The organism is Chromohalobacter nigrandesensis, from assembly GCF_023061285.1.
Lineage (GTDB): Bacteria > Pseudomonadota > Gammaproteobacteria > Pseudomonadales > Halomonadaceae > Chromohalobacter > Chromohalobacter nigrandesensis.
This window is the reverse complement of the sequence record NZ_JAKGAM010000007.1, coordinates 1-56540: the sequence shown is the minus strand read 5'-3', so window position 1 is coordinate 56540 and position 56540 is coordinate 1. Positions and strand designations below refer to the sequence as shown.

Annotated in this window: 54 protein-coding genes and 1 pseudogene (1 of these 55 running past the window's edge); 31 read left to right on the top strand and 24 right to left on the bottom strand. The window is 62.7% G+C overall.

All coding sequences use genetic code 11. From position 1 onward, the window contains the following. From trxB to L1073_RS10295, 3 genes are all read left to right on the top strand, one after another. Positions 1 to 191, top strand: the 3' portion of a protein-coding gene (trxB, locus tag L1073_RS10305) for a thioredoxin-disulfide reductase (protein WP_246899039.1). 763 nt of this gene lie to the left of the window's left edge; the window shows 191 of its 954 coding nt (coding positions 764-954); its start codon lies off the left edge, out of view; the stop codon is at positions 189 to 191. A gap of 159 nt (positions 192 to 350) precedes the next feature. Continuing rightward, positions 351 to 2573: a tRNA(Met) cytidine acetyltransferase TmcA gene (locus L1073_RS10300; protein ID WP_246899037.1), complete on the top strand. Its 2223-nt coding sequence runs from the start codon at positions 351 to 353 to the stop codon at positions 2571 to 2573. 149 nt (positions 2574 to 2722) lie between these two features. Next, positions 2723 to 4186: an aminoacyl-histidine dipeptidase gene (locus tag L1073_RS10295; RefSeq protein WP_246899035.1), complete on the top strand. Its 1464-nt coding sequence runs from the start codon at positions 2723 to 2725 to the stop codon at positions 4184 to 4186. A 1-nt stretch (position 4187) separates the two neighbouring features. Here L1073_RS10295 and L1073_RS10290 read toward each other — a convergent pair whose 3' ends face one another. From L1073_RS10290 to L1073_RS17255, 3 genes are all read right to left on the bottom strand, one after another. Then, positions 4188 to 5282, bottom strand: coding sequence for an App1 family protein phosphatidate phosphatase (locus L1073_RS10290; RefSeq protein ID WP_246899032.1), 1095 nt, complete (start codon positions 5280 to 5282; stop codon positions 4188 to 4190). Positions 5283 to 5374: 92 nt separating this feature from the next. Further along, on the bottom strand, positions 5375 to 5938 hold the full coding sequence (locus tag L1073_RS10285) for a type 1 glutamine amidotransferase domain-containing protein (RefSeq protein ID WP_246899030.1): 564 nt from the start codon (positions 5936 to 5938) through the stop codon (positions 5375 to 5377). A 110-nt stretch (positions 5939 to 6048) separates the two neighbouring features. Beyond that, a complete protein-coding gene (locus L1073_RS17255) occupies positions 6049 to 6183 on the bottom strand; it encodes a hypothetical protein (protein ID WP_281506054.1) in 135 nt (44 codons plus the stop codon). Between L1073_RS17255 and L1073_RS10280 the strand changes: the two genes are divergently transcribed. The 3 genes from L1073_RS10280 (at position 6182) to L1073_RS10270 (ending at position 8464) form a co-directional block, all read left to right on the top strand. Next, complete coding sequence (locus L1073_RS10280) at positions 6182 to 7660, top strand: DNA recombination protein RmuC (protein ID WP_246899028.1); 1479 nt, start codon at positions 6182 to 6184, stop codon at positions 7658 to 7660. The two genes, L1073_RS17255 and L1073_RS10280, sit on opposite strands and share 2 nt — an antisense overlap. A 169-nt stretch (positions 7661 to 7829) precedes the next feature. Beyond that, a complete protein-coding gene (locus tag L1073_RS10275) occupies positions 7830 to 8066 on the top strand; it encodes a type II toxin-antitoxin system Phd/YefM family antitoxin (RefSeq protein ID WP_246899026.1) in 237 nt (78 codons plus the stop codon). Continuing rightward, positions 8063 to 8464: a type II toxin-antitoxin system VapC family toxin gene (locus L1073_RS10270; protein WP_246899024.1), complete on the top strand. Its 402-nt coding sequence runs from the start codon at positions 8063 to 8065 to the stop codon at positions 8462 to 8464. The genes L1073_RS10275 and L1073_RS10270 overlap by 4 nt, the downstream gene beginning before the upstream one ends. A gap of 128 nt (positions 8465 to 8592) precedes the next feature. Here L1073_RS10270 and L1073_RS10265 read toward each other — a convergent pair whose 3' ends face one another. Together L1073_RS10265 and L1073_RS10260 are read right to left on the bottom strand one after the other, a co-directional pair. Beyond that, on the bottom strand, positions 8593 to 9066 hold the full coding sequence (locus tag L1073_RS10265) for a Dps family protein (RefSeq protein WP_246899023.1): 474 nt from the start codon (positions 9064 to 9066) through the stop codon (positions 8593 to 8595). Between the two features lie 174 nt (positions 9067 to 9240). After that, entirely contained in the window at positions 9241 to 10383 is a 1143-nt protein-coding gene (locus L1073_RS10260) for a glycerate kinase (RefSeq protein ID WP_246899021.1), read from the bottom strand. Between the two features lie 238 nt (positions 10384 to 10621). Here L1073_RS10260 and L1073_RS10255 point away from each other — a divergent pair, with 238 nt between their 5' ends. Next, positions 10622 to 11164, top strand: a complete 543-nt coding sequence (locus tag L1073_RS10255) for a hypothetical protein (protein WP_246899019.1) — start codon at positions 10622 to 10624, stop codon at positions 11162 to 11164. Continuing rightward, a complete protein-coding gene (locus L1073_RS10250) occupies positions 11161 to 11532 on the top strand; it encodes a hypothetical protein (RefSeq protein WP_246899017.1) in 372 nt (123 codons plus the stop codon). Before L1073_RS10255 ends, L1073_RS10250 begins: the two co-directional genes overlap by 4 nt. Positions 11533 to 11559: 27 nt before the next feature. On the opposite strand, the gene L1073_RS10245 is transcribed toward L1073_RS10250, so the two are convergent. Continuing rightward, complete coding sequence (locus tag L1073_RS10245) at positions 11560 to 11976, bottom strand: HIT domain-containing protein (protein WP_246899016.1); 417 nt, start codon at positions 11974 to 11976, stop codon at positions 11560 to 11562. A gap of 110 nt (positions 11977 to 12086) precedes the next feature. Here L1073_RS10245 and L1073_RS10240 point away from each other — a divergent pair, with 110 nt between their 5' ends. Both L1073_RS10240 and L1073_RS10235 read left to right on the top strand, forming a co-directional pair. Next, positions 12087 to 12218, top strand: a complete 132-nt coding sequence (locus L1073_RS10240; RefSeq protein WP_246899014.1) for an entericidin A/B family lipoprotein — start codon at positions 12087 to 12089, stop codon at positions 12216 to 12218. A gap of 137 nt (positions 12219 to 12355) precedes the next feature. Beyond that, on the top strand, positions 12356 to 12487 hold the full coding sequence (locus tag L1073_RS10235; RefSeq protein ID WP_246899012.1) for an entericidin A/B family lipoprotein: 132 nt from the start codon (positions 12356 to 12358) through the stop codon (positions 12485 to 12487). Positions 12488 to 12575: 88 nt separating this feature from the next. Here the strand turns inward: L1073_RS10235 and L1073_RS10230 are convergent, their stop codons facing one another. The 4 genes from L1073_RS10230 to osmF are packed head-to-tail and all read right to left on the bottom strand — an operon-like array spanning position 12576 to position 16555. Continuing rightward, complete coding sequence (locus L1073_RS10230; protein ID WP_246899010.1) at positions 12576 to 13346, bottom strand: ABC transporter permease; 771 nt, start codon at positions 13344 to 13346, stop codon at positions 12576 to 12578. Then, the gene (locus L1073_RS10225; RefSeq protein WP_246899008.1) at positions 13343 to 14392 is read right to left on the bottom strand and encodes an ABC transporter ATP-binding protein; all 1050 of its coding nucleotides are present in this window, start codon (positions 14390 to 14392) and stop codon (positions 13343 to 13345) included. Before L1073_RS10225 ends, L1073_RS10230 begins: the two co-directional genes overlap by 4 nt. Before the next feature lie 9 nt (positions 14393 to 14401). Then, the gene (locus L1073_RS10220) at positions 14402 to 15613 is read right to left on the bottom strand and encodes an ABC transporter permease (protein ID WP_246899006.1); all 1212 of its coding nucleotides are present in this window, start codon (positions 15611 to 15613) and stop codon (positions 14402 to 14404) included. Positions 15614 to 15622: 9 nt separating this feature from the next. Beyond that, positions 15623 to 16555: a glycine betaine ABC transporter substrate-binding protein OsmF gene (gene osmF, locus L1073_RS10215; protein ID WP_246899004.1), complete on the bottom strand. Its 933-nt coding sequence runs from the start codon at positions 16553 to 16555 to the stop codon at positions 15623 to 15625. Between the two features lie 153 nt (positions 16556 to 16708). Here osmF and L1073_RS10210 point away from each other — a divergent pair, with 153 nt between their 5' ends. Further along, positions 16709 to 17020: an I78 family peptidase inhibitor gene (locus tag L1073_RS10210; RefSeq protein ID WP_246899002.1), complete on the top strand. Its 312-nt coding sequence runs from the start codon at positions 16709 to 16711 to the stop codon at positions 17018 to 17020. A 114-nt stretch (positions 17021 to 17134) separates the two neighbouring features. Here the strand turns inward: L1073_RS10210 and L1073_RS10205 are convergent, their stop codons facing one another. The 6 genes from L1073_RS10205 to L1073_RS10180 form a co-directional block, all read right to left on the bottom strand. Next, positions 17135 to 18139, bottom strand: a complete 1005-nt coding sequence (locus L1073_RS10205) for an ion transporter (RefSeq protein WP_246899000.1) — start codon at positions 18137 to 18139, stop codon at positions 17135 to 17137. Between the two features lie 256 nt (positions 18140 to 18395). Further along, entirely contained in the window at positions 18396 to 18908 is a 513-nt protein-coding gene (locus tag L1073_RS10200) for an acyl-CoA thioesterase (protein WP_246898999.1), read from the bottom strand. Between the two features lie 46 nt (positions 18909 to 18954). Beyond that, positions 18955 to 20301, bottom strand: coding sequence for an MATE family efflux transporter (locus L1073_RS10195; protein WP_246898997.1), 1347 nt, complete (start codon positions 20299 to 20301; stop codon positions 18955 to 18957). A 124-nt stretch (positions 20302 to 20425) separates the two neighbouring features. Next, a complete protein-coding gene (locus L1073_RS10190; protein ID WP_011508227.1) occupies positions 20426 to 20674 on the bottom strand; it encodes a YfhL family 4Fe-4S dicluster ferredoxin in 249 nt (82 codons plus the stop codon). A gap of 11 nt (positions 20675 to 20685) precedes the next feature. Further along, complete coding sequence (coaD, locus tag L1073_RS10185; protein ID WP_246898995.1) at positions 20686 to 21189, bottom strand: pantetheine-phosphate adenylyltransferase; 504 nt, start codon at positions 21187 to 21189, stop codon at positions 20686 to 20688. 82 nt (positions 21190 to 21271) lie between these two features. Continuing rightward, complete coding sequence (locus L1073_RS10180) at positions 21272 to 23146, bottom strand: beta-ketoacyl synthase (protein WP_246899180.1); 1875 nt, start codon at positions 23144 to 23146, stop codon at positions 21272 to 21274. A 308-nt stretch (positions 23147 to 23454) separates the two neighbouring features. Here L1073_RS10180 and trmB point away from each other — a divergent pair, with 308 nt between their 5' ends. The 3 genes from trmB to dacB all read left to right on the top strand — a co-directional run bounded on the left by trmB (position 23455) and on the right by dacB (position 26090). Further along, on the top strand, positions 23455 to 24138 hold the full coding sequence (gene trmB, locus L1073_RS10175; RefSeq protein WP_246898993.1) for a tRNA (guanine(46)-N(7))-methyltransferase TrmB: 684 nt from the start codon (positions 23455 to 23457) through the stop codon (positions 24136 to 24138). Between the two features lie 34 nt (positions 24139 to 24172). Then, positions 24173 to 24502: a DMT family transporter gene (locus L1073_RS10170; RefSeq protein WP_246898991.1), complete on the top strand. Its 330-nt coding sequence runs from the start codon at positions 24173 to 24175 to the stop codon at positions 24500 to 24502. A 109-nt stretch (positions 24503 to 24611) separates the two neighbouring features. Next, positions 24612 to 26090: a D-alanyl-D-alanine carboxypeptidase/D-alanyl-D-alanine endopeptidase gene (dacB, locus tag L1073_RS10165; protein WP_246898990.1), complete on the top strand. Its 1479-nt coding sequence runs from the start codon at positions 24612 to 24614 to the stop codon at positions 26088 to 26090. Positions 26091 to 26103: 13 nt separating this feature from the next. Here dacB and L1073_RS10160 read toward each other — a convergent pair whose 3' ends face one another. After that, positions 26104 to 27081: an MDR family oxidoreductase gene (locus tag L1073_RS10160; protein WP_246898988.1), complete on the bottom strand. Its 978-nt coding sequence runs from the start codon at positions 27079 to 27081 to the stop codon at positions 26104 to 26106. Positions 27082 to 27262: 181 nt separating this feature from the next. On the opposite strand from L1073_RS10160, the gene L1073_RS10155 reads away from it, so the two are divergent. The 6 genes from L1073_RS10155 to L1073_RS10130 all read left to right on the top strand — a co-directional run bounded on the left by L1073_RS10155 (position 27263) and on the right by L1073_RS10130 (position 36139). Beyond that, the gene (locus tag L1073_RS10155) at positions 27263 to 27637 is read left to right on the top strand and encodes a diacylglycerol kinase (RefSeq protein ID WP_246898987.1); all 375 of its coding nucleotides are present in this window, start codon (positions 27263 to 27265) and stop codon (positions 27635 to 27637) included. A 55-nt stretch (positions 27638 to 27692) separates the two neighbouring features. Further along, positions 27693 to 27872 (top strand): hypothetical protein, encoded by a 180-nt coding sequence (locus L1073_RS10150; RefSeq protein ID WP_246898985.1) that lies wholly within the window; start codon positions 27693 to 27695, stop codon positions 27870 to 27872. A 2-nt stretch (positions 27873 to 27874) separates the two neighbouring features. After that, positions 27875 to 29353, top strand: a complete 1479-nt coding sequence (locus L1073_RS10145; RefSeq protein ID WP_246898983.1) for a sodium:solute symporter family protein — start codon at positions 27875 to 27877, stop codon at positions 29351 to 29353. A gap of 100 nt (positions 29354 to 29453) precedes the next feature. After that, positions 29454 to 32519, top strand: a complete 3066-nt coding sequence (glnE, locus tag L1073_RS10140; RefSeq protein WP_246898981.1) for a bifunctional [glutamate--ammonia ligase]-adenylyl-L-tyrosine phosphorylase/[glutamate--ammonia-ligase] adenylyltransferase — start codon at positions 29454 to 29456, stop codon at positions 32517 to 32519. Between the two features lie 215 nt (positions 32520 to 32734). After that, on the top strand, positions 32735 to 34318 hold the full coding sequence (locus L1073_RS10135; RefSeq protein ID WP_246898979.1) for a peptide MFS transporter: 1584 nt from the start codon (positions 32735 to 32737) through the stop codon (positions 34316 to 34318). 3 nt (positions 34319 to 34321) lie between these two features. Beyond that, complete coding sequence (locus tag L1073_RS10130) at positions 34322 to 36139, top strand: aminopeptidase P family protein (RefSeq protein WP_246898977.1); 1818 nt, start codon at positions 34322 to 34324, stop codon at positions 36137 to 36139. Positions 36140 to 36558: 419 nt separating this feature from the next. Here the strand turns inward: L1073_RS10130 and L1073_RS10125 are convergent, their stop codons facing one another. From L1073_RS10125 to L1073_RS10105, 5 genes are all read right to left on the bottom strand, one after another. Continuing rightward, complete coding sequence (locus tag L1073_RS10125; protein WP_246898975.1) at positions 36559 to 39462, bottom strand: valine--tRNA ligase; 2904 nt, start codon at positions 39460 to 39462, stop codon at positions 36559 to 36561. A gap of 102 nt (positions 39463 to 39564) precedes the next feature. Continuing rightward, positions 39565 to 40017: a DNA polymerase III subunit chi gene (locus L1073_RS10120; protein ID WP_246898974.1), complete on the bottom strand. Its 453-nt coding sequence runs from the start codon at positions 40015 to 40017 to the stop codon at positions 39565 to 39567. Positions 40018 to 40195: 178 nt separating this feature from the next. Next, on the bottom strand, positions 40196 to 40936 hold the full coding sequence (locus L1073_RS10115) for an SDR family oxidoreductase (RefSeq protein WP_246898972.1): 741 nt from the start codon (positions 40934 to 40936) through the stop codon (positions 40196 to 40198). 74 nt (positions 40937 to 41010) lie between these two features. Next, a complete protein-coding gene (locus tag L1073_RS10110) occupies positions 41011 to 42111 on the bottom strand; it encodes a branched-chain amino acid aminotransferase (protein WP_246898971.1) in 1101 nt (366 codons plus the stop codon). Between the two features lie 121 nt (positions 42112 to 42232). Next, positions 42233 to 43756, bottom strand: a complete 1524-nt coding sequence (locus L1073_RS10105; protein WP_246898969.1) for a leucyl aminopeptidase — start codon at positions 43754 to 43756, stop codon at positions 42233 to 42235. A 209-nt stretch (positions 43757 to 43965) separates the two neighbouring features. Here L1073_RS10105 and lptF point away from each other — a divergent pair, with 209 nt between their 5' ends. Next, the gene (gene lptF, locus L1073_RS10100) at positions 43966 to 45048 is read left to right on the top strand and encodes an LPS export ABC transporter permease LptF (RefSeq protein ID WP_246898968.1); all 1083 of its coding nucleotides are present in this window, start codon (positions 43966 to 43968) and stop codon (positions 45046 to 45048) included. Beyond that, entirely contained in the window at positions 45045 to 46109 is a 1065-nt protein-coding gene (gene lptG / locus L1073_RS10095) for an LPS export ABC transporter permease LptG (protein ID WP_246898966.1), read from the top strand. Before lptF ends, lptG begins: the two co-directional genes overlap by 4 nt. Positions 46110 to 46210: 101 nt before the next feature. Here the strand turns inward: lptG and L1073_RS10090 are convergent, their stop codons facing one another. Further along, positions 46211 to 47173 (bottom strand): AraC family transcriptional regulator, encoded by a 963-nt coding sequence (locus L1073_RS10090; RefSeq protein ID WP_246898965.1) that lies wholly within the window; start codon positions 47171 to 47173, stop codon positions 46211 to 46213. A 226-nt stretch (positions 47174 to 47399) separates the two neighbouring features. Between L1073_RS10090 and exaC the strand changes: the two genes are divergently transcribed. The 3 genes from exaC to L1073_RS10075 all read left to right on the top strand — a co-directional run bounded on the left by exaC (position 47400) and on the right by L1073_RS10075 (position 50874). Further along, complete coding sequence (gene exaC, locus L1073_RS10085) at positions 47400 to 48920, top strand: acetaldehyde dehydrogenase ExaC (protein WP_246898963.1); 1521 nt, start codon at positions 47400 to 47402, stop codon at positions 48918 to 48920. A gap of 133 nt (positions 48921 to 49053) precedes the next feature. Next, a complete protein-coding gene (gene adhP / locus L1073_RS10080; RefSeq protein ID WP_246898962.1) occupies positions 49054 to 50082 on the top strand; it encodes an alcohol dehydrogenase AdhP in 1029 nt (342 codons plus the stop codon). Positions 50083 to 50262: 180 nt separating this feature from the next. Further along, a complete protein-coding gene (locus L1073_RS10075; protein ID WP_246898960.1) occupies positions 50263 to 50874 on the top strand; it encodes a LysE family translocator in 612 nt (203 codons plus the stop codon). A gap of 138 nt (positions 50875 to 51012) precedes the next feature. Here L1073_RS10075 and fabF read toward each other — a convergent pair whose 3' ends face one another. Next, a complete protein-coding gene (fabF, locus tag L1073_RS10070; RefSeq protein WP_246898958.1) occupies positions 51013 to 52278 on the bottom strand; it encodes a beta-ketoacyl-ACP synthase II in 1266 nt (421 codons plus the stop codon). Between the two features lie 114 nt (positions 52279 to 52392). On the opposite strand from fabF, the gene L1073_RS10065 reads away from it, so the two are divergent. The 6 genes and pseudogenes from L1073_RS10065 to L1073_RS10045 form a co-directional block, all read left to right on the top strand. Continuing rightward, positions 52393 to 53040 (top strand): TetR/AcrR family transcriptional regulator, encoded by a 648-nt coding sequence (locus L1073_RS10065; RefSeq protein ID WP_246898956.1) that lies wholly within the window; start codon positions 52393 to 52395, stop codon positions 53038 to 53040. Between the two features lie 480 nt (positions 53041 to 53520). Further along, positions 53521 to 54189 (top strand): hypothetical protein, encoded by a 669-nt coding sequence (locus tag L1073_RS10060; RefSeq protein WP_246898955.1) that lies wholly within the window; start codon positions 53521 to 53523, stop codon positions 54187 to 54189. A 112-nt stretch (positions 54190 to 54301) separates the two neighbouring features. Next, the gene (locus L1073_RS10055; protein ID WP_246898953.1) at positions 54302 to 55159 is read left to right on the top strand and encodes an ion channel; all 858 of its coding nucleotides are present in this window, start codon (positions 54302 to 54304) and stop codon (positions 55157 to 55159) included. 1 nt (position 55160) lies between these two features. Next, a pseudogene (locus L1073_RS17355) lies at positions 55161 to 55268 on the top strand (nucleotidyltransferase domain-containing protein); the annotation flags it as partial. Between the two features lie 84 nt (positions 55269 to 55352). Next, positions 55353 to 56063: a hypothetical protein gene (locus tag L1073_RS10050; RefSeq protein WP_246898951.1), complete on the top strand. Its 711-nt coding sequence runs from the start codon at positions 55353 to 55355 to the stop codon at positions 56061 to 56063. An 81-nt stretch (positions 56064 to 56144) separates the two neighbouring features. Next, positions 56145 to 56540, top strand: a 396-nt coding sequence (locus L1073_RS10045; protein ID WP_246898950.1) for a transposase, incomplete at its 3' end; no start/stop codon positions are given.

The following is a 56540-nucleotide window of genomic DNA, read 5'->3' as shown; positions in this document are numbered from 1 at the left end:
AACTGGACATGAACAGCGGCTATATTCGGGTCAAGTCCGGCCTCGACGGCAACGCCACCATGACCAGCGTGCCGGGCGTCTTCGCCGCTGGTGACGTGATGGATCATGTCTATCGTCAGGCGGTAACCTCTGCGGGTACCGGGTGCATGGCGGCCCTCGATGCCGAGCGTTACCTCGACGGCCTGGAGTGAGCCTGGATAAGGCCATTGTGTCGCGCCGCGCGGCGACAACCTGAAGCCGATGCCCACGCCCGCGAAGCGATTCGCGGGCGTGTGTAGTTGTGAGAGTTTGTGAAAGTTCGTGAGAGCTTTGAGAGACTGACGAGGGCGATAACACAAGGGAGATGACGCATGAATGCCTCCTCGGATGACATGACGTCCTCCAGCGCATGGTTGTATGCCCTCGTCGATGCCTGTCGTGAACGGCGGCATCGCGGCGTGATCTGGATACCCGCGTCTCCCGAGACGGCACGGGCGCGGGCACTTTCTCTATGGCGAGCACGCACGTGGCATGCGCCCTTGTGGGTCGGTCAGACCGCGCCCGGAGACACCATCGACGCGCTTGCTCCGCGCCAGGCCCGCACCCGGCTGGGACGCGAGCATGACTTGATTATCATCGATGCTGGCGCCGAGCCGGGCTTCGATCCGGATGCCTTCGGGGCGTTGAGCGGCACACTGCGTGCCGGAGGGGTGCTCGTCATATTGACGCCCGCCGAGTGGGCTGCCGGTCAGGTCGGCCCGGATGCCGACTATGCGCGCCTGGCACATTGGCCCCACGCGCCGACGACCCTGAGCGCCCATTACCTGGCGCGCCTGGCACGCGGTCTGCGCCGCGAGCCCAGCGTCTGGCGCTGGCCTGATGAACACGCTTCGCCGCATCCCGGTCGCCTGCCCGAGGTGAGCGCGCCCGCAGCGTCTTCTCCCGGTGACGCCTGTATTACGCATGATCAGCAAGAGGCCGTGCATCGGTTGACGCGGCTGCGCCGTCGCCGTCCGGTGGTCCTGAGCGCCGATCGCGGGCGTGGCAAGTCGGCCGCACTGGGGATTGCCGCCGGGCGACGGCTGGCGGCGGGCGAGACGACGCTGTGGGTCACCGCACCACGTCAAGCCGCGGTCGAGCCGTTGTTCGAGCGCTTGGCCGCGTTGTATCCCCATGGGCACCGCGATGCGGCGCGCTTTCAGATCACGCTGGAAGCGGGGGAGTGCGAGGTGCGCTTTCTCGCCCCGGACGCCGTCATGGCGGCCCTGAGCGAACCGGATGTGGATCGTCACGCGCCGCCGACCCTGTTCGTCGATGAGGCGGCGGCCATTCCCACGCCGCTGTTGGCACGTTGGCTGGAGGCCTTCCCGCGTCTCGCTTTCGCCACCACCGTGCACGGTTACGAAGGCACCGGACGTGGCTTTCAGGTCCGCTTTTATGCGCGTCTTTCTCGCCGTACGCCCGACTGGCGCGAGATCCGTCTGCGTGAGCCGGTGCGCTGGGCCGACGGCGATCCCCTCGAGCGTCTTACCCGCGATATATTGCTGCTCGATGCCGCGCCGGCCGACGATAGCGAGGCCGAAGCGGCGTTGGCTGCCGCGCCGCTGCGCATTCGCTGGCTTGACCGGGCGACGCTGGCCGACGACGAGCATGCCCTCGAGGCGTTATTCGGCCTGCTGGTGCAGGCCCATTACCGCACCACCCCGAGTGATTTGCGCCAACTGCTCGACGGCCCCGATGTGCGACTCGCGGTGGCCTATGCCGGCGATACCTGTCTCGGGGTCTGCCAGGTGCAGGCGGAGGGTGGTTTTCCCGCCGATCTGGCTGAGTGTGTCGTGCTCGGCGAGCGCCGTCCGCGCGGTCATCTGCTGGCGCAGTCGTTGGCCGCGCACGGTGGCTGGCAGACGGCGCTGACATCGCGCTGGTGGCGCATCATGCGCATCGCCGTGCATCCCGTGGCGCGGCGGCGTGGCGTGGGGCGGGCACTGGTCGAGGCCGTGGCCACTGCGGCCTGTTCGCACGAGGTCGCGTATCTGGGCGTGAGTTTCGGCGCCGAGGCGATGCTGATCGCCTTCTGGCGGCGTTTGGGGTTCATCTCACTGCGTTTGGGACTTACCCGTGAGGCGGCGAGCGGCGAGCACGCCCTGATGATGGGGCGGGCGTTGATGCCCCCGGCGAGGGCGTCGCTGGCGACTTGGGCGGATGACTTCCAGTACCTGCTGCCGAGTCTGCTGGCTTTCGAGCTGGCGCATCTGGAAACCGATGTCGTCACGGCGTTGCTGCATGAGGGAGCGGTGCCCGCGGTGAATGCCGATCTATATGCACGCCTGGAGCGTTTCGCGCAGGGCGGCGGTGAGCTGGCGCTGGCGCGGCCCTGGCTGTGTCGGGCCTGGCTGGCCTGGTGGCGCCGCCAGCCGCAGAAAGCCGCCGACGAGACGCTGGACGAGGACGTGCAAGCGTTACGTGATTGGGCCGCGACGTTGTTCCAAGGGCGTGATGTCGAGGCGACGCGCGCCATGGGACGCCAGGTTCGAATCGCCCACTGGCGCCGTCTGGCGGGCCTCTTGCGTTGTCGTCTGGAGCCGACGCCCTGACTGTCGCTGTCGGTGGGCTTGCGTTGCGTGATTCAGCGCGTAAGGTGTGATGACGCCCGACACGTGCTGCGTCGCCATTCCTTGATCGTTTGTCGTTACCGGGAGACGTGGCGCGCGATGTCGGCGGCTCCCAACAGGAACGATTTCCCATGAACGATCATCTTCTGCAACTCTCTCCCGAACCGCTGTGGCGCCATTTCCGCACGTTGTGCAACACGCCGCGCCCCTCCGGCCATGAACAGCGCCTGGTCGAGACGCTCACGGCCTGGGCCGACGAACGTGGGCTTGCGCATGAACGCGATAGCGCGGGTAATCTCAAGATTTTCAAGCCGGCCTCGCCGGGATGCGAAGCGCTTCCCGGCGTCATCCTGCAGGGACATCTGGACATGGTCGCCCAGGCCAACGCCGATCACCCGCATGATTTTACCCGCGATGCCCTCGACACCTACGTCGAAGACGGCTGGCTGCATGCCCGTGAGACCACCCTGGGCGCCGATAACGGCATGGGCGTGGCCGCCGCGCTGGCGATTCTCGAGGACGACAGCCTGCGCCACGGTCCCCTCGAGGCGTTGTTTACGCTGGAAGAAGAAGCCTCCATGCGCGGCGCACTGGAGCTCGACGAGGGCTGGCTGCAGGGGCGTTATCTGCTCAATCTCGACTCCGAGGATCGCGGCCAGGTTTATATCGGCTGTGCCGGAGGGGCCGACGTGGTCGTTGGTGCGCGGCTGCCCACGCGGGATCTCGGCGAGGACGAAATCGTGCGTCGCGTCGCCCTGACCGGACTGGTGGGCGGCCACTCGGGGATCGATATCCACAAGGGGCGCGGCAACGCCAATCGCTTGCTGGTGCGCGTGCTGCGTGCCCTGGAACCGTTCGGCGCCTGCCTCGTCGCCTATCACGGCGGCACGCTGCGCAATGCGTTGCCGCGCGAGGCCTTCGCCAGCATCGCGTTGCCCCTCGACGAAGAGGACGCAGTGACGCAGCGGTTGGCCGAACTCCAGGCTGAGTTGGCCAGCGAGTTGGCGGGAATCGACGAAGACGTGCAGCTCGCCCTCGAGCCCGCCGAGCCTGATGCGCCGCTCACCGAGGCGGCCAGTCGCCTGCTGATCGCGGCTTTACATGTGGCGCCGTGCGGCGTCGAGCGTATGAGCGTGGAAGTGCCGGGCGTGGTGGAGACGTCCAATAACCTGGGCGTGGTCAAGCTCGAGGCCGGGTGTTTTCATCTTTGCGCCCTGGTGCGCTCGTTGCGCGATAGTGCCACACAGGATCTCGCCGACCGCTTCCGGGCACTGTTCTCGCTGATCGGTGCCGAAACGCGGGTCGAGAACGCCTATCCCGGCTGGACGCCGGACCCCGAAAGCACGCTGCTGGCGCGCTTTCGTCGCCTGCACCTCGAACAGACCGGCGTCGACCCGGACGTGAAGGTCATCCACGCCGGGCTGGAATGCGGCATTCTCGGCGGCAAGTACCCGCAACTGGACATGATTTCCTTCGGCCCCCTGATCCGCGGCGCTCACTCGCCGGCGGAGCGTGTCGAGCTCGACTCCGTGGGCGAGTTCTGGCAGGTGCTGCGCGCCGTGATCGAAGACTTGGCCACAGCGCGGGCGGCGTGAATCAGCGCGACGCCTGACGCACCGCTTCCAGCCCCGTCTCGGAGATATAGCCACGGTCGTGCGCATGCACGGCCATGTCGGCGCTATCGTCGCTCAGCAGCAGCTCGCAGTCGGTGTGCTCGATCTCCTCGCGCAACCGGGCGATGGCGGCTTCGCGGTCGGGTTTGCGGTCAACGCGACGAATGTAGATCGTCTTCACGCGGTCCGGGTTCTCCTTGACGATACGCGTGTAGATCTCGGGGTCGTGTTGACCGCTGTCGCCGATCAGCACGCAGGGCAGGGTGTCGAAGAGCGTGAGCATCTGGGTGATCAAGCCGTACTTGTGATCTTCGGCGCGGCGCGGCCAGGGATGACGCCAGGAAATACCCCATTCGCGCAGGAACAGGATCGGCCCGACCGGAATATGGTTGAGCTGGAAGAACGCCTCGAGCACCTCGTAGATGCTCCACGGACCGCGTGAGACGTAGAGGATCGGCCGCCGTGAGTCGCCCGCTGTACCCGCGTGCAAGGCCTGATAGAGTTCGGCAACGCCGGGAAAAGCTGTGCGTCGATGCGCCTTCTCGACGAATAAGCGATATAACATGCGCAGCTTGTCGGCGACGCCGGTGTACATCACCGTGTCGTCGATGTCGCTGATCACCATCAGGTCGGTATTTGGCGGTGGAATATAGACATCGGCGCGCGAGCGGACGTTGTCGCGGTCGGCCGTGATGACCTCGAGCTCGGCACGATGCCATGAAACGTGCTCGTCGAGCGGAATGTCGAGCGGCAGGCGGACATTGAAATAGCCGTCGTGGTCGGTAGTGACAGTGGCGCTATTGTCGCCCAGGCGAATGCGCACCTCAGCGTCGGCAAAGCCGCGCCGCGCCAGGCGTCGGGTCACGTCTGCGGCGTCACGTAGCGCCCCGCGTCTAGGGATGATGCGCGCCAGCCCCACCTGACGGAAGACGCGTCCCATCAGGAATACCTCGCGGTGCGTGCCGTAACCACGGTAGGGGTGGACGACCGGGCCGCCTCGGCCGCTATCCGACTTCATCGGCCGCGCGAAGATCCGTAGCAGGCTCTTGAGAGCGAAATGCAGGCGTCGTGACAACATGCGAATACCGCCTCGCGGGCCGACGCTCTCGGCGGTACGCAAGACGTCCGCCTCACGTGAGGCGGACGTCGGTTGTGGTCGGTAGGGGGCCATCAGGCGTGCTGTCCGCTATGGCGACCTTCGGCCAGCTCCTCTATCAGTTTGGCGTTGAAGGCGTCCATGTCCTTGGGAGTGCGGCTGGTGACCAGGCCGTTATCGACGACGACCGGCTCATCGACCCAGTGGGCACCGGCGTTCTTGAGATCCTGCCCCACGGAGGCGACCGAGGTCATCTTGCGCCCGTCGACGACACCGGCGTTGATCAGGATCCACGGGGCATGGCAGATCGCAGCCACTGGCTTACCCCCCTCGAAGAAGCCGCGCACGAAGGCCAGTGCTTTTTCGTTGAGGCGCAGTTCGTCGGGATTGAAGAGCCCGCCGGGCAGGACCAGGGCGTGATAATCGCTGACGTCGACATCGCTCAAGGCCTTGTCGGCCTCGTAGGTGTCGCCCCATTCGGTCTCGGCCCAGGCACGGATGTCCTTGCCTTCGGGGGTGACCACTTGCACCTCGACGCCCTGACTCTGCAAGGCGGCACGCGGTGCGGAAAGCTCGGATTCCTCGAAACCGTCGGTGGCGAGGATGGCGACACGTTTACCTGACTGTGCTTGACTCATCGTGACCTCCTGGTCGTGATGCTTCATGGATGACAGCAGCCACCACCGGGCGATCCTAGTCCGGTATCAGGCGGCCTCACTCATTGAGTTTGGGCCATCGCCGCGTGACTTCAAGCCCCGGGTTGCTTGCGTCGCGCCGCGCAGTGGGGGAAGGTGATGCGCGCGAAGTGTTTGATCGCGTTTTTAATCGAGAGTTTTAAGCGCACGTTTTCATCGAAAGTCTTCAATCGCCGGTATTCGCCCATGTCCAGTACGTTTCCTGCCGCTTATCTTCTCGCCCTTGCGGGCGTCCTGATGCTCGCCGCACTGATGCTCGGTGTCGCATGGCGGCGTGAACGCACGCGTCGCGAGGCGGCCGAGCACGATGTCGAACGTGCCCAGCGTCATCAGGCCGAGGCCGAGGAAACACGCGCCCGGCTGGAGCGCGAGCTGGCCCAGAGCGATGCCCAACTGGACGCCGTGCGCGAGCAGAGCCTCGAGACCCAGCGACTGCTGGGGCAACGCGAGCGCGATCTAGACGCTCGTCAGGAGCAGCTTGCGGCGCTGCGCGAGCGTCACGGTCGCCTGGAAACACAGCTCGAACAGGAGCGCTCCCACCATGCCGAGAAGCTCGCCCTGCTCGAGGAGGCGCGGACACGTCTCACCCAGGACTTCGAGGCGTTGGCGGGACGGATCTTCGAGGAACGTCAGCAAACCTTCAACACCCAGAGTCGCGAGAATCTCGAGGCCATGCTGGCACCGTTTCGCGAGCAGGTCGGTGACTTCCGGGCGCGCCTGGAGGAAATTCACGGCCAGTCGCTGCGCGAACGCTCGACCCTCAAGACGCAGATCGAGCATCTGTCCACCCTGAATCGCCAGATCACCGAGGAAGCCGCCAACCTGACGCGGGCGCTCAAGGGCGACAAGAAGATGCAGGGCGATTGGGGCGAGGTGATACTCGAATCGGTGCTCGAGCGCTCGGGACTGCGCCGCGACATCGAATACAAGCGCGAAGTCTCGGTGGAGGGCGAGTCGGGGCGTCAGCGCCCCGATGCGGTGATCTACCTGCCCGACAACCGCCACCTGATCGTCGATGCCAAGGTCTCGCTCAACGCCTACGTGCGTTACGTCAACGCCGAAGACGAGGCCACGCGCGCGCAGGCGTTGAAGGCCCATGTCCAGGCGGTGCGCGCGCATATCGATGCACTTTCCGGGCGTGACTATCCGCGCTTGCCGGGACTCAACTCACCGGATTTCGTGTTCCTGTTCATGCCCGTCGAGCCGGCGTTCGCGGTGGCCTTCCAGCATGATGAAACGCTCTTCCAGGACGCCTTCTCGCGCGACATCGTGGTGGTCACGCCGACCACGCTGCTGGCGAGCTTGAGAACCGTGGCCAGTCTCTGGACGCTGGAGCGCCAGAACGATAACGCCCGTGTCATCGCCGCACGGGCGGGCAAGTTGCTCGACAAGTTTCGCGGCTTCGTGGACAGCCTTGAGGACGTCGGCCGTCATCTGGAACGCGCCGACGGCAGCTATCGCCAGGCGATGGGGCGCCTGTCGACGGGGCAGGGGAGCCTGGTCAGCCAGGCGTTGATGCTCAAGCGTCTGGGCGTGCGCATGAAGCGCGACCTGCCGGCGCATCTGACCGATCAGGTGGATGCTGAAGAACTGGACGACATGGCGGACGACGAGCCCGACACCAAGGAGACCTCTTCCGGCGACGAGACACGCGGGGAGCCCTAGATACCCGTCAGGCTCTGGAAATTGTGCCGTTCGTACTCGCGATACACCAAGTCGGTGCTGATGCACACAGAGCTGGCCTTTGTATTGGCGCTAAAGAATAGGTGACTACTTGCCGTGGTCATCGTGCTGCGCTACTTTGGTGACTAGGTATCGTGACCAGGGAATACCCATGAACACCGAAGAAGTACCGAAATCGCAATTCAAGGCGCGGGCGCTAGAGTTCTTCCGGCAAGTCGAAGCCTCGGGAGACGCGGTCATTGTGACTGATAAGGGGCGTCCCACAATTGAGGTGCGCCGGTATAAAGCAGATAAGCGCTCCCCACTTGAGCGCCTGCGTGGCAGCGTCATCGAGCTGACGGATCCATTTGAACCTGTGGGCGAAGACGACTGGGAGACGCTGCGTTGATCGTCCTGGATACTCACGCCCTGCTGTGGTGGGTCAATGGTGACTCCCAGCTATCTCAACACGCATTACAAGTCATTGAGCATGAAATGCAGGCGGATGATGGAGAAATCCTGATTTCAGCTATCTCTGCGTGGGAGATTGCGCTTTTGGTCGAGAAGAGCCGTCTCGCACTATCGATGGCCACCGACGACTGGTTGAAGACAGTCGAGGAGATCGAGGGAGTCCGCTTTGTTGCCCTGGACGCTGCCACGCTGGTTGAGTCAACTCGGCTTCCGGGAGAGTTTCATAAAGACCCGGCAGATCGAATGATCGTAGCGCTGGCCCGACACTTCAACGCCGATCTGATCACAGCGGACGCAAAGATCACAGCCTATCGACACGTCAGGACTGTCTGGTAATGGCTGGAGTAGAGTGTCCCGACGCCCTACCGCTTGGCGAACAATAATGAGGGAGGAAAATGCACAAATGACACCGCCCGGCACAAGGCCGGGCGGTGTCGTCGAACAAGATGGACACGTAGTGGCGATTAGCCCAGGTAGGCGCTGAGCATCCACACGGTCTTTTCCTGCTCGCGGATATAGTCGCTCATCTGCGAGGCGGTGCCCTCGTCGTCGGCATCGGCGGCCATGGAATTGAGCTCGCGCTGCAGTTCGAGCAGTGCCTGATACCCTTGCACCAAGCCGCGCACGCATTCGGTACCTTCATGCACGTGGGTATCTTCCTGAATGCGCGAGATCTTGGCGTAATCGCTGTAGGCATGCAGCGGCTCGTGGCCCAGCGTGAGGATGCGTTCGGCGACTTCATCGACCTTGGCGAGCAGGTCGGTATAGATTTCCTCGAACTTGACGTGTAGCTCGAAGAAATGCGGCCCCTTCACGTTCCAATGATAGCCGCGCGCGTTCATGTAGAAGATCTGGTAGTTGGCCAGCAGCTCGTTGAGCTTCTCGGCCAGTTGGTTGGCGCTGTTGGTATGCAAACCGATGGCATTGATGTCGGACATGAAAGCACTCCCTCGTAAAGCAATGGACTGATGTTGTCAGGGGACGAAATCGTCGATGATCCCAGTCTAGAGTGACATCAGGGGCTTGGGTAACGAATCTTTCCCATCGACGAAATAGCGCCTGTATATGAAATGCCCATGATGCGCCGGTTTTTCAAGGGCGGCGGGGAAATATCATGATGAGTCTCGACCGAGACGCCATACACGCAGCAGCCCTTCGCTACGGTCTGCGAGCAACTCGGCGGTGCGTGCCAGGGCCTCCGGCAGCGTCACGGGACCATCCGCTAAGGCGAAGGTGGCCTCGATGCCCTCGTCGTGAACGGCCTGCCAGCCAGCGCCGAGACGCCCGGCGAGTGCCAGCGTGGGAACATCGAGTCGTCGCGCGCGCTGGGCGATGCCCACCGGTGTCTTGCCGGCAAGACTCTGCCCGTCGAGCTGGCCTTCGCCGGTGATCACCAGGTCGGCATCTTTAAGCAGCCTATCGAAGTCGACCTGATCCATGACCAGCTCGATACCCGGCTTGAGTTGTGCTCCTAGAAAAGCGGCGGCCGCGAAGCCCATGCCGCCCGCTGCACCGGCGCCGGGTAGCGCGCGATGATCCTTGCCGAGTGTGCTGGCGACGTGGTCGGCGAAATGCGCCAGGGCCGCGTCGAGCTGGGTGACATCCGCCGGCGTGGCGCCTTTCTGTGGACCGAAGATGGCGCTGGCCCCGCGTTCGCCGAGCAGGGGATTGTCGACGTCCACGGCGGTCTCCACCATGAGTGTCGCCAGGCGTGGGTCGAGGCCACTCAGGTCGAGTTGGGCCAGTTGCGCCAGTGCCGCGCCACCCGGCGGTAGTGGCTGGTCTTCGGTATCGAGCAGTCGCGCACCCAGCGCTGCGAGCATTCCCGCGCCGGCATCGTTGGTAGCGCTGCCGCCCAGGGTAAGTATCAAACGCGTGGCCCCGGCGTCGAGCGCTTCGCGTATCAACTCGCCGACGCCGAAGGTGGTGCTGTGCAGCGCAGTGCGTTCGACATCGGTGAGTGCCTGCAAACCGCTGGCCTCGGCAAGCTCGATATAGGCCGTGGCACGCGCGGCGTGCCACCCCCAACGGGCGTCGATGGGCCGTCCCAGGGCGTCGTGAACCTCGGTGACGCGGTGTTCGGCTCCCGTTGCGGCGAGCAGGGCATCGAGGGTGCCTTCGCCGCCGTCCCCCATCGGGCACTGGACCATCTGCGCTTGGGGAAAAACGCGGGCGCAGCCCGCAGCGATGGCGGCTGCGGCCTCGCGGGCCGAGAGGGCATCCTTGTAGCTGTCCGGAGCGATGACGATCTTCATGAGCGAGCCTCTTGCATGATCCAAACCCGAGGACGGGGCGTGGTGGTCGAATGGCCAGTAGACTGTCAGCCTAACGCATGCCGCTGCTGGGCGGGAGTCGACCAGCATGCCACGCTGACGGAACCGTGGTGCTCAACTACGCTCTCAACGAGGTGCCCGTGCTGCGGTAACGGTGAGACGAGACGCGCGATGCCGCTCCCCGCCGACGAGTGGCCTTTTCCTTTCAGGCGAGAGCGCGATGATGAAACCTATTTTGTTAGTGGTGGCCTTGGGGCTCGGCGGCTGTCAAAGCCTGGCTTCTTACGATCCGCTGGGCCGTGATGTGGCTTCGCCGTTGCCCGAGGCATGCCACTGGCCGGCCGAGGGCGATGCCAAGGCACGGGTAAGGGCGACGGCAGATGCCTTGGAGGCACAGGGATATCGTATCGAACAGACCGAGGTCGCGCTGGGGTTGGTGAGTGCCGAGCGGGCCAAGGCGCAGCCGGGGCTAGGCGCTGTGGATCGACCGCCCTGGGGACGCAGTGGCTTCTGGGGACGCTACGGCCTGGGCGGCCGCCATGGCTATTCGCTGGGCTATTTCCAACGCTTCGGCGGTGACCCGGTGCGTTTGCAGCGCGTCTCGGTGGTCGCCGCCGAGGATATCGTGCGGGTGACGCGCGATTCGCGTGTGATCGATGTCGATGGTTATCTGATCGATGCGCGTCCGGATAACAGCGCGGCGTTCTGCGCCGCTTTACACGATGATATCGACGCACGCATGCGCGAGGGGAGCACATCATGAGGCGGCTGCTGGGCGTACTGCTCGTGATATCGTTAGTGGCCTTGAGTCTGGGTGGATGCGCGACCACATCGGCGCCACCGCAGACCCGGTCGTTGATCGTCGAGGCCGAGACGTCGACCGCATTGGAAGCGGGAGTGGCGATGCTCACGGCACGCGGCTTCGTGATTCGTCGTGCCGATGTCGACCTGGGCGATGTCGAGGCCGTGCTGGCCGCGCGTCCCACGCTTGCAGTGCGTTACCGGCTCGAGGCGACCGAGCAGGGCACGCGTATCACGCTATCGGGGCAGCGTGGCGGCCAGCCGGTGCCGCCGTATGTGTTCGATACGTTGTTGATTGATGTGCAGGAGCGGCTCGGTGAGCTGCCCTAAGTCCTACGAAAACTGCCTGCGCGCGTATCACTCGCATGGGGCGAGGAGGTTGCGCAGTGTCGCTAGGTGGGTGTCCAGCATCATATCGTCATACGGCTGCGGCGTGCCTTGTCCCCATACCGGCCCCGGCCAGGCTGCGTCGTCCTGGTGGCGGACGATGACATGCAGGTGCAACTGCGCGACCTGGTTGCCGAGTGTGGCCAGGTTGAGCTTGTCGCCGTCATGATGCGTCATCAAACGGCGCCCTACCTCGGTGGCTTCCTGCCAAAGCGTGGCCTGATCGTCGGTGGAGAGTTCGTAGACTTCGCGGATGTCGGCGCGGCGAGGGACCAGCACCAGCCAGGGGAAGCGGGCATCGTCGTTCAGGCGCACCTGACAGAGGGCTAGATCGGCGACGTAATGCGAATCGGCTGCCAAGCGTGGATGCAGGTTGAAATCGGTCATGTACGGCGCTCCTGAAAATCGTCGTAAAGTGGCGTGGCTATGCTAACGTTACGTTACACGGCATAGGGCCGTGCTCCCGCTCAGTGAGCGGTGCTTTCCGGAGAAAACGCATGAAGCGTACATCGATTGCGATCTTGGGTCTTCTGTTGCTGGCGGTGCTGAGTGGCTGTAACACGATTCATGGCGCGGGCGAGGATATCGAACGTGGCGGTGAAGCGATCCAGAATGCCGCAACCAACTGAGTCCTGGAAAGGATGCATAGTGTCGTTAGCTTTGCTACGTTGTGAGCGTGCCGCCGGTATGGCGGATAAAATTACCCAGGAAATGGGTTTGGACCCGCGGGCATGTTCCCGCTTGATACCGTGAAGGAGACACGACTATGAAACGGATGCTGGCTTTTTCCCTACTGCTGATGTTCACCGCTGGTGCGATTACCGGGTGCAATACGTTCGAAGGCGCTGGTGAAGACATCGAGCAAGGTGGCGAAGAAGTGCAAGACGCTGCCAATTAAGGTATTTAGACCGCCGCCTTCGAAGGCGGCGGTCTTGTCTCTCCCCTTCCCCACGATGCCGCTTACCTTGGTTCGCTAGATGTCCCTCTCATGACGCCGCCCCGCTAGCGCCGAACGAGAAGCGTTGTTCCAGCCGTTCGAACGCCAGATCGGTGACGATGGCCAGCAGACCCACCAGTACCGCCCCCTGAATCACATAAGGTAGATTGTTGCCCACCAGGCCGGCGATGATCGGCGTGCCCAGCGTCTTGGCGCCGACCGTAGAACCGATGGTGGCCGTGCCGATATTGATGATCACCGAGACGCGCACGCCGGCGATGATAACGCGCATCGCCAGAGGCAGTTCGATGCGCCACAGGATCTGCCAGGCGCTCATGCCGTTGCCGCGTGCGGCTTCGAGCGTTTGCGCGGGTACCGTGCCGAGCCCGGCGACGGTGTTCTGCACTACGGGCAAGAGGCCATAGAGCACCAGTGCCACCAGCGTGGGCACGAAGCCGAACCCGGCGACGGGCACGACGATTGCCAGCACCGCCGCCGGAGGGAAGGTCTGGCCGATGGCGGCAAGCGTCGATACCAAGGGCTCGAACTCGCGCCCCGCCGGCCGCGTGACGAAAAGCCCCGCTGCCACGCCGACACTCACCGAGATGAGCGACGACACCAGCACCAGGGCGAGGTGAGCGAGCGTCAGATTGAGAAAACTCTCGCGCTGATACATCGCTGGGTCCTGATCGGGAAACAGCGCCCGAAACAGCGGTGCCAACTGCTCCATGCCTAGTACCAGCGCGATCAGCAAGGTACTGAGCGCAATCAGCAGAACACGGCGCGAGGAAGGTGCACGGGACAGTGCGCTGACGCTCATGAACGATGCCCCATGACGCCTGACATCGTCACTTCGCCCAGCAGGCGCCCTTCGTTATCAAGTACCGGCAAGGCCGTCACGCGAAACCACACCATGCGTGACAAGGCTTCCTTCATCGACATCTCCGGCGTGGCGATCCACTCAGGATTGACCACCGTGCGCGCTATATCGGATTCGCCCAGGCGGCCGCCCAGCAGCGCCATGGGGCGGTCGTCGGCATCCACCTGCCAGGTGATCGGCGCGCTGGCGATGGCGTTGTTGCGCGTGCGCTGGGCGGGTCGACAATATTCCTCGACCCGGCGCCGCGAGAGCAGCTTGAGGCCCAGGTCGGCGCGCCCGATGAAGTCGCGCACGAAATCGTTGGCGGGGGCGACGAGAAGCTCCGCCGGACGGTCGTATTGCACCAGTTGGCCGGCATTGAGCAGCGCCACGCGGGAGGCCAGGCGCAAGGCCTCGTCCATGTCATGGGTGACGAAGACGATGGTCTTGCCGGTCTGACGATGCACGCGTGCCAACTCGGCCTGCAAGGTATCGCGCGTCAGCGGGTCGACGGCGCCAAAGGGTTCGTCCATCAGCAGCACGTCGGGATCGGCGGCCAGGGCGCGGGCCACACCGACACGCTGCGCCTGACCACCCGAGAGTTGATGCGGATACTTGTCGTGCAGTCCGTCAGCGTCGAGCTGGAACAGGGCCAGCAATTCGTCGACGCGTGCGGCGATGCGTGACGACGGCCACTTGAGCAGCCTGGGCACGGTGGCGATATTGTCCGCGACACGCCAGTGCGGGAACAGCCCGATCGACTGGATGGCATAGCCGATGCGGCGGCGCAGGCGTTCCGGCGGCAGGGTGGTGATATCGTCGCCGCCCACCAGGATCTTGCCCTCGCTGTGCGCGATCAGGCGATTGATCATCTTCAGCGTGGTTGACTTGCCGCACCCCGAGGGGCCGATGAGCACGCAGAATTCGCCCTGTTCAACGGTCAACGAGATATCGTCGACGACGCGTGTATCGCCATACCGCTTGGTCAATCCCTGAAGTTCGATCATCGGTGTTACCTATCGGCGGGTGCTGGCCGGCTTGCTCAGCACGACCAGCATCTGCAGCGTGAAATCGGCGATCACCGCCAGCACGATGGTGGGAATCGCGCCGAGCAGGACCAGGTCGATGGCATATTGGCCGAGGCCCTGGAAGATAAAGGCGCCCAGGCCGCCGGCACCGATCAGTGCCGCCACCACGGTCAGGCCGATGGCCTGCACGGTGACGATGCGCAAGCCCGAAAGCATCACCGGCAACGCCAAAGGGATTTCCACGCGCCACAGCACCTGACGCGCGGTCATGCCCATGCCGCGTGCGGCTTCGACGGTGGCGGGCGGCACGCCCTTGAGTCCGGCATAGGTATTACGTACTACCGGCAGCAGCGCGTACATCACCAAGGCGATGATGGCCGGTACGGCACCGATGCCTTTGACGCCCCATTCGCCGAGCAATGGGAAGGCGTTGCCGAGTGCCGAAAGCGGCGCGATGAGCAGGGCGAACAGGGCAATCGAGGGAATCGTCTGGAAGAAATTGAGCACGCTGAACAGCGTTCCCTGCAGGCGCACGTGGCGATGGGCCAGCAGGCCCAGTGGAATGCCGATGAGTAATGCCGGTCCCAGCGCGGAGCCCACCAGCACCAAGTGCGTGATGAACTGATCAGCGAATTTGTCGCGAATGTTGGTGTATTCGCGCATGATCGACAGCTCGTCGAAATGGCCGCTGGCGAACAACATCGCCACGCTTCCTCCCGCGATCAGCATGTAACCCAAACGCAACAGCCAGCCGCTGGAAGCGCGCTGAAAGGCATCGATGGCCGCCAGGGCGCAGCAGAATACCATCACCCAGAAGGCCGACCCCTGCGAGACCCGCGCCGAAGGCGACCTTTCGACCAGCGTGCGCTGAGCATAGTCGCCCAGGCTATATAGCGTAATCAGCAACAGCCCCAGGCTGGCTAGCAAGACCACGCCGTGGGCGAGTCCGCGTGGGAGCGGGCGTCTCAGCGCCGCTATGGCCAACACCGCCCACAGAGCTAGAAACGCGCTCAGTTGCCAGGCTGATAATGCTTCGCCAAGGCCGACGGTTTGCCCGGAGGCCAGGCGGTTGGGCGACATCGTGGCGAAAGGCAATAGCCAGGCCGCCAGGAGCCCCGCGCAAAGCAGCGTGACCAGGACGCGATTGGCCACCAGGCGAGGGCTGGCCGCGTCGCTCGTGGGAACGTGAGAAACGGACACCGGTAGCGATCAGTCGAGCAGGTCTTGTGATTCCAGGTAATCCTCGGCGACATCGCCGGCCGGTTCACCATCGACCTGAATGCGACGGTTGAGCGACTGCAGGATTTCCCGGTCGAGCCCTTCGAAAACGGGATTGAGCAGTTCGGGAATCTGCGGATAGGCATCGAGCGTGGCTTGGCGAATCACCGGGGCTGGCTCGTAGACCATCTGCACGCCTTGGGTATCGTCCATGACCTTGAGATCGGCGGCGGGGATGGCGCCGTCGGTGGCATAGACCATCGCCGCATTGGTGCCGCTGGTATTTTCGGCGGCAGCGCGAATGGTGGCCGCCGTATTGCCGCCGGAGAGCACCAGTAGCTGGTCCTGATCGAGGCTGAAGTCATAGGCACGCTGGAAGCTGGGCAAAGCGGCATCGCTTTCCACGAATTCGGCGGAGCCGGCGAGCTTGATCTCGCCGCCATCGCGTATCCAGGCGGCGAAATCCTCCATGGTGGAGAGATCGTGCTCGTCGGCGACGTCACGGCGCAACGCGATGGCCCAGGTATTGTTGGCAGGCGCCGGAGTGAGCCACGCCAGGTCGTTGTGTTCCTTGTCGTAGGCGCGAATCTTCTCGTAACCCTCGCCCGAGCGTTTCCACGCGGCGTCATCGGTGGTCTGCGTAAAAAACGCCCCGTTGCCGGTATATTCGGGATACAGGTCGATCTCATCTTCGAGCAAGGCACTGCGCACGATGTTGGTCGGGCCAAGCTGCAGCTCGGCCTCGATGGGAATGTCGGCCTGTTCCAGGCGCTTGACGATCATGTTGCCCAGCAAGGCGCCTTCGGTATCGATCTTCGATGAGACGCGCACCGGCTCGTCGGCGAATGCCGGCGTCAACGACAACGCCGCGCCGGCGGCCAGGCCGAGCACGGCGGTGGAGAAAGACTTGAAGGTGCCTTGCATGATTCCTGACTCCTTGGAAATGACGGGCGTCGCGACGGTTCCAGTCTTGAGTCTAGCATTCTCGGCTCGCGCGGCGAGAAGGAATGCAGGTGGTCTCACTGGCGATGCTTGGATACGCTGGTTGCAAGTTGCATTGAATGAAGAGGAAGCGACATGAGCAAATACGCGCTGAGCGGTGTAATGGCGGTATTCCTGCTGGCGGGGTGTGCCGGCAGTTCGACACCGGATGAGGCGCCACCCCCGCCATCGATGTCGCAAGACGACGCCTGTGGTGCCAAGGCACTGAACGATTACGTGGGGCAACGTGCCGATGGCGAGACAGTGGGCCAATTGGAAACCGACAGTGCCGTCGAGCGTGTTCGCGTGATTCGTCCCGGCCAGGCGGTGACAATGGATTACCGCGCGGATCGCCTCAATGTCAAACTCGACGACGAGGACACTATCGTCGAATTGACCTGTGGTTGAGCATGCCGGCCATGACCGAGACATGTCGCTGGGCAGTATCGATGAGCGTGACGAGCGCCACGCTTGCGAGGCGCCGTACACCACCTTGCGGCTCACCTGAGCCCCTCTGCTGATTCACCGGAGGTCTAGTTCGTCTCTCCAGCGCTGCACGGCGATCTCGTCCTTGAGCATTTCCAGCGTTTCGATCAACACCTGCTCGGTGACGCGGTCGGTGCGCTGGTCGACGTATAGCCAGGCGTCGATGCCGCTGCCCGCCAGGTCGCCGATGAGGCTCTTGAAACGCGGCGAGCGCAGTCCATCGATGGCCTCGTGGACCACGCGGCTGGCGACGTCGCTCAGGCTGCGTTCCATGGCATGGGCCATGTGCTCGCCCATGGGGAGACGTTTCAGCCGGGTGAGTTCCTGGTTTTCCTCGAGCGTGCGGGTGACCAGGGCCGCCACGTAGCGATGCACTTCCTGATGGTTTTCGGCGTAGCTCTTGTCGACGGTGGTCTCGAGACGCCGGGCGATCTCGTCGACCAGCGCCTCCTTGCGTGGCTGGATCACCTTTTCCGAGAGACGCTTGGTGAAGTCGTCGCTGCGTTGGACTTCCTCTTGCAGGCTGCTCAGCAGGCGCGTCGCCACGCGGTCGGAAAGCTCCTCCATGAGTACGCGATAATAGCGTTCGAAGAAAGCGTATAGCTGCCAATGGCGAATATCGATGGCCCCCAGACGCTGCAACCGAATCAGCAGCGAGATGAGACGCAGCACACGCAGGACGCGGAAGCCGCTGAGTGGAATGCACCCCAGCACGTCGTACCAGTGCACGAACGGATAGAAGAACCAACGTGCGTAGCGGCGCTCGGCGATAGCGAATGCCCAGCCGGCCAGGACATCGAGCAGGAAGATGCTCACGAAGACCAGGTCGATGGTCATGAAACGCTGATGAATAGCACTGTCATAGGCCTGGTGGAGGCTCGGTGCCAGCGCTTCGAGGCCGGCGTTCAAAGGTGGCACGAGGAACAGGCTATCGACGAGCAACAGCAGCAGGTTCGCCGAGACCAACACCACGATGGCGATGTCCCAGACGAGATAAAGGCGCTCGCGTCTTTGCGAGGGGGAGGCGGAAGGTGCGCTCATCAAGTTCTCCATCGGCGGCGCCGCGCCAAGGCGGCGGCATGCATCCTGCACATGGTCACGCTATCAGTTTCCAAGTGCCACGTCAGAGGGTGTTGACAAAAGGACTGCACTCGACAATCCGGCGTTAAAATCGACCTCGTACGCGAGCCCGGTCAAAATACTCATTTACCCCATGTAAACTGGTACGCCAGCCCGGTCCGTTTTCGGCCAATTTTGCCTTGTCTTGCCTTCGTTCGCCTGTTTTGTAAACACCCTCTCAGGATGTCTTGCGAGTCTCGTTGAGATGGGCCTGGGCGTTCTGTTCTGCCTGCTCCTCTTGCTTGCGCATTTTCTTGCGCAATTTGGCTTTTTCGAAGCGCAACTGCTGCAACGGCGTGTCGAGTTGCAGTTGTGGTACGGGGTTGGGATTGCCATCGCTATCGACTGCGACCATGGTCAGATAGCAGCTGTTGGTGTGGCGGATGACGCGATCCTGGATCGATTCGGCGATGATCTTGATGCCGATCTCCATCGAGGAGCGTCCGACATAGTTGACCGAGGCCAGAAACGTCACCAGCTCACCGACATGGATGGGTTGCTTGAAACGTACCTGATCCACCGACAGCGTGACGACATAGGAGCCGGCATAGCGGCTGGCGCAGGCATAGGCCACCTCGTCGAGCTTCTTGAGAATCGCGCCGCCATGCACCTTGCCACTGAAATTGGCCATGTCGGGTGTCATCAGCACCGTCATGGTGAGTTCGTGTTGGCGGGGGAGGTCGTCGGTCATGCGGGCTCCATTGATCGATGCGTGACTGGCAAATGTGTACCACGTTTCATGCGTGATTGTCCGCTTGGCGGGAGATCTGGGATCCGTCCCAGCGGGTGCGTCGGTAGTGCAGGTAGACGGCAGCGAGACCTGCCGAGCGCACTAGGGTGAAGACGGTGAAGGCGAGCCACAGGCCATGATTGCCCAGCGGTTGCGTGAACCACCACACCGGCAGGTAGACGGCGAGCGCCAGGAGGATGGTATCGCGCATTTCGCGGGTCGCGGTGGCGCCGATGAAGACGCCGTCGAGCAGATAACTCCACACCGCGATGGCCGGCATGACGATCATCCAGGGCAGATAGTCACCTGCTGTGGCGCGCACGTCCGGAAGGTCGGTAAGCAGGGCGATCAGGTAGTCGCCACCGAAGAAGAACGCCGCCATGGCGACGCCGGCGGTCATCAGCGAGAACCGCGCGGCGGCGCGCACCGAGGCGCCGAATAGCGGCCAGTCACGGCGTCCCACGGCACGTCCGGTCAAGGCTTCGGCAGCATGGGCGAAGCCATCCAGCGCGTAGGAGGTGATCATGATGAACTGCATCAGCACGGCGTTGGCGGCGAGCACCGTATCGCCCTGGCTGGCGCCCTGGGCGGTGAAGAACGCCATGGCGAAAAGCAGCCCCAGGGTGCGCACGAACAGGTGCCGGTTGACCTGAAAAAGCTCGGAGTAGGCGCCAAGGCGTAGCAAGCGCTGGCGCAAGAACTTCCCCTGCAGCAGCTTCAATTGCCGCGCCACCAGCCACAGGCCAACCGCCAAGGCAGTGTAATCGGCGATCACTGTGGCCCAGGCTACGCCATCGCTGGTCATGCCCAGGCCCACCACGAACACGAGGTCCAGCACGATGTTGACGCTATTGGTCAGCACCATGATTGCCAGCGTGACCCGCGAATTCTGCTGGCCGAGGAACCAGCCGAGAATCGCGTAATTGGCCATCACCGCCGGGGCCGAGAGGATGCGGATGTGCGCATAACTCGCGGCGAGTGACATGGCGGCTTCGCTGCCGTCGAGCAGGTAGAGGCCGAAGCTGATGAGCGGCTCGGCGAGCAGGATCAACATCACGCCGATGCCCAGCGCCAGCAGCAACGACTGCCCCAGCAAGTTGCGTATGTCGCTGTCGTCCTCGCGCCCCACGGCCTGGGAGGTGAGGCCAGTGGTGCCCATGCGCAGGAAGCCGAATCCCCAGTAGAGAAAGCTGAACAGCGTGGCGCCCAGGGTCACGGCGGCCATGTAGCGTGAATCCGGCAGGTGCCCGACCACAGCGGTATCCACCAAGCCCAGTAATGGCACGGTGATGTTGGAAAGGATGATCGGCCAGGCGAGTGGCCAGATGCGTGTCGGCGAGCGTGAAGTGGACACGGGGTTCCGTCGTTTGCGTTGGATGTTTACGCCTGGCGAGCCGCCCGCGAGACATGAGAAGAACGCAGGGGGGTGGAGACTGGCCTAGCGGGCCGTCGATGCGGCGTATCGTGCATGGCCGCGCTCAGGCGGCGGTAATCAGCCGATACTTGTGCATGAGCTGATCATGGGTCTCGCTGCGCTCGGGATCGAGGGGGATGCAGTCCACCGGGCACACCTGCTGGCACTGAGGCTCGTCGAAATGACCGACACACTCAGTGCACAGGTTGGGATCGATGACGTAGATCTCCTCACCCGGGGAAATGGCGCCATTGGGGCACTCGGGTTCGCAGACGTCGCAGTTGATGCACTCATCGGTGATCATCAGGGCCATGGAAGCCTCCTCTACTGCGTCTTGGGCGACGAGGGGTCTGGGGCGAAATGCCGGCTCAGTGCATCGACCACGCAGGGATGCACGAGCTTGGAGACATCTCCCCCGAGACGCGCGATCTCGCGCACGATGGTGGAAGAAATATACGAGTTCTCGATCGCGGGCGTCAGGAACACGCTCTCGATATGAGGTGCCTGGGCCCGGTTCATATTGGCCAATTGTAACTCATATTCGAAATCGGATACCGCTCTCAATCCCCGCAGGATGATGCGCGCCCCTTGCTGATCCAGCAACTGCGTCAGCAACCCGCTGAAGCCGACGACCGTGACGTTGTCGAGTTCGGCGGTGACCTCCTCGATCAAGGCGACGCGGGTCTCCAGCGACAATGCGGGCTGCTTGCGCGGGCTCGCCGCCACCGCCACCACGACCTTGTCGAACATGCGTGCGGCGCGCTCGATCAGATCGTAATGACCATGGGTGACTGGGTCGAAAGTACCGGGATAGACCACGATATTCATGGGTACATCCTGTGCCGAGATACCAACAGGGTAGTGGTTGCCCACGGCCGGCGGCAATCGTGTCGCCGGTCGAGCGCGCCGATTACAGTCGGCCGTAGGGGTTGTCGACCGCCAACGAGACCGGCTGATCGAAGCCGGGAATATGCAGTGCGTCGCGCGTCATCGAGAGTTCCGGCCCTTCGAGAACGCCTTCGCCGAAGCGGTAGGTGACCTCGAAATGGCCGCTGTCGGATGTCGCCAGGTACGCTTCGGAAGCGGCCAGGGTCGTTTCGCGACGCTGCTTCCAGTCGTCGATGGCACGTTGGCCGTGGCGCTGGGTCAGCAGGCGCTCGGTGGCGGCCGGCGAGATGACCAGGCCGGTGGCGTTGTTGCCGCCGAACCCCTTGGCATTGATGAAAGCCGCATCGGCCTCGAAGGGAATCGGGTCGCGGAAGAAGCGCAGGCGCTCGGCGAAGACGTCATCGGCCACCGCATCGAGGGTGAAGATGCCGGGAATGATGCCGTGGGCGAAGGTACCCAGTGCGCTGGCCATCTGATCGCCCGCTGCACCGCCTTGCGAATGGCCGACGAATGCCTTGACGGCGGCCACCGGCCACGACTCGATGCCATGCGCGCGCGCCACCATGTCGAACACATGCGACTCGGTGGTGCGGTTCTTGGGCGTGCTGGTGCCGTGCGCATGCAGGTAACTTCGCTTGCGTACCGACTCCTCGCCAAGCATATCGCTGGCAAGACTCACCGCCTTGGCCAGGGTGATGTAATTGCCGATCCCTGGCGCGGAGATCGAGCGCTTCCAGCCGTCGGCGTTGACGAAGACACCTGGTACGGCGCCGAGGATTTGTGCACCGGTTTCCAGGGCCAGGGCGTCATCCATCAGCAACAGGAACTGGGTCGATTCGGCGATGGTGAAGCCGCAGTTGCGCGCGAAGGGGCGGCACGCGCGCTGATAGTCGCTGTCGGTGAGCAGCGTCAGCGCATCGAGTGCCTTGAGACTTTCATCGTCTGCCAGCGCCCCCATGGTACGGAAACCCTCGACGATCTCCGGCGTGATCGGTGCATCGCTGGTGCCCACCATGACCACTCGGCGCTGGCCACTGCGAATGTCCTCGAGGCCCAGGCGCAAGTTGTACAGAAAGCTGGCGCAGGCACCGAGCGCTGCGCCGGTGGCACCGACGCTGCCCAGCACGTAGGCGTTGAGGAAATCGGCGGGCATCTGGCCGTAGCCCAGCGGCATCTGCTTGGAAGTCACCCGGTTGCCGGCTACGAAGCTCTGCATGAGCCCACCCCAACCCTCGCTGTCGAGCTGGCCGATGGAGTTGCCGGCGTAGACGGCGATGGCGTCCGGGTCGAGGCGGTTGCGCAGCGCCGCCCAGTCGAGGCCGCTCTGGCCGAGGCAATCGGAAGCGCCGAAGATGGTCATCGCCAGGCCGCGCGGATGATGCACGCTGCGATACAGCGTGTTTGGCGAAAAGCCGCTGGGGAGTTGCCCCGCCGAGCGCACCTGGGCACTGCGACGTTCGGGGAGCAGCACATCGAGCGATCCTGGTGGCACTACGACTTCGACCATGCGTTTGTCGATCTCGCGCACCTGCCAGGTGGCCGGTATGTCGTCGGGAAGCTGGCGTCGGCGCACGCGAAAGGTCAGCGGATCATCGAGATCGAGGTGCGCGGCGCGATTGGCGGGGATGCCTTCGCTGCCGAAGCGCTCGTCCTCGATGCGGCGAATCAGGGTATGATCGAGCACATGTTGGCGATAGCGTGCGACGACGTCGGCGTCGCCGAGAATCTCGCCCTGGGGATCCTGCCAGCCGCCGCCTTCCAGGCGCGAAACGAGCTGCATCATGGCGGCCAGGGCGATAATGGTTTGTGCCTGAAGGGTATCGGGCAAAGCGTCGAGAATCGTTCGGCGATAAGCCTGGTGGCCCGAGGTTCTGCCGGCGGCGTTCACTCCGCCCATGCCGACGATCACCGGTAACTGTGACAAGCCGCGTTCCTCGTAATGCTGTGGATGACGATGCGTCCTGATGTGTGACCGGCACGCGTCGGCCGGATGTGTTGCGTCTTCCCGCGCCATAGGGCGCATGGAGTCTCAATGAGTCTGGGCGAGAATGATAGCACCCGGGTGCGAGTGGCGTCATGCGAACACTGTCCGATAAAGGGGAAATGCCGCTAATTGCGATCCTCCGCGGGTCGATGTAGTGACACTCGGTCAGGCTCGGGAGTCTGCTAGAATAGCGTGTCGTTCAGTCGTTTAAAGAGCCGCCCATGCATGCCAATTCCCGCGCCATCGTCACCCAGCAGACCGCGCCGCACGAGGATCTCTCGCGGCGTGTGTCGCGGGCGTTGACGTACCCCTGGCGAAAGCCGTTGGCAGCGCACACGCGGATAGCGTTCGGCGCGGCGCGGACATGGTTGCATGAGCAGGACAAACCGCTGATTCTCGACGCAGGCTGTGGCGTGGGGCTTTCCACCCGGCGTCTGGCCGCGCGATTTCCCGATCATGCGGTGATCGGCATCGACCGCAGCGCCGACCGCCTGTCCCGCGAGCACGGCGAACTGCCGGACAACGCCTTGCTGGTACGTGCCGATCTGGTGGATTTCTGGCGTTTGGCGCTACACGAGGGATGGCAGCCGGTGCGTCATTATCTGCTCTATCCCAATCCGTACCCCAAGGCGGCGCATCTCAAGATGCGTTGGCATGGCCATCCGGTGTTTCCGGCCCTGGCGGGACTCGGCGGCGAATTGGAGGCGCGCTCCAACTGGCGGCTCTATCTCGAGGAGCTGGCCCTGGCACTGAGACAAGCCACGGGGCGCGAGGCGCATCTCGAGCCCTGCGAACCGTCGGGTGAGTATCTCACGCCTTTCGAACACAAATATCACGCCAGCGGCCAACCACTCTGGCGGCTGACGGTGACGCTGGCGCATCGTCCCGAGCTGTTGCCCACTTAGCGACCAAGCAACACGGGCTTTCAGGAGAGAGAATATGGTGTATGTATTTCTAGCCATCGCGATCGTCGCCGAGGTGGTGGCTACCAGCGCGCTCAAGGCGTCCGAGGAGTTCACGCGGCTATGGCCGAGCGTGACCGTGGTCGTGGGCTACGCCTTGGCGTTTTACATGCTCACTCTGGCGCTGCGTGATTTGCCGGTGGGTATCGCCTATGCGTTCTGGGCCGGACTCGGCATCGTGCTGGTCACACTGATCGGGGTGGTGGTGTACGGCGAAAAACCCGATTTGCCCGCGATTCTCGGTCTGGGAATGATCATCGCTGGAGTTGCCATCATCCAGGTATTTTCGCGTATGTCCGCGCATTAGACGTTATCCGACAAGTGTCTACGCTCGATTGGACGTTGCCATCGCACGCGATGATGAGCCCTGATAGCCTGGCGGACGATAGTCGTTCGTCCAGGGAAGGAAAAATTGCATGCTGAGTGAGTTGTTCCATCGCCGACGCCCGTGCGCCTTGCTGCATGTCGGACGTCGTATGTTCGCGTTTCTGGTGTTGATGGGCCTGCCGTTGGCTGTGCAGGCCGAGGGTTTTGACAATCTCTCCTCGTTGGCCGACAAGGGCTTCGTGATCGGCGCACAGGCACAACTGCTGGATAGTGGCGATACTCTGGGGGCGCTCGAGCCTACGCGGCGGCTTTCGCCGGCGTCGGTGACCAAGCTCTACACCGCCGCGGCGAGCCTCGACCGCTGGGGGCCGCAGCATCGTTTCACCACGCAGTTGATGGCCACCGGCAATGTCGATGCCCAGGGCGTGCTGCATGGTGACCTAGTGCTCGATGGCGGCGGCGACCCGGCTCTGACCAGCGAAAACCTATGGCGTCTGGTGCAACGCTTGCGCGAACGCGGCGTGCGCGCCGTCGATGGCCAATTGGTGGTCAGCCAGTGGCGCTTCGGCCCGGTCACCTGCGTGACCACCGACCGCTGCAAGGCGCGCTCGCGTTCCGCCAACGCTTATAGTGCCTTGCTGTCCTCGGCGGCGGTGAATTACGGCAGTTGGTGCAATCGGGTCAAGCCCGGCGCGGCCGTGGGCAACGCGGCTTCGATCAGTGATTGCGCGACGGTGGCGCCGCTCACGCGCCTCGACAATCAGGTCAAGACCGTGGCGCACGGTAATAACACGCGCCTCAATGCTGAGCGCATCAGCAAGGAGCATGGCGATACAATGCGCATCAGCGGGCAGATCGCGCGCGATAGCTTCTCGCGTGAAATTTATCGCGGCAGCTCCGACCCCGCCGAACAGACCGCCAAGACCTTGATGGCGTTGCTGGGGCAGGCGGGGGTCGAGGTCGAAGGCTACGCAACCAGCACGACACCGCCGCCGACCACCGCCAAACGCCTGGCGGCGGTGGATGGGAAACCGCTGCAGGAATTGCTGCTGCGCATGCTCAACTATTCCAATAACTTCATGGCCGACACCCTGGCGCTGGATCTCGTCGCCAAGCCGCGCGCCGAGCTTCAGGACGGCGCCGACGAACTGATGCGCTTCGCCCAGAATCTACCCGGCCATGGTGTGCCGACGCTCGCCAGCGGCAGTGGCTTGACTCCCGAGAACCGTGTCTCGGCGCGCGATCTCAATGCCCTGCTGGCAGCGATGTACCAGCGTTCGGCACTGTTCCCGACCTTCGTGGCCGGCCTGCAATTGCCGACCAACGGTCCCATGCACTTCATCCGCCGCGGCAGCGATACCTTCCAGCAGAGCGTCATGCTCAAGACCGGCACGCTCAACGAGCCGGTCACGGTGCGCGCGGTGGCCGGCTACTTCCGTACTCAAACCGGGCGTTGGGGCAGCTTTGCGGTACTGGTCAACGGCACTTCGCAAACGCCGTATCTCGCCTGGCGGCAGGTGCTGCCCCTGGTGGCGACGGATTTGACGGAGATGATCGAGGCCCACTGAGAGATCATGCCTTCTAGCGACGTGGGTCGATGAGCACGCGCCCGTAGGTGCGGCCTTCGAGCATGGCCTGGGCCCGGTCGGTCACGTCGTCGAGGCCAGCCTCCTCGACATGCATGTGCGACAGCAACGCATTGGGCAGGGCGGCGATGCGTTGCCATGCCGCGCGGCGCCGGTCGAAGGGGATATACACGCTGTCCACGCCGAGCAACGACACGCCGCGCAGGATGAATGGCATCACGGTAGTCGGCAGCGCGGCGTCACCCGCCAGCCCCACGGCGGCGACCTTGCCTGAGTAGCGCATTTGCGCCAGGAGGTTGGCCAGGATCTGGCCGCCGACGGTATCCACGGCGCCCGCCCACTGCGTCGATTCCAGCGGCCGGCCGCGGGCTTCGAAGTCGGCGCGGGGCAGAATGGCGTGGGCGCCGAGCGCCTCGAGCCAGGCATTCTGCTCGGGTTTGCCGGTGATGGCGTGAATCTCGAAGCCTTCATGGGCGAGGATCGACACCGCCCAACTGCCTACGCCGCCGCTGGCGCCGGTGACGGCGACCGGTCCATCGCCGGGAGCAAGACCGGCTTCTTTCAGGCGCATGACACTCAGCATGGCGGTGAGCCCGGCGGTGCCGAAGAGCATCGCCTGCCGCGTACTCAGCGGTTGCGGGCAGGGCACCAGCCAGTCGGCATCGACGCACATGGCCTCGGCGAAGCCGCCCCAATGGCGCTCGCCGACACCCCAGCCGGTAAGGATCACACGATCATCGGCGGCAAAGCGCGCATCCGTGGAAGCCGTCACCGTGCCGGCGAAATCGATCCCCGGCACCAAAGGATAATCGCGCACGATCTTGCCCTGGCCGGTGACCGCCATGGCATCCTTGTAGTTGAGATCCGAGTAATCGATGGCGACGCGCACCGCGCGTTCCGGCAACTGGCTCTCGTCGAGCGTTTCGAGGCGGGCGCGGGGGGTGTCGTCATGAAGCATGAGCGCGCGTGGCATGGTGAACTCCTGCGGATTAGGATAAGGGCGCTGCGGCGAGCGCAGTTTCATCAGCCTAGCGTTGAGCCACGAGTGTCGACAACGCGACCTTTGCGGGATACCGTCCGTCATTCGCGTGGCGTTGCCGTCCTGGCCGTTGCGTAATCGACCATCGAGACCCCTTTACTGAGGAACGAGCGCGATGAAATCCCGCCAGACCACCGGCTTGCGCCATTTGACCGACTCCACGCACTACTCGCTCAAGGGGCTGCGCGCCGCGTTTCGCAATGAAACGGCGTTTCGCCAGGAGGTCGGCATCTGCGTGATACTCTTGCCGTTGGCGTGGTGGATCGGTGCCACGCCGGTGGAATGGCTGCTGCTGGTGGGTAGCTGCGCGCTGGTGCTGATCGTGGAACTGCTCAACAGCGCGGTGGAAACCGTCGTTGACCGCATCGGTCCCGAGCATCACGAGCTGTCCGGCCGAGCCAAGGATATCGGCTCGGCGGCGGTGATGATCTCGCTGATCATGACCGGCCTGACTTGGGGCCTGTTGGCCTGGCAGAAATTCCTCGGCTGAGCCCGCAGTCGGCGATGCCGTGTCGGTTACCTTCAACGTCCATATGAGGTGCTCCATGTTGCGACGCGTCGGTTTTGGACTGCTCGGTGTGCTGATCGTGGCCGCCGTGATTGTTCCTTATACGTTGCTGCGCGATGTTCAGGCCTGGTACGGCAGTATGCTCTTCTGGGGGCTGATTGGGCTTGCCGTGATCGTTCTCAATCTGCTGGTTACCGCCGATTTCAAGGAGAAGTGAGGATGTCGTCGACACTCGTGTGGACGTCGGTGCTGGTGTATGTCGTCGTCGCGCTGGGTGTGGCCTGGCGCTCACGCGAGCGCAGACCTGGCGGGACGCCCGACATGGCGCACTATTTCCTCGGTGGGCGGCGCATGGGCGGGTTGGTGTCGGCGCTCAGCTACAGCGCGACGACCTACAGTGCCTTCATGATGGTGGGGCTGGCCGGACTGACCTACGCCGGTGGCGTGGGGGCGCTGGGCTTCGAAATCGTCTACTTCGCCGGGGTCTCGTTGGTGGCAATCTTCGGGCCGCGTTTCTGGGCGGTGGGCAAAGCATTCGGTTTTGTCACCCCCAGCGAGATGCTGGGGCACCGCTATGCGAATCGCGGCGTGGCTGTGGCCACGGCGCTGGTCAGCAGCCTGTTTCTGATCCCCTATGCAGCAGTGCAACTGGCGGGCGTGGGGTATCTGCTGAGCGGCATGACCGACGGTGCCATCGGCTTTACCACCGGCGTGGCGGTGGCCACCGTGCTGGCGCTGGTATTCACCTTCATCGCCGGGATTCGCTCGGTGATGTGGACCGACGCGCTGCAGGCATTGTTGATGATCGTCGCCTCGACGGCCGTGGCGCTGCTGGTGGTGGCCTCGCTGGGCGGCTTCGAGGCGCTGTTCGCGACCCTCGCCGATGAACATCCCGAGGCGCTCACGGTGCCGGGGTCGGGTCTGTTCACGCCGGCGACCTTCCTCGGCCTGACGATCCCCTGGTTCTTCTTCAGCCTTTCCAATCCCCAGGTCAGCCAGCGCCTCTTCATGCCGGCCTCGCTGCAGGCTATGCGCCGCATGTTGCTGGGGTTTCTGTGCTTCGGGCTGGTGTATACCGCCGTCTCGGTGCTGTGGGGCTTTTCGGCGCTGATCGCCTTCCCCGACCTGGAAAATTCGGATCTCGCCACGCCGACCCTGCTGGCCTCTGCGCATGTGCCGCCGGTACTCGGCGTGCTGGTGATGGTGGGGATTCTGGCGGCGGCGGTCTCGACCATCGATTCGATCATGCTGACGCTGTCATCGATGCTGTCGCGGGACGTCTATGCGGTGGCCCGCAAAGGCAGCGATGAACGCCGCCAACTGTGGGTCGGCAAGGCCGTGTTGCCGCTGATCGCGCTGCTCGCACTGGCCTTCGCCGAGCTGCGCCTCGATCTGATCGCGGTGCTCTCGGTCGCCGCCTCGACCGGCCTGGTGGTCACCGTGCCGGCGCTGGTCGGCGCCTTCTTCTGGCGCGGTGGCAGCGCGGCGGGCGCCCTGGCGAGCATTCTCGGTGGCGGCGCCTGGGTCGTGGCGTTGTATATCAGCGGCGCCAAACCGCTGGGCTGGCCGCCAGGCATCTGGGCGCTGCCGGTGGCGTGCGTGCTGTTCGTGGGCGTCAGCTTGCTCAGCGCATCGCCGCGTCAAACCGCCGAGGCGTTCATCGCCGCCGCCGAGCGTGGCTTGCCATGGCGGCGCTGAGGATTGCTCGCCTGTAGCTTCCAAGCGATTAGCTCCGCTAAGCTGGGGCCATATAACGCTTGCCCCGGCGCTAGCTGCCGGGACGTTCCAGGAGAGTACCATGGCCCTGCCCGAAGGATTCCTGCCCGACGCCGATATTCCCGCACCGCTGCATGAGGCGCTGGGCGAAGCCGCCGAGCGGCTCGACGATGCATTGTGCCTGGCCGATCGCGTCGCCCAGGCGAAGCGCTCGACGCGCGATGCGGACGCCGACGCGAATGTCGATGTTGATGTCGAAGAGATGCCGAGTGCCACCTGGCTGGCGCTCTCGAATGAGCGTCGCGCCGAGCTGGCACGTGTGGTAGCGCTTTCCGACTTCGCCACCGAGACGCTGGCCCGTGACCCCGGCTGGCTGCCGGTGCTGGATGCCGAGGGCGAACTGGACGAGGCCCCGCTGCGCGAGGCCTGGGAGGCGGAACTCGCCGAGCGTCTCGAAGCCGCCGAGGACGAGGCGGCCATGCAGGCTGCGGTACGCCGCTTTCGGCGGCTGCGCATGCTGGGCATCGTATGGCGCGATCTGTGCCGCGCGCCGCGCGGCCAGGCCGGCGAAGAGGGCATGTGGAGCACGGCGCGCGACGTCAGCAGCCTGGCGGAAATCTGCCTGGACGGCGCGCTGGGCTGGCTCGAACATCATTATGCGCCACGCTGGGGGCAACCAGCGCTTCGTGCCGACGGCACGCCGCAACGCCTGGTGGTGCTGGGCATGGGTAAGCTCGGTGCGGGCGAGCTTAACCTGTCTTCGGACATCGACCTGATCTTCGCTTTCGCCGAAGAGGGCGAAACCCAGGGCGGTCGACGCGTGCTCTCGCATCAGGAATATTTCACCAAGCTGGGCCAGAAGCTCATCGGCGCGCTGGACGCGGTGACCGACGAAGGCATGGCGTTTCGCGTCGATATGCGCCTGCGCCCGCTCGGCGATGGCGGGCCGCTGGTCGGCAACTTCGCCACGCTGGCCAGCTACTATCAGGACCAGGGGCGCGAGTGGGAACGCTACGCCATGCTCAAGGCGCGCCCGGTGGCCGGCGATCTCGAGGCAGGCGCCGAGTTGCTCGCCTCGCTGCGACCGTTCGTGTATCGCAAATATCTGGATTTCGGCGCCATCGAATCGCTGCGCGAGATGAAGCGACTCATCAATCGCGAGGTCAAGCGCAAGGGCATGGCCGACAACATCAAGCTCGGCCCCGGCGGTATCCGCGAGGTGGAGTTCGTGGTCCAGGCGTTTCAGTTGATTCGTGGTGGGCGCGATACCGAACTCCAATTGACCTCGCTGGCGGCGGCCTTGCGTTGTCTGACGGATCTGGAGCTTCTACCGGGCGAGGTGACCGATGCCTTGCGAAGCGATTACGCTTTTCTGCGCGATCTCGAGCATGCCTTGCAGGCCCAGAAGGATCGCCAGACCCAGACCCTGCCGGAGGACATCCTGGGGCGCGAGCGCTTGGCGCTGGCGCTCGACATGGCCGACTGGCCGGCACTCGTGGCGCGTCTCGATGAGGCGCGCGGGCGGGTGCGCGAGCATTTCGATGCCATCATTGCCCCGCCCGAGGAGGAAGACGACGAGGACGGCACCCCCGAGGACGGCGCCCCCGAGGACGCCTCGCGCGAAGAGCTGGGCGCGCTCTGGCGCGAGGAGCTGATCCCGGCGGAGGCCCGCGAGACGCTGACGACGCTGGGGTTCGAGGCGCCCGAGGCGACCCTCAAACGGCTTGCCGACGTGCATCGTTCGCGCGCCGTGGCGGCCATGCAGCGCATCGGTTTCGAGCGTCTCGATGCCTTGATGCCGCTGCTGCTCGAGGCCGTCGGCGAGAGTCGTGCGCCGGATGTCGCGCTCGAGCGCGTCCTGCCGCTGATCGAGGCGGTGCTGCGGCGTACCGCCTATCTGGCATTGCTGCGCGAGAATCCCGATGCGCTGCGTCAGTTGATCCGGCTGTGTGCGGCGAGTCCGTGGATCGCCGAGCAACTGGCGCGCCATCCCGTGCTGCTCGATGAGTTACTGCATCCGGCGGCGCTTTATTCGCCCGCCGACAAGGACGAACTCGCCGATGAACTGCGCCAGGCACTGGCACGGGTGCCCGAGGACGACGAGGAGGGCCAGCTCGATGCGCTGCGCACCTTCAAGCATGCTCAGGTGCTGCATGTCGCGGCCTCGGATATCGTCGGCGCGCGACCGCTGATGAAGGTCAGCGATTATCTCACCTTCATCGCCGAGGTGATCCTCGAGCAGGTCCTGGCGATGGCCTGGAAGCAGGTGACACGCAAGTACGGGCGCCCCTCGCGCCGTGCCGGTGAGCACGAGAGCGACGAGGCCAATTTCGCGATCATCGGTTACGGCAAGCTGGGCGGCATCGAATTGGGCTATGGTTCGGATCTGGACCTGGTGTTCCTGCACGATGCCGACCCTAAAGGCATGACCGATGGTGCCAAGACCCTCGACAATGCGGTCTTCTTCACGCGCCTCGGTCAGCGCGTCATCCATTTGTTGACGGCGATGACGGCCAGCGGTGCGCTGTACGAAGTCGACATGCGTCTGCGGCCTTCCGGCAATTCGGGGTTGTTGGTGACGACGCTCGATGCCTTCGCCGACTATCAGCACCACCAAGCCTGGACCTGGGAGCATCAGGCGCTGGTGCGCTCACGCGCGATTGCCGGCAATGCGGCGTTATGCGAGCGCTTCGAGGCGGTGCGATGTGAGGTGCTGGGGCAGGCGCGCGACCCCGACACGCTGCGCGGGGAGGTCGTCGCCATGCGCCGCAAGATGCGTACCCACCTGGGCAGCAGCGATCAGGCCGGACGCCGGGGAACGTTTCATCTCAAGCAGGACCCCGGCGGCATGGTGGATATCGAGTTCCTCTGTCAGTACGCGGTGCTGCGACTGGGCGCCGAGGCGCCGGAGATGCTCGGCTTCAGTGACAATATGCGCATTCTCGAAACGCTGGAGGAAAGCGGCCGACTTCCCGCCGAGCAGGCACGCGAGCTGCGCGAGGCGTATCTCACCTATCGCGGCATCAGCCATCGCGCCTCGCTGGCCAAGGCCGGAAGCCAGGTCGAGATCGCCGATATCGACGACCATCGCCGCCGAGTCCGCGCCATTTGGGCGCACTGGATGCAGGATGATGACGCGTCTCGGTAAGTATCACTGGAAATAAACAGTTACTTTTCGCGCTCATGATAACTCGGTAAATGGTTAGTACGACAAAAGTTGGGTATTGATCATTCGTGTAGAGGTCTTATAGTCCGCTCCCGGCGATGGCATGCGTGCCATCGCCGTTTTGTTTCGCCGCGCGCCCACAAGGCACGGCGAAGGTCAGGCACAACCTGAAAGTTCTCAACGAGGCAGACACTCCAATGCGCTCTACCACGGATGATGCAGCATCGCCCCGATCCGGCGAGGATCGAGGTTTCGCGGGCCACCCGCGTGCGCTGGGACCGCTATTTTTCACCGAAATGTGGGAGCGTTTTTCCTACTACGGGATTCGACCGCTACTCGTGTTGTTCATGGCCGCCACGGTGTTCGAAGGCGGACTGGGCTTCACGCGGGAAGCTGCGTCGGCCATCGTGGGTATCTATGCGGGGGCCGTCTATCTGTCGGCCTTGCCCGGCGGCTGGCTGGCGGACAACTGGCTGGGGCAGCGGCGTGCCGTCTGGTACGGCTCGGTGCTCATTGCTCTGGGGCATCTTTCTATCGCGTTCTCCGCCGTCTGGGGCGCGACCTGGTTTTTCATCGGGCTGGTATTGATCGTGCTCGGCTCGGGGCTTTTCAAGTCCTGCATCTCGGTGATGGTGGGCAGCCTCTATGACCAGGGCGATGTGCGCCGCGATGGCGGTTTCGCGATCTTCTACATGGGGATCAACATCGGTGGCTTGCTGGCGCCACTGTTCACCGGCCTATTGATGCGTGAATACGGTTGGCATTGGGGCTTCGGCATCGGTGGGCTGGGCATGTTGGTGGCCTTGTTGATCTTCCGTTTGTCGGCGATTCCTTCCATGCGACGCGCCGACAGCCTGCGGGGGCGTGCCGCTAGCTGGGATGCGCCTGCGGTACATCGTCGAGGCGTAGGTTATTACGTGGCGGGCTTGGCGATTGCGCTGGCGGGCTTCATCGCCCTGGTGGCCAACGGCATGATCACCTTGAACGCCGTGGCGATTGCCGAGGCCATGACCACGGTCATCATCGTCTGCGCGCTGGGTTATTTCGTCTTTCTGTTCGGCTTTAACGGGCTCGACAAGCAGGAGCGGGCGCGTATCGTCGTGTGCTTCATCCTGATCATGGCGGCGGCGTTCTTCTGGGCATCCTTCGAACAGCAGCCGACGTCCTATAACCTGTTCGCCCACGACTACACCGACCGTACGTTGTTCGGCTGGGAAGTGCCGGCGGTGTGGTTTCAGTCGTTCAACCCGGTCTTCATCATCCTGTTGGGACCGCTCTTCGGCTGGCTATGGCCGGCACTCGGCCGCCGCCGCATGGAACCGGGTAGTCCGGTGAAGTTCGTCCTCGGCCTGTTGTTCGCGGCCGGCGGCTTTGCCTTGATGATGTTTGCGGCGATGCGCGTGGCCGGCGGCATCGATCAGGTCTCGCCACTGTGGATCACCGCCAGCTTGCTATTGCTGACGATCGGCGAGCTGTGCCTGAGCCCGGTGGGGCTGTCGACCATGAGCGCGTTGGCGCCGATCAAGCTGCGCGGCCAGTTGATGGGGTTGTGGTTCACCGCCTCGGCGCTGGGGAATCTGGTGGCCGGCTTGATCGGCGGGCACGTCAACGCCGAGGAACTGGATCAGTTGCCGGAGTTGTTCGGTCGCTGCGCGGTGGCGCTGGTGCTATGTGCCATCGTGTTGGCGCTGCTGACGCCGCTCATCAAGCGTATGCTGAAGGGCAATCCCACCGTCGATCCCGCCGGTGCTTCGTCTTCCAACGCCACCACCGGAGCCTGAATCATGCCGTTGAGTGAATCTCCCCAAACGCCTGCCGCCCGCCTGGCCGCACTGCGCGATGCCATGCGTGAACAGGGCGTCGACGCCTGGTGGCTGCCGTCGTCCGATCCGCATAGCTCCGAATACCTGCCGCATCATTGGCAGGGGCGCGTCTGGTTGTCGGGCTTCGATGGCTCGGTGGGCACGCTGGTGGTTACCCAACAGGCGGCGGGGCTGTGGGTAGACAGCCGCTACTGGGTACAGGCCGAGCAGCAACTGGCGGGTAGCGGCATCGAGTTGATGAAGCTCCAGCCCGGCCAGGCGCAGCGGCCCATGCAGTGGCTCGCCGAGCAATTGTCGCCGGGCGCCACGCTGGGCTTCGACGGCGCCGTGGTCTCGATGGCCAGCGTACGTCAACTGGAGGCCCACCTGGCGCCGAAGGAGATCCGCTGGGAAGGCCATCGGGATCTGCTCGATGCCATCTGGCCGGATCGCCCCGCGTTGCCCGAGGCGCCGGTGCGGGCCCACCCGAGCGCTTACGTGGATGCCTCGCGGCGCGACAAGCTGGCGATATTGCGCCATGCAATGGAGGCCCAGGGCGCCGATACGCACCTGGTGTCGACTCTCGACGATATCGCCTGGCTGACCAACCTGCGCGGCTCGGACGTCGCCTTCAATCCGGTATTTTTGTCGCATCTGCTCGTCGAGGCGACGCGGGCCACCTTGTTCGTCGCCCCGGGCAAACTGGATGACGCCGTGATCGGCGAACTCGCCGACGATGGCATCGATGTTGCCGATTATGCCCAGGTGGCGGAGCGCCTCGGCGGTCTTCCCGCCGCTGCGTGCCTGCTGCTCGATCCGGCACGGGTGAGTCTGGCGCTGATGCAGGCCGTGCCGGAGAGCGTGAGCGTCGTCGAGGCCTTTCAGCCGAGCACGCTCGCCAAGAGCCGCAAGAGCGACCGCGACATCGAGCACGTACGCCACGCCATGGAGGAAGACGGCGCCGCGCTGTGCGCGTTCTTCGCCTGGTTGGAAGACGCATTGGCCAGCGACGCGACGGTGACCGAGCTGCACGTCGACGAGCGGATCACCGCCGCGCGGGCTGAGCGCGACGGTTTCGTTTCGCGGAGTTTCGCGACCATCGCCGCCTTCAATGCCAACGGCGCGCTGCCGCATTATCACGCCACCCCGGCGGCGCATTCGGTGATCGAGGGCGATGGCTTGCTGCTGATCGACTCAGGGGGCCAATACCTGGGCGGGACCACCGACATCACCCGGGTGGTGCCGGTAGGCGAGATCGACACGGCGCAGCGGCGCGATTTCACTCAGGTGCTCAAGGGCACCATCGCGCTGTCACGCGCCCAGTTCCCGCGCGGCATCCCATCGCCGCAACTGGACGCCATCGCCCGCGCGCCGCTGTGGGCCGCAGGGATCGACTACGGCCATGGTACCGGGCACGGCGTGGGTTATTTCCTGAATGTCCACGAGGGGCCGCAGGTGATCGCCTGGTACGCGCCGCCGACGCCGCAGTCCGCCATGCAACCCGGCATGATCACCTCGATCGAACCGGGCGTCTATCGGCCGGGGCAGTGGGGCGTGCGCATCGAGAACCTGGTGGTCAATCGTTCGGCCCAGCCGAGCGAATTCGGCGAGTTCCTGCACTTCGAAACGCTGACGCTGTGCCCCATCGATACCCGCGCCATCGATATTTCCCTGCTCGATGATGCGGAAATCGCCTGGCTCAACGCTTACCACGACGAGGTCCGCCAACGCCTGATGCCCAAGGTCGACGGCCAGGCCCGCGACTGGCTCGAGCAGCGTACGCAGCCCATCGCCCGCTGAATGCGCGTCGCACGTTGAGAAATGCCGGGCCCATGGGCTCGGCATTTTGCTGGCAATAGCCACCTGGCGGTCGATGCTCGAGGTGGGCTCAGAAGAGCGTGTCGTGAGGATTGAAAAGCGCTATCGCTATCATGCTAACAATTTATTGGTGGCATGAGACGCTTAGGGATAAAGTAAGCGGCATCTGGTGCTCACCAGATGTTTCATTCCTGCATCGGTTCGCGATGCACCCCTAGTTGTACTCTGCCTCGACCCGCGCTGCCCCCTGGCGCGGGTTTTTTTATGTGCGCTTAGCGGGCGGTGAGGGCGTCATGTCGCTTACCCTGTTGCCCTGACTCCGTTGTCCCGACATGAAAACGCCCATGCGGCGTGAACCGCATGGGCGTGATTGGCGTGCGCCGACGTTTTGACAGCGGCGCTTAGAGCGCGGCGATCTTGTCGCGTTGCTCGCTGAGGTGCTGGCGGCTGGCTTGGGCGTCGGCGAGTTTGCCACGTTCCTTCTCGACAACCTCGGCGGGGGCCTTGCTGAGGAAACCTTCATTGCCGAGCTTCTTCTCGATACCGTTGATGAACTTGTCCTGCTTGTCGATTTCCTTGGCCAGGCGAGCAAGCTCCACGTCCTTGTCGATCAGCCCCGCCATGGGCACCAGCACTTCCATGTCGCCGACCAGTTGGGTGGCGGCGAGCGGGGCCTGATCGGGATCGTCGAGCCAGGTGATGCTGTCGAGCTTGGCCAGCTTGGAGAGGAACAGCCGATAGGCTTCCAGACGCTCGCGGTCGGCCTCGCCGCCCTTGGTGAGCAGTGCTTCCAGCGGCTTGCCGGGGGCGATGTTCATCTCGGCGCGGATGTTGCGCACGGCGATGATCACACCCTTGAGCCATTCGATGTCGCGCGTGGCGTTCTCGTCGATGCGGCTCTGGTCGGCCTGCGGCCAGGGCTGAGCCATGATCGAGTCGTCGCCGCCGGCATGCGTGCCGGCCAGGGGCGCGACGCGCTGCCAGATCTCCTCGCTGATGAACGGCATCATGGGATGCGCCAGCCGCAGGACGGTCTCCAGCACCCGCACCAGCGTGCGCCGGGTACCGCGCTTGGCGGCGGCGGTGGCGTTGTCGTCCCACAGCACCGGCTTGGAGAGTTCCAGGTACCAGTCGCAGTATTCGTTCCAGACGAAGTCATAGAGCGCCTGCGAGGCGTGGTCGAAGCGGAATTCTTCCATCGCGCGGGTGACCTGGGCCTCGGTCTGCTGCAGGCGCGAGACGATCCAGCGGTCGGCCAGCGAGAGTTCGACTTCGCCGTTCTGGGCGTCGCTGTTCTGTGCGTCGCTGTTCTGTGCGTCGCTGTTCTGTGCGTCGAAGGAAGCGCCGCAGTCCTCGCCTTCGGCATTCATCAGTACGTAGCGCGAGGCGTTCCACAGCTTGTTGCAGAAGTTGCGATAGCCGTCCAGGCGGCCCATGTCGAACTTGATGTCGCGCCCGGTAGTGGCCTGCGAGAGGAAGGTGAAGCGCAGCGCATCGGTGCCGTGGGGCTCGATGCCTTCGGGGAACTCGTCACGCGTGGCCTTGGCGATGGCCTTGGCCTTCTGCGGTTGCATCATGTTGCCGGTGCGCTTGTCGATCAGCGCGTCCAGGTCGATGCCATCGATCAGGTCGATGGGGTCGAGCACGTTGCCCTTCGACTTGGACATCTTCTGGCCCTGGCCGTCGCGTACCAGGCCGTGCACGTAGATCTTCTTGAAGGGCACCTCATCGGTGAACTTCAGCGTCATCATGATCATCCGCGCGACCCAGAAGAAGATGATGTCGAAGCCGGTGACCAGCACGCTCGAGGGGTGGAAGGTCTCGAGCTCCGGCGTCTGCTCCGGCCAGCCCTGGGTAACGAAGGTCCACAGGCCTGCACTGAACCAAGTATCGAGGACGTCTTCGTCCTGGGTAAGGGCCACGTCGGCGGCGAGGCCGTACTTGTCGCGGGCTTCCTCGGCGCTGCGTGCCACATAAACGTTGCCATCAAAATCGTACCAGGCCGGAACGCGGTGTCCCCACCATAGCTGGCGCGAGATGCACCAATCCTGCAGGTCGCGCATCCAGGCGAAGTACATGTTCTCGTAGTTCTTGGGCACGAACTCGATGTCACCGTTCTCGACGGCGGCGATGGCCGGCTTGGCCAGTTCCTCGACGGCGACGAACCACTGATCGGTCAACAGCGGCTCGATGATGTCGTCGGAGCGATCGCCATAGGGCAGGGTGTTGTCGATGGTTTCGACTTGTTCGAGCAGCCCCGCGGCCTGCATGTCGTCGACGATGGCCTGGCGCGCCGCGAAACGGTCGAGCCCGACGTAGGCGGACGGCAAGGCGGTGTCGATGTCGGCGAGCGCACGGCCCTGAATGTCGAAGGCCTCGGCGCGCGGCAGGATGCTGGCGTCCGGGGTGAAGACGTTGATCAGCGGGAGATCCTGACGCCGGCCGACTTCGTAGTCGTTGAAGTCGTGCGCGGGGGTGATCTTCACGCAACCCGAGCCTTTGTCCATGTCGGCGTGCTCGTCGGCGACGATGGGGATGCGGCGCCCGACCAGCGGCAATTCGACGAACTTGCCGATCAGCGAGGCATAGCGTGAGTCCTCGGGATTGACGGCCACGCCGGTGTCACCGAGCAGGGTTTCGGGGCGCGTGGTAGCGACGACGAGATGATCCTGGCCGGCCTCGGTGGTCACGCCGTCGGCCAGCGGATAGCGGAAGTGCCAGAACTGGCCCTGCTGCTCCTTGTTCTCGACTTCCAGGTCGGAGATCGCGGTGTGCAGCGTGGGGTCCCAGTTGACCAGGCGCTTGCCGCGATAGATCAGGCCCTCGTCGAACAGCCGCACGAAAACTTCCTGCACCGCCTTGTAGAAGCCGTCGTCCATGGTGAAGCGCTCGCGCGACCAGTCGACGCTGGCGCCCATGCGGCGCAGCTGACGGGTGATATGGTCGCCGGATTCCTGCTTCCATTCCCAGATCTTGTCGGTGAAGGCCTCGCGCCCCAGTTCGTGGCGGCTCTTGCCGTCTTCCGCCGCGACCTTGCGTTCCACCAGCATCTGCGTGGCGATGCCGGCGTGGTCGGTGCCTACCTGCCACAGCGTGTTGTATTGCTGCATGCGCCGCCAGCGGATCAGGGTATCCATGATGGTGTCCTGAAAGGCATGGCCCATGTGCAGGCTGCCGGTCACGTTGGGCGGCGGAATCATGATCGAGTAGGGCTCGCCCTTACCGGCGGGGGCGAAACGGTTGGCGTCTTCCCAGCGCTGATACCAGCGGGTTTCGATCTGATCGGGTTGGTAGGTCTTGTCCATGGGCGTCGGTCGGCTCTTGAAATACGGTCAGCACGGCGCATGGCCGTGGCGAAAAATACCGACAAGTATAACCCCGCAAGCGGGGTGACGTCATGGTGGCGCTCAGCGAGATCCAGCAGCGTTTGGGCGGGTCAGGTTATTGGCTTTGACGGGGTAGCCGCGCTTCTTGTAGGTCTGCCAGCAGGCGCGCTTGGCGGTCAGCACGTCCTGATGCTGATTGATGATCTCGGCGACGCGCTCGAAGCGCGAGAACCACTCGGGGATCTCGGGATGCAGGTTGAGCATCGCCTCGACGCCGGGCGCCGGAGGCGTTTCCCAGCCCAGGGTGACGGGGGGCAGGGGATCGACCTCGTCGGCCAGCACCGCATGGGGCAGATAGCTTTCGGGCTTGAAGGTCCACAGCCGATCGTCGAGCTCGCGCGCCATGGCTTCGTCTTCGGTGTGGATATGCAGCCGATAGCCCTTGCGATGGATGGTCTCCGCCAGCCGGCACGCGAAGTCCAAGCGCGCCTCCAGCGTGGTATCGGGCAAGATGTAGAAATCGACTTGGGTCATGAATATCCCCTTCGGGGAGCTATAAGCTGGAAGAGCGGCGCTGCGCGCCTGGAAGCTGGAAGAAAGACCATTCCGGCTACGAGCTACGAGCTACGAGCTACGAGCTACGAGCTACGAGCTACGAGCTATGAGCTATGAGCTACGAGCTACGAGCGACGCGCAGCCAATCGATGGAGGACTAAACGCCGCCGTCGATGTCGATCAATGCCCCGGTAGTGAAGCCGGCTTCGGCCAGCCATAGCACGCCGTTGGCGATTTCTTCGGGTTCGCCGATGCGGCCCATGGGGATCACCGAGCCGGCGACATCGGGTTTGTCGGGGTTGCCGCCGCTGGCATGAATGGTGGTGCGGATGACGCCGGGGCGCACGGTGTTGACCCGAATGCCTTCACCGGCGACTTCCTTGGCGAGGCCCTCGGTCATGGTGTCGATGGCGCCTTTGGAAGCGGCGTAGTCGACGTATTCGCTGGCGCCACCCAGATGCGAGGCCGCCGAGCCGACATTGACGATGGCACCACCTTGTCCGCCGTGCTGGGTGGACATGCGTTTGATGGCTTCACGGGCGCAGATGAAGGGGGCGGTCACGTTGATGCGCATCATGCGATCGACGCGCTCGAAGCTCATCTCATCGACGCGACTGATTTGGTCGACGATGCCGGCGTTGTTGACCAGCACGTCGAGGCGTCCCAGTTCGCGGTCGACGGTCTCGAACATGGCGATGATTGCCGCTTCGTTGGCGACATCGGCCTGGATGGCGATGGCGCGTCCGCCCGCAGCTTCGATGTCACTCACGACACTCTCGGCCGAGGCCTTGTCGCTGCGATAATTGACCGCAACGGCGTAGCCCTTTTGCGCGGCAAGCTTGGCGGTAGCGGCACCGATACCACGTCCGGCACCGGTGATCAGCATCACTTTCGACATGGGGCCTCCTGATAAGGGTCAAGGGTAAGGAAATGACACGGCGCGGGTCATGCCACCGTGTCGTTCGACGGGCGTTAGGCCAGACGCGTCAGCCAGTTGCGCGTGTCTTCGCTGCGGCCGTATTGCAGGTCGAGCAGTTCCTTGCGCAGGCGCTTGCCGACTTCGCCGCCGCTATCCGCTTTGAGGCGAATGCTCTCGTCTTCGCTGCGCAGCTCGCCGACCGGGGTGATGACGGCGGCGGTGCCGCAGGCGAAGACTTCGGTGATCTCGCCGGAGGCGGCACCGTCACGCCATTCGTCGATGCTGATGTGGCGTTCCTCGGGTGTCAGGCCCTGGTCCCGGGCGAGTTCCAGAATGGAGTCGCGGGTGACGCCTTCGAGGATGGTGCCGGTCAACTTGGGCGTGACGATACGTCCGTCCTTGTAGACGAAGAACAGGTTCATGCCGCCGAGTTCCTCGATCCACTTGTTCTCGGCAGCATCGAGGAAGGCGACCTGGGCGCAGTCGTGCGCTTCGGCTTCCTTCTGGGCCGCCAGCGAGGCGGCGTAGTTGCCACCGCACTTGGCGAAACCCGTGCCGCCGGGCGCAGCCCGCTTGTAATGCGAGGACAGCCAGATGGAGACCGGATTGACGCCGCCCTTGAAGTAGGCCGCGGCCGGCGAGGCAATGACGTAGTAATCGACTTCTTTGGAGGGCCGCACGCCGAGGAAGGTCTCGCTGGCGATCATGAACGGCCGCAGGTAGAGGCTCGACTCTTCGGCTTCACTGGCCGGCGTCGGCACCCAGACATGGTCCTGGGAAAGCAGTGCCTTGAGCGAGCCGATGAAGTCCTCGTCGGAGAGCTCGGGCAGTGCCAGGCGCCGTGCGGAGGCGCGGAAACGTTCGGCGTTCTTCTCGGGGCGGAAGGTCCATACCGAGCCGTCGGCATGGCGGTAGGCCTTGATGCCCTCGAAGATTTCCTGGGCGTAATGCAAAACCGCGGCGGCCGGGTCCAGCGTCAACGGCCCGTAGGGGCGGACCTCGCGACCATGCCAGCCGACATCGCTCGTCCAGCGGATATGAGCCATGTGATCGCTGAAATGACGACCGAAACCGGGGTTCTCGAGAATCGTCTCGCGCAGGGCGGCATCCTTGGGATGCGCGTTAGGCCGTATGTCGAAGCCTGAAGAGGTCACTGGAGTTCTCCGTCGAATCTGGCGCTCGGTTGGATGCCGAGAATGGCACAGGCGCGTCGGACGAGAAAAGGCCGGCGCGCCTGATACTTACGTTAGCATGCAAATTGTTTGCTGCGAAGGGTCACTCGACGCTGGGACGCGTCTCGTTGGCCTCGGTTTCGCGGTCGAGCAGGTATTGGGTCAGAAGCCCCACGGGGCGGCCGCTGGCGCCTTTCTTGTCGCCCGAGGCCCAGGCGGTGCCGGCGATATCCAGGTGCGCCCAAGGATACGCATCGGCGAAACGCGACAAGAAGCAGGCTGCCGTGATGGTGCCGGCGGGGCGACCGCCGATGTGGGCCAAGTCGGCGAAGTTGGAATCGAGCTGGCTCTGGTACTCGTCCCACAATGGCAGGTGCCAGGCGCGGTCCCAGGCAGTTTCGCCCGCATCGAGAACGTCGAGCGCCAGATCGTCGTCGTTGGCCATTAGCCCCGAGGCATGATGGCCCAGGGCGATAACCGCGGCGCCGGTCAGCGTGGCGATATCCACGACGCTGGCGGGCTTGAAGCGCTCGACGTAGCTCAGCGCGTCGCACAGTGCCATACGTCCCTCTGCGTCGGTGTTGAGAATCTCGACGTTGAGCCCCTTGAGGGTCTTGACGATGTCACCGGGCTTGATGGCGCGGCCATCGGGCATGTTCTCGGCGCTTGCCACCACGCCGATGATATTGATCCTGGGCTTGAGCGCGAGCACCGTTTGCATGGTGCCGAAGACGCTGGCGGCACCGCACATGTCGAACTTCATCTCATCCATGCCGGCTCCCCCTTTGAGCGAGATGCCGCCGGTGTCGAAGGTGATGCCCTTGCCGACAATGATGTGCGGGGCTTCGTCCGGGTCCTCGGCGCCGCGATACTGCATGACGATCAGGCGCGAGGGCTCTGCGCTACCCTGACCGACGGAGAGCAGGGCGTTGGCGCCCAGCGCGTGCAAGGCATCCTCGTCGAGGATCTCGACGCTCAGGGCGCCATCGGCATCCGCTGCGAGGGTTTGTGCCTGCTCGGCAAGATAACGCGGCGTGCAGACATTGCCCGGCAAGTTGCCCAGGGTACGCGTCAGCGCGACCCCTTCGCCGACGGCGGCACCGATGCGTGCCCCGAGTTCGGCCTGGGGCGTCTCGTCCTGGTCGCTGACCAGCAGCGTCAGGCTCTTGAGGCGCGGTGCGGGCGCCGGCTGCGACTTGAAGTCGTCGAAGCGATAGCAGGCGCGATGCGCGGCCTCCAGGGTCACGCGCGCCTTCCAGGTGGTGTCGCGTTCGCCGACCGGCACGTCGGTGAAGGCGGCGGCCACGTCGTCGAGCGGCAGCTTGACGATGGTGGTGAAGGCGGCGTCGAGGGCCTGAATGAGCTGACCTTCGCCGCACTTGGCGCGCTCGCCGAGGCCGACGAGCAGCAGGCGTTCGGCACCGAGCCCCGGCGCGAAGGGAATCAATTGCACATTGCCGAGGCTGGGGTCGAAGTCGCCGCGGTCGAGGAGCTGGCCGATCAGACGTTCACTGGCGTCGTCGAGCTTGTCCGCCGCCGGCAGCAGGTCTCCATCCTGGAAGACGGGCACGATCAGACATGCCGTTTCGACCTTGGCCGGGTTGACGTTGATTACGGGGGATTCCATTGCGTCTCCACACGACTGAGCTGACATGACTTGTCTCGTGGCGAGACAAGTGTCCGGGTATTCTGGATAATGCCGACAAGGATGCCGGCGCTGAACGTACTCCAGTGTACGCAAAGCCGGAACGCAATGCATGGGGAGGGTGGTCGAAGGCTGCATTGGGCCCCGCGAGGGGTCGTCGTGGACCAGGGAACCGACCCGGGAGAAGACGCTTGATCGTATTCCGTTATCTGACGCGCGAGATCCTCGCCACCATGGCCGCCGTGGCCGGCGTGCTATTGCTGGTGATCATGGGCAGTCGCTTCATTCGCTATTTCGGCGATGCCGCGCAAGGGGACATTCCCGCCAATATTCTCGGCACCCTGATGCTTTTCCACCTGCCCGGGTTCATGGAGCTGGTGCTGCCGCTGTCGTTCTTTCTCGGCATTCTGCTGGCGTTCGGGCAGCTTTATCTCAATAGCGAGATCACCGTGCTGGTGGCCTGTGGTGTCAGCCCCAACCGGCTGCTGCGCGTCACGCTTTGGCCGGCACTGCTGGTGGCGATTCTGGTGGCGGTGTGCAGCTTGTGGCTGACCCCGAGCGGCGCCCGCCACAACGAAATGGTGCTCGAGGAACAGAAAAGCCGGCTCGATTTCTCGGTGCTGCAACCGGGGCGTTTCCAGGAGTTCGGCAGTGGGCGTACCGCCTATACCGAGAGCCTCAATGACGACCGCTCGCGTATGCAAAGCGTCTTTATCAGCGAGCGTCAGGCGCGTAGCGATGGTACCCCGGAGACCGTGGTCACGCGGGCCCAAGGAGGCTATCAGACGGTCGACGAGGATACCGGCAGCCGCTTTCTGGTGCTCACCGATGGCGAGCGGTACAGCGTCGAACCGGGTGACCGCATTGCCGAGCGATTGCAGTTCGATACCTATGCGGTGCGCCTATCGCGCGCCAGCGAGCGGGTCGATCTCGATGCCGCCGAGCTGACTTCGACCCCGCAGCTCATCGAGCGCGGCGATGACGAGGCCTGGGCCAATCTACAATGGCGGCTTTCCATGCCGCTGATGGTGCCGATTCTCACCCTGCTAGCGCTGCCGCTGTCGCGGGTCAATCCGCGTCAAGGGCGTTTCGCCAAGCTGATGCCGGCGATCTTCTTGCACATCAGTTATTTGAGTTTATTGCTGGCGGCGCAGGATGCCATCTCGCGTGGCGCGCTGGCGCCGTCCATCGGCATGTGGCCGATCCACCTGGGATATCTACTGCTGGGGATCTGGATGACACGCCGTGATCAGCGCCGCGGGGGCCGCACATGATTTTCGACCGTTTCGATCGCTACATCGCGCGCAATGTGCTGGCGGCCATGCTGGTCGTGCAGGTGATGATCCTGGGGCTGGACCTGGTCATCTCGTATATCAACGATCTTGGCGACGTCGAGGGTGGTTACAGCGCGCTCGACGTCTTTGTGTATCTGTTGATGCGCCTGCCGTGGCGGTTTTATCAGTATGCCCCGGTGGGCGTGCTGATCGGGGGGTTGATCGGCCTGGGCAGCATGGCATCGAGCAACGAGTTGACGGTGATGCGCGCCTCGGGACGTTCGCTGGCGCGTATCCTGTGGGGTGCCATGAAACCCTTGGGCTTGGTGATCATCCTGACCATGGCGATCAGCGAGTGGGTCAGCCCGGTGACAGAGCAACATGCCGAGGCCTGGCGGCTTGAGCAGCTCGAGGGCGAAGGGGCGATCCTCTCCGAGCAAGGCGGCTGGCAGCGCGAGGGCAACGACTTCTATCGCTTCGGCACCATCCGCGCGGATGATGTGGTCATCGATGTCACGCGTTACCATTTCGATGGCACGCGGCTGGAGAGTGCCGAGCATGCCGACCGTGCGGTCTGGGAAGACGGTAGCTGGCAATGGCAGAACATCGAGGAAACGCGCTTCGAGGACGGGCGCACCGTTACCGATACCACCGACAAGCGTACCTGGGACACATCGTTCACTCCCGAGCAGCTCAATCGCTTGCTGCGCTCGCTGGAAAGCCAGTCGCCCAGCGACTTGTGGGGCTATGCTAGTTTCCTGAAGAACGAGGGGCTCGAGGCCACGCAGCCGCTGTTGTACTTCTGGCAGAAAATGTTGCTGCCCTTCACCCTGGCGGGCCTGATGCTGGTGGCCGCATCGTTCGTGTTCGGTCCGTTGCGTACCGTGGCCGCCGGCACGCGCGTGTTTTACGGCATCATCGTCGGTGTCTCGTTCAAGTATCTGCAGGATCTCCTGGCGCCGGCCTCGATGCTGTTCGGCTTCTCGCCGGTGTTCGCGGTGCTGGTGCCTACCGTGGCCTGCTATGTGCTGGGCATCGTGCTGATCAGGCGCACCGGCTGACGGAAACGACACGCAGGCCTCAACGCTACGCCCCCGGCGCCATGACTTTGGCACCGGGGGCGTTGTCGTTCAGTGGTGCAGTGCAGAAGGTGGTTCAGGCGTCAGGCGATGAGAAGACGGCGGTAGTCGCCGGGTGTGAGGCCATAGGCGGCCTTGAAGCGCCGGGTGAAGTGGCTGAGGCTGCGATAGCCCAGCGAGTAGCAGATCTCGGTAATCGGCGCGTCGGCCTCGCGAAGCCACTGGCGAGCGCGGGCCAGGCGCAGGCGTTGCTGGTACTCGCCGGGGGAGTAGCCGACCTCGCGCTGGAATAGCCGATACAGGCGTGCCTTGCTCATGCAGGCCTCGCGGGCCAATTGCGCGCCGTCCAGAGGCTGCTCGGGGTGGCGTTCCAGCCAGGCCAGGGCGGCCGCGAGCCCGTGACGTGGCGGCGCCTGGCGGGCGTCGGCGAGCAGCAACTCACGCGATTGGGTACGCAGCAGGCGCACGATCAACTCGTCGATGCCCAGCCCGATCAGCGCGTCGCGGTCGGGGTGATTCTCGCGGAAGAGCCCCATCAAGCGTTCGATCAGCGCCTGGGTGGTCGGGCTGTGCGGCACGTGCAGCGCATGCGGATGATAGTGCCACTCGCCGAGCTCCCGTTCGCGTGGCTGGGCCTGGTTGAGGCGTTCGCTGAGGGCGTGAATGCGCGCGGGATCGAGATCGATGGTCAGGCAGGTAGTGGGTGTGTCGGGGCGCGCATCGGGGAAGTCGATGCGCACTTCCTGGTGCGGCGCCAGCACGAAGCTCTCGCCCGGCAAAAAGGTTTCCGGCGCGTCGGTGGCGCCATGCATCACCTTGCGCCCTTGCAGCATGCCGCAGTAGAGCACCCGCTCGGCGCTCAAGGCGACATCCTGCGCGGGCCACCAGGTATCGTAGATCGACAGCTCCGCATGCGGGCCCGCGTAACAGATGCGATTCTCGATCAAGCGCCGTGTGCGGGGCGTCTCCGCCAGTTGCTCGAGCGTGCGGGCGTTGTCCGCACGAGGGACCCGGGCGCGCGAATCGGGAGGCGTGACGGCATGCATGGCGAACTCCTGAACGGTACCGACGGTGTGGGCGTGGATGTCGCCCGTTACCTCTCAGTGTAGGCAAATTCGCTATCTGAGACTGGCAGACAAACGTCGGAGACTGGCAGGCAAACCGACACTTGGCTGACACGCCATGCTGAGGACGATGCGTACTCATTTTCCAAGGGGGCAGGGTTGCACACCAGTCGGCTCGCCCCGGCGCATTCGCCCAAGGAGACACGCCATGATTTACACACGTCCCGGCAACCCGGGTGCCGTCGTCGACTTCAAGTCGCGTTACGAGAATTTCATCGGTGGCGAGTGGGTAGCGCCCGCCGAGGGTCGCTATCTGGACAACATCACTCCGATCACCGGTGAGGTCTTCTGTCAGGTACCGCGTTCATCGGCGGCAGATATCGACCGTGCGGTGAAGGCGGCACAGAAAGCCGCCCCGGCCTGGGGCAAGATGCCGCCCGCCGAGCGGGCCAAGGTGTTGCTCCAGATCGCCGATCGCGTCGAGCAGAACATCGACAAGCTGGCCGTGGCCGAAACCTGGGACAACGGCAAGCCGATCCGCGAAACCAGCGGTGCCGATATCCCGCTGGTGGCGGACCACTTCCGCTATTTCGCCGGTTGTCTGCGTGCTCAGGAAGGCACCATCAGCGAAGTCGATGAGAACACCGTCGCTTATCACTACCACGAGCCCTACGGCGTGGTGGGCCAGATCATCCCCTGGAACTTCCCTATCCTCATGGCGACCTGGAAGCTGGCGCCTGCGCTCGCTGCCGGCAACTGCTCGGTGCTCAAGCCGGCCGAGCAGACCCCGGCCTCGATCAATATCTTCCTCGAGCTGATCGCCGATCTGTTGCCGCCGGGCGTCATCAACGTGGTGCACGGCCTCGGTGAAGAAGCCGGCGAGGCGCTGACCACGCATGAAGGTGTCGCCAAGATCGCCTTCACCGGCTCCACCCCGGTGGGCAGCAAAATCATGGCTAATGCTGCCAAGCGCATCGTGCCGGCCACGCTGGAACTGGGCGGCAAGTCGCCTAACGTGTATTTCGAAGACGTGCTCTCGCATGGCGAGGCCTTCGCCGAGAAATGCATCGAAGGCTTGTTGATGACCTTCTTCAACCAGGGCGAAGTATGTACCTGCCCGTCTCGCGCGCTGGTGCACGAGTCGATCTACGACGAGTTCATGGCCCGCGCCATCGAACGCGCCAAGACCATTCGCCAGGGCAACCCGCTGGATACCGAGACACAGATCGGCGCCCAGGTCTCCAAGGAGCAGTTCGACAAGATCCTCTCGTACATGGATATCGGCCGCGAGGAAGGCGCCGAATGCCTGCTGGGCGGCGCCAAGGCCAGTCTCGAGGGCGAACTGGCGGGTGGTTTCTACGTGCAGCCCACCATTCTCAAGGGCCGCAACGACATGCGCGTCTTCCAGGAGGAGATCTTCGGCCCCACGCTCGCCATCACCACCTTCCGCGACGAAGAAGAAGCACTGGCCATCGCCAACGATACCGAGTTCGGGCTGGGCGCCGGGGTCTGGACCCGCGACATGAACCGCGCCTACCGCATGGGCCGGGGCATCCAAGCCGGGCGCGTGTGGACCAACTGCTACCACCAATACCCCGCGCACGCGGCATTCGGGGGCTACAAGAAGTCAGGCATCGGCCGCGAGACCCACAAGCTGATGCTCGATCACTACCAACAGGTGAAATGCGTACTGGTCTCCTACAGCGACGACCCGATGGGGCTGTATTGAGCCTGGACCGTTCGGGGCACTGCCCCGAACGGCATTCCTGCTTCATGAAGAGTGGAGTCATCGCTCCATCACGGCTTCGGTGAACCTGTAGCCGCCTGACAGTCGGCTGCCCGCCGACCGAGGAGAAACGACAATGGACAAGACGATGAAAGCTGCCGTGGTCCGCCAGTTCGGCGAACCGCTGGCGATCGATGAGGTCGCGACTCCGCGACCGCAGCAGGGGGAAATCCTGGTCGAGGTAGCCGCCTCGGGCGTGTGTCATACCGATCTGCATGCCGCCCACGGCGACTGGCCAGTCAAGCCCAGCCCACCCTTCATTCCCGGTCACGAAGGTGTCGGCCATATCGTGGCGGTGGGCGAGGGAGTCAAGCACGTCAAGGAGGGCGACCGTGTCGGCGTGCCGTGGCTCTATTCTACCTGCGGCCATTGCGAACACTGCCTGGGGGGCTGGGAGACCCTGTGCGAGTCGCAGCAGAACACCGGCTACTCGGTGAACGGCGGTTTCGCCGACTACACCCTAGCCGATGCCAATTATGTGGGACGGCTGCCCGACAATGTCGACTTCCTGGAGATCGCGCCGGTGCTGTGTGCCGGCGTGACGGTTTACAAGGGACTCAAGATGACCGATGCCCGCCCTGGCCAATGGGTGGTGATCTCGGGTATCGGCGGTCTAGGTCATATGGCGGTGCAATACGCCAAGGCCATGGGCTTCAACGTGGCCGCGGTGGATATCGATGACGGCAAGCTGGCGCTGGCCGAGCGCCTGGGAGCTACCGTCGTCGTCAATGCCTTGAAGGCCGATCCGGCCGAGACCCTCAAACGCGAGATCGGCGGTGCTCATGGCGCGCTGGTCACCGCCGTGTCGCCCAAGGCCTTCGATCAGGCCCAGCGCATGCTGCGTCGCGGCGGCACTCTGGTGCTCAATGGCCTGCCGCCGGGCGACTTCCCGCTGCCGATCTTCGATACGGTGCTCAACGGCATCACCGTGCGTGGCTCCATCGTCGGCACTCGGCAAGACCTTCAGGAAGCGCTGGATTTCGCCGGTGAAGGCAAGGTCGAGGCCACCATCGCCACCGAGAAGCTGGAAAACATCAACGACGTCTTCCAGCGTATGATTGATGGCAAAATCGAAGGGCGGATCGTGCTGGACATGATGGGCTGAGCCACTACGCCACGAGACCGCTTCCACGTACTGAGTCGCGTCCGACTCAATCCTTGCCGCTTCCTAGGGAAGCGGCATTTTCATAAGGATGCTAGGTTTTGCATATAAGCTCATGCTTTCATGGCGGCTTTATCCCCCATTCCTTAGCCGTGTCGTTGGCGTTGTCTAGAGGTATCTTCGATGGATCTGTACTGGCTGTTCTTGATCATGGCAACGCTGACAGTGCTCAGCCCAGGGCCGGGTGTCGTGATGACCCTGAGCAACTCGCTGCGGTATGGCTTCATGGGGAGTCTCGGCGGAATATTCGGTATTGCCTTTGGCACTCTGCTCGTTGCGAGCATCTCCGCCTCGAGTGTCGGTGTGATCTTGGCGACCTCGGCGGTTGCCTTTACGGCGTTGAAACTCCTCGGCGCCGCTTATCTGTTCTATCTGGGGATCCGTCTTTGGCGCTCTCCGTCGCTTACGTTCGCTGAACGGCCCACGCAATCGCTAGGCTTTCGCCGCCGCTTTCTCGAAGGGCTTACAATACAACTGACCAACCCCAAGGCCGTGTTTTTCTTTCTCTCGGTCTTTCCCCAGTTCATCAACCCACAGTGGGACTTCACCGCACAGTTCACGCTGCTGGTGCTGACGTACAGTACGCTGGTGATAGTGATTCATTGCCTGTATGCGTTCTTCGGCCAACAGGCGAAAGGGTGGTTCCGCTCGCCAACGGGGGCGCGCGTCGTCAATCGTATCGGTGGTGCGACCTTCATGTGCTTCGGGGCCGCCCTGGCCAGCGCGAAAAGGTAAGGTAGGAGACATAGTCTAGTCGCTTGCTACACGGGGCTGGGCTTGCTCTCTGCCTCACCTAGCGCTTTCCAGCCACTCACCGTTGAGCCGAAACGGTGAGTGGCTGCTTGTCGGAGCGCAGTACTTTTCAGACAGTGCCTACACCTTGCTGACGATCAGCGCGGCATTCACCCCGCCGAAGCCAAAGCCGTTGCACAGTACGTGCTGGCTGCGGTGCTCGCGTGCCTCGCCCGGGACGAAGTCCAGGTCATGTAGATCCTCATCGGCGTTTTCCAGATTCAGGGTCGGGGGGAGCTGGCCGTGAATGGCTGCCATGGCGGAGAAGATGCTTTCCACCCCGCCGGCGGCGCCGAGCAGGTGGCCGGTGGTCGCTTTGGTGGCGGAGATCGGAATACCAGCGAGGGCGTCACCGAACGCATTGCGCAAGGAGGCGATCTCGGCCCGGTCGCCGACCGGCGTCGAAGTGGCGTGGGCGTTGATGTGATCGATGGCGTCGGGGGCGAGCCCCGCCATCCGCAGCGCGAACCGAATGGCGGCTGCGGCACCGGCGCCGTCTTCCGGCCCGGCTGTGATGTGGTGGGCGTCCGCGCTGGTGCCATAGCCGCTGAGGTAGGCCAGCGGCGTTGCCCCGCGCGCCTCGGCGTGGTCCAGGGTTTCGATCACCAACAGCCCCGCGCCTTCGCCCATGACAAAGCCGTTGCGGGCCTGATCGAAGGGACGCGATGCCTTGGCGGGGTCGTCTTGTTCGGTGGAGAGCGCCTTCATGGCATGGAAGCTGGCCAGCGAGAGCGGGTCGATACAGGCTTCTGCGCCGCCCACCAGCGCCACCTCGGCCTCGCCGCTGCGGATCATGCGCATGCCATCGCCAATGGCCTGCACGCCTGCCGCGCAGGCCGTGACCGGGCAGCCCAACGGCCCGCGCAAGCCATAGCGAATCGACACATTGCCCGCCGCCAGGTTGGCCAGGAAGGCCGGCACGGTGAAAGGCGAGAGCCGACGATGCCCGCGCGTCGTCAGGGTATTCTGCGCCTGGGTGATGGTGGGGAAGCCGCCGATGCCGGAGCCCACGATGGTCGCGGTGGCCAGCCGGTCCTCATCGCTTTCCGGGAACCAATTAGCCTGGGTAAGCGCCTCGTCGGCGGCAGCCATGGCATAAAGGCTGAACAGCTCCATCTTGCGGCGTTCCTTGGCATCGGCCACGCGATCAGGGTCGAAGCCTGCTTCCGGGTCGCTTTCCATGCCGGGTACCGCGCCCGCGACCTTGATCGGCAACTCGCCGGTATCGAAACGCGAGATCGAAGAAATGCCGGAGCGACCGGCCAGCAGGCGCTCCCAGTTGGCGTTCACGCCGCAACCAAGGGGGCTGACCATGCCCATGCCGGTGATGACGAGCGGTGATGACATGATAGTGTCCTGAACGAAATTGTATTCGTGCCACGCTAGCACCGAGCTTGATATGATCAAGATAATATTCAGCGTGTATTCAGCCCCTATTCTGAGCAGCAACGTGAGGTCGCCATGTCCGACTCGACGAATCGCAAAGCCAAATCGCGCGAGCGCATTCTCAAATCGGCCGTCGAACTGTTCAGCCGCCAAGGCTTCGAGAAGGTCTCCATCGGCCAGATCATGAAACTGGCCAAGATGACCCACGGCGCCTTCTATGCCCACTTCGCCTCCAAGGAAGCGCTCTACCACGCCTCGGTGCGCGAAACCCTGGAAAGCAGCCGTGCGGCCAGGCTGGTCAAGGGGCCGCTTTCGATGAAACACCTCACGGAGCTGGTCTCCAACTGCTGGAACCTCCAGGAGCTTGAGCGCAAGCACAAGCCCGGGCCGGAAACGGTGCTGTTCAACGAGATCGGCAACGAGAACGCCGAGATCCGCACGCTCTTCGAAGCCTCGTACCTGCGCATGAAAAAGATGCTGGAAACCCGGCTCATCGCCCTCAGCCGTCTCAAGAAACTCCCCTTCGAACCCGACCGCGACGTCATCGCCGACAAATCCCGCGTCATTCTCGCCTCGCTGGTCGGCGCCGTCGCCATCGCCAAAAGCCTACCCGGCGAGCAGGAACGCCAGCACATCCTCGAAGCCGCCCAACGCAACATCCTGCAGATGCTCGGCGTCGACGAAAGCGAACTGGAAAACATGCTGGGTGAAGCCAGGCAGTAGACGCCTGCGTGAATCAAATCTCACCTCAAGCTCCACTCATGCGTTCGTGGGCATTGCTCTCCCTGTAACGGCTAGTTACGGTACAGCAAAGGCTACTTAAGAAGACTGATGACCAAGCAGCGCGCAAAGACTATCGCATGGATGACAGCCGCTCATCGCCGCATGCACAGGTAGGGGCGGTAGCGTGGCTGGGGCCATGTTCAGGTTTCAACCTCAGGAACACCTGCTGTGGCAACGAATGAGTTCGCATCCAGCAGGCAGACGGTTTTCACTTTACGGGGCGGTAACGCCTTACCCAAAGCCCCAACAACGCTTGCAAGCACGCGAATCCTGCATAACGCGCCGAATTATTATGATTATCATTTGTAATCAATGGGTTAGATGCTAAATGGCGGGATGGATAAGATTATTGAACGCGCACGCTCGTTCAAGTGGCAAAATGAGCGTGCTATCTAATACCTTTTAGCCGACGGTACATTTATGGATTTATGCTATTTCTGTGGCTCGCCCGCTACGAGCAAAGAACATGTCCCCCCAAAGTCTTTCTTTCCGAAAGGTGGAAGAAGAGGCTATCGTCGGAACTTAATAAAAGTTCCATCATGCGACGCCCATAATTCTTTAAAATCAAAAGACGATGAATATGTCAGAGCACTTCTCGTTGGAATAAGCAAAAGAATAAATGAAGGGGGGGATAAGGGTTTGGTTCTCCTTCGCGACTCAGTGATCAGATCCATGACGAGGAATCCAAATTTAATCTCTCTAGTAATTAGGAATCCTAGTCCACCACTGTCATTTGGATCAGGCGAAGTGCCTACAATACCTGTTTCTTCGGAATATGATTTGGAGCGAGTGGAAAATTTCCTGAAGTCTATTGCCAAAGGGGTGTTCTTTCACCACTACAAAGAAGTATGGCGTGGGGAGGTCGATGTAATACCGCACTTCTTGATCCCAGAAAGTGCTACAGCCGAAGAGAAAAATTTCAGCAAAAGACTTGTTTCACTGATGCGAGAAAAAATTTCTTCTGGTGAGAATAAAGAGATTTTTTACTATGAGCTAAGTGATTTCAACGCGGAAGACGGTCCTAGGTACTCTATTGATTTTTGTCTTTATAAAGAATTCAACGTATCTTGCATCTTTTATTATGGCTAACAATCGCAGGCACAGCGGCGGCTTTTTGGCTGCGACTTCACCTTCACTACAAAGCCGTGCGTGCTGCGAGTGTTAGCTAACCAATCAAATGATCGTTATTCTGGGAAATAGTATGTCAGCAAGCATCTTTAAAATTGAAGGCCAGCGCGTTGACTCTCAGGATGAGTTTGCTCGCTTTGAAGAAGAAAACTCTTGGCATGACCTTCTCTATTATCCAGAGAACTTTCAGAGCACTGGCCGTCACCCCATAGTTTTTTCCGAAAAGGTTTTTGAACGAATTTCATTCAAAGATACTGATTTTCGAAATATTCGCTTTCTTCGCTGTCAGTTCAAAAATTGTTTATTCGCTGGCGCATCATTTACAGATTGTGAGTTCATTGATTGCCGATTCTTTGAGACAAACACATCCAAATTGCGCGTAACACGCTGTTTGCTTGACCCAAGCGACTTTAAAGAGAATTTTGATTTGTTTAGTGATACCAATATAGCAATTGGTCTCTATCAAACGCTATACAAGAATGCATCGGACGAGCACCAGCCAGAGCACGCGATTGAAAGCCTTTATAATATGGAAAGAGCAAGACACGCCCACTTAGACTCACAAAAGAAGCGAGATGTGATTACGAGGTGGGAATATTTAAAAGGAAAAATTCGGCATAGGGTATACGACTTCGTTACAGGTTATGGCCTTCGGCCTTTACGGGTGGTGCGGCTTCTATTTATAGTGGTGGGGCTTTTCTCCGTACTTAACTTTCTATTCGACAGCTTTATTTTCGGTGTAAAGAGTGATCTTTCTTTTGTTGATTCGATCTACTTTACTGTTGTTTCAATTACAACGTTAGGGTTTGGTGATATGGTTCCGGTTACAGCTGCGGGAAGAGTTTTTGTTACTTTCCAAGCGCTTTTTGGATTTGTTGCTATATCGCTATTTTTGTCTGCTATAGTGAATATAGCTCTGAGGTCACGCTGATATGTTTTCAATAGTTGAGTTTGGCTCATCCGTTAGAGGCAGCAATGACAAACATAGCGATAAAGATCTTCTTATCGTTTGCAGCAGAAGCTCACATAGGGTGTTGCGTAGGCGCTATGAGGCCTATGGGTATAGCGTAAGCACTTTAACTTCTGGCCAGCTTATTGCTATGCAGAGGCGAGGCTCGCTATTCGTGCAGCATCTAAAAAATGAGTCCCGAATACTATTCGACTATCAGAACTGTTTTCAGGATTGGCTCAATAATTGCCAATTAGTTAAGCCGAAAATTGGTGAAGTTAAGATCTGCGCAGAGTCTATTGTTTTCTTTAGTTCTTGGCCTAGTGATCCCCGTCTTGATCGCTGGAAGGCTGATGTTTTGTACTGCATGACCCGAGATTTTTTAATTAAAAGTTTAGCTATGCGGGCAAAACTCGTTTTTGGAATTGAGGATATTGAGCATGCCTTGCAGGAAATAAAGGTTTTCCCACGTTTCGATGTGGATTCGTTAAGAAAATTTCGGGAGATTAAGTCAGCGTACAGAGCGGGCAATGTACAGCCAACTATTTCATATGAATCAATTGATTACGATGTTAGCAGCATTGTTGATGGGCTTGGCTTGTCACAAGGGAAAAAGGAATTTGGCTCAATGGAATCTTTTTTGACTAATCTCTCTGCCCGACAGTTTAATTCGGTATATGAAAAATTGCGTAGCTTAGAGGCAGCCTATCTCATAGCTCGGTCGAATGGGATGTATCATCCCGCGCATATGTCTTTGATGAAATTTATCAAGTCTCCTAATGCATACGGGTCATCACAGATCAGGAGTCAGAATAAATTAGGGGGCTACATGGATGATATTCTTGCTATATTGGCTAACAAAGCAATGCACGCGACAAGCGCGTGATTGCGGCGTTGAGGCTGTAGAAAAACCCCACTGACGGCGACGTTTTGATAGGATCGGGTAAACAGATGAGGAGTGGTCGGCATGCCCCGCTTCAAGCCCTATAACCACGATCAGAGCGCCATGGTGGTGATCAACTACCAAGATCAGCTTCAGCTCGGCACTTTTGAGCACGCGGTACACTACCTGATCGAGCACAAGCTGGACCTGTCGATTTTCCATCCCAAGTACCGCAACGACGCGACTGGTCGGCTAGCGTATGATCCGGCCATTCTTTTGAAGATCATCCTGTTTGCCTACTCCAAAGGCATCACTTCCAGCCGTGAGATGCAGTGGTGCTGCGAGACCAATATCATTTTCAAAGCTTTGTCTTGCGATACCGTGCCCCACTTTACCACGCTGGCGAGCTTTGTCAGCGGCCATGCCGAAGAAATCGAAGCGCTGTTCGAGCAAGTCCTGCTGGTATGTCATGAAGAGGGG

Bases quoted from the DNA above. Each gene is read 5' to 3' on its own strand.
- L1073_RS10060 (WP_246898955.1), top strand. From the start codon at position 53,521: ATGGATTTATGCTATTTCTGTGGCTCGCCCGCTACGAGCAAAGAACAT.
- L1073_RS10115 (WP_246898972.1), bottom strand. From the start codon at position 40,936: ATGTCGAAAGTGATGCTGATCACCGGTGCCGGACGTGGTATCGGTGCC.
- L1073_RS10230 (WP_246899010.1), bottom strand. From the start codon at position 13,346: ATGAGCGTCAGCGCACTGTCCCGTGCACCTTCCTCGCGCCGTGTTCTG.
- L1073_RS10290 (WP_246899032.1), bottom strand. From the start codon at position 5,282: ATGTTGTCACGACGCCTGCATTTCGCTCTCAAGAGCCTGCTACGGATC.
- L1073_RS10170 (WP_246898991.1), top strand. From the start codon at position 24,173: ATGGTGTATGTATTTCTAGCCATCGCGATCGTCGCCGAGGTGGTGGCT.
- L1073_RS10120 (WP_246898974.1), bottom strand. From the start codon at position 40,017: ATGACCCAAGTCGATTTCTACATCTTGCCCGATACCACGCTGGAGGCG.
- L1073_RS10155 (WP_246898987.1), top strand. From the start codon at position 27,263: ATGAAATCCCGCCAGACCACCGGCTTGCGCCATTTGACCGACTCCACG.
- L1073_RS10065 (WP_246898956.1), top strand. From the start codon at position 52,393: ATGTCCGACTCGACGAATCGCAAAGCCAAATCGCGCGAGCGCATTCTC.
- L1073_RS10255 (WP_246899019.1), top strand. From the start codon at position 10,622: ATGATGAAACCTATTTTGTTAGTGGTGGCCTTGGGGCTCGGCGGCTGT.
- L1073_RS10295 (WP_246899035.1), top strand. From the start codon at position 2,723: ATGAACGATCATCTTCTGCAACTCTCTCCCGAACCGCTGTGGCGCCAT.
- L1073_RS10150 (WP_246898985.1), top strand. From the start codon at position 27,693: ATGTTGCGACGCGTCGGTTTTGGACTGCTCGGTGTGCTGATCGTGGCC.
- L1073_RS10245 (WP_246899016.1), bottom strand. From the start codon at position 11,976: ATGACCGATTTCAACCTGCATCCACGCTTGGCAGCCGATTCGCATTAC.
- L1073_RS10105 (WP_246898969.1), bottom strand. From the start codon at position 43,756: ATGGAATCCCCCGTAATCAACGTCAACCCGGCCAAGGTCGAAACGGCA.
- L1073_RS10280 (WP_246899028.1), top strand. From the start codon at position 6,182: ATGTCCAGTACGTTTCCTGCCGCTTATCTTCTCGCCCTTGCGGGCGTC.
- L1073_RS10210 (WP_246899002.1), top strand. From the start codon at position 16,709: ATGAGCAAATACGCGCTGAGCGGTGTAATGGCGGTATTCCTGCTGGCG.
- trmB (WP_246898993.1), top strand. From the start codon at position 23,455: ATGCATGCCAATTCCCGCGCCATCGTCACCCAGCAGACCGCGCCGCAC.
- fabF (WP_246898958.1), bottom strand. From the start codon at position 52,278: ATGTCATCACCGCTCGTCATCACCGGCATGGGCATGGTCAGCCCCCTT.
- L1073_RS10055 (WP_246898953.1), top strand. From the start codon at position 54,302: ATGTCAGCAAGCATCTTTAAAATTGAAGGCCAGCGCGTTGACTCTCAG.
- L1073_RS10160 (WP_246898988.1), bottom strand. From the start codon at position 27,081: ATGCCACGCGCGCTCATGCTTCATGACGACACCCCCCGCGCCCGCCTC.
- L1073_RS10275 (WP_246899026.1), top strand. From the start codon at position 7,830: ATGAACACCGAAGAAGTACCGAAATCGCAATTCAAGGCGCGGGCGCTA.
- L1073_RS10260 (WP_246899021.1), bottom strand. From the start codon at position 10,383: ATGAAGATCGTCATCGCTCCGGACAGCTACAAGGATGCCCTCTCGGCC.
- osmF (WP_246899004.1), bottom strand. From the start codon at position 16,555: ATGCAAGGCACCTTCAAGTCTTTCTCCACCGCCGTGCTCGGCCTGGCC.
- L1073_RS10135 (WP_246898979.1), top strand. From the start codon at position 32,735: ATGCGCTCTACCACGGATGATGCAGCATCGCCCCGATCCGGCGAGGAT.
- L1073_RS10205 (WP_246899000.1), bottom strand. From the start codon at position 18,139: ATGAGCGCACCTTCCGCCTCCCCCTCGCAAAGACGCGAGCGCCTTTAT.
- adhP (WP_246898962.1), top strand. From the start codon at position 49,054: ATGGACAAGACGATGAAAGCTGCCGTGGTCCGCCAGTTCGGCGAACCG.
- L1073_RS10240 (WP_246899014.1), top strand. From the start codon at position 12,087: ATGAAGCGTACATCGATTGCGATCTTGGGTCTTCTGTTGCTGGCGGTG.
- L1073_RS10090 (WP_246898965.1), bottom strand. From the start codon at position 47,173: ATGCATGCCGTCACGCCTCCCGATTCGCGCGCCCGGGTCCCTCGTGCG.
- L1073_RS10190 (WP_011508227.1), bottom strand. From the start codon at position 20,674: ATGGCCCTGATGATCACCGATGAGTGCATCAACTGCGACGTCTGCGAA.
- L1073_RS10265 (WP_246899023.1), bottom strand. From the start codon at position 9,066: ATGTCCGACATCAATGCCATCGGTTTGCATACCAACAGCGCCAACCAA.
- L1073_RS10200 (WP_246898999.1), bottom strand. From the start codon at position 18,908: ATGACCGACGACCTCCCCCGCCAACACGAACTCACCATGACGGTGCTG.
- lptG (WP_246898966.1), top strand. From the start codon at position 45,045: ATGATTTTCGACCGTTTCGATCGCTACATCGCGCGCAATGTGCTGGCG.
- L1073_RS10250 (WP_246899017.1), top strand. From the start codon at position 11,161: ATGAGGCGGCTGCTGGGCGTACTGCTCGTGATATCGTTAGTGGCCTTG.
- coaD (WP_246898995.1), bottom strand. From the start codon at position 21,189: ATGAATATCGTGGTCTATCCCGGTACTTTCGACCCAGTCACCCATGGT.
- dacB (WP_246898990.1), top strand. From the start codon at position 24,612: ATGCTGAGTGAGTTGTTCCATCGCCGACGCCCGTGCGCCTTGCTGCAT.
- L1073_RS10075 (WP_246898960.1), top strand. From the start codon at position 50,263: ATGGATCTGTACTGGCTGTTCTTGATCATGGCAACGCTGACAGTGCTC.
- L1073_RS10180 (WP_246899180.1), bottom strand. From the start codon at position 23,146: ATGGGCGGAGTGAACGCCGCCGGCAGAACCTCGGGCCACCAGGCTTAT.
- L1073_RS10225 (WP_246899008.1), bottom strand. From the start codon at position 14,392: ATGATCGAACTTCAGGGATTGACCAAGCGGTATGGCGATACACGCGTC.
- L1073_RS10130 (WP_246898977.1), top strand. From the start codon at position 34,322: ATGCCGTTGAGTGAATCTCCCCAAACGCCTGCCGCCCGCCTGGCCGCA.
- L1073_RS10235 (WP_246899012.1), top strand. From the start codon at position 12,356: ATGAAACGGATGCTGGCTTTTTCCCTACTGCTGATGTTCACCGCTGGT.
- L1073_RS17255 (WP_281506054.1), bottom strand. From the start codon at position 6,183: ATGGGCGAATACCGGCGATTGAAGACTTTCGATGAAAACGTGCGCTTA.
- glnE (WP_246898981.1), top strand. From the start codon at position 29,454: ATGGCCCTGCCCGAAGGATTCCTGCCCGACGCCGATATTCCCGCACCG.
- L1073_RS10125 (WP_246898975.1), bottom strand. From the start codon at position 39,462: ATGGACAAGACCTACCAACCCGATCAGATCGAAACCCGCTGGTATCAG.
- exaC (WP_246898963.1), top strand. From the start codon at position 47,400: ATGATTTACACACGTCCCGGCAACCCGGGTGCCGTCGTCGACTTCAAG.
- L1073_RS10145 (WP_246898983.1), top strand. From the start codon at position 27,875: ATGTCGTCGACACTCGTGTGGACGTCGGTGCTGGTGTATGTCGTCGTC.
- L1073_RS10285 (WP_246899030.1), bottom strand. From the start codon at position 5,938: ATGAGTCAAGCACAGTCAGGTAAACGTGTCGCCATCCTCGCCACCGAC.
- L1073_RS10300 (WP_246899037.1), top strand. From the start codon at position 351: ATGAATGCCTCCTCGGATGACATGACGTCCTCCAGCGCATGGTTGTAT.